At 63.1% G+C, this 48,638-nt stretch carries 48 protein-coding genes and 2 tRNA genes (1 of these 50 only partly in view); 32 read left to right on the top strand and 18 right to left on the bottom strand.

Translation table 11 applies throughout. From position 1 onward, the window contains the following. Positions 1 to 721 precede the first annotated feature (721 nt). The 3 genes from GSQ90_RS12705 to GSQ90_RS12695 form a co-directional block, all read right to left on the bottom strand. Positions 722 to 1,345, bottom strand: a complete 624-nt coding sequence (locus GSQ90_RS12705) for a transglutaminase-like cysteine peptidase (protein ID WP_158815189.1) — start codon at positions 1,343 to 1,345, stop codon at positions 722 to 724. A 235-nt stretch (positions 1,346 to 1,580) separates the two neighbouring features. Then, the gene (locus GSQ90_RS12700; protein ID WP_158815188.1) at positions 1,581 to 1,967 is read right to left on the bottom strand and encodes a hypothetical protein; all 387 of its coding nucleotides are present in this window, start codon (positions 1,965 to 1,967) and stop codon (positions 1,581 to 1,583) included. A gap of 134 nt (positions 1,968 to 2,101) precedes the next feature. Then, on the bottom strand, positions 2,102 to 2,818 hold the full coding sequence (locus GSQ90_RS12695; RefSeq protein WP_158815187.1) for an MgtC/SapB family protein: 717 nt from the start codon (positions 2,816 to 2,818) through the stop codon (positions 2,102 to 2,104). Between the two features lie 216 nt (positions 2,819 to 3,034). On the opposite strand from GSQ90_RS12695, the gene GSQ90_RS12690 reads away from it, so the two are divergent. Both GSQ90_RS12690 and GSQ90_RS12685 read left to right on the top strand, forming a co-directional pair. Beyond that, complete coding sequence (locus GSQ90_RS12690) at positions 3,035 to 4,615, top strand: hypothetical protein (protein WP_158815186.1); 1,581 nt, start codon at positions 3,035 to 3,037, stop codon at positions 4,613 to 4,615. After that, on the top strand, positions 4,612 to 6,039 hold the full coding sequence (locus GSQ90_RS12685) for an aminotransferase class V-fold PLP-dependent enzyme (protein ID WP_158815185.1): 1,428 nt from the start codon (positions 4,612 to 4,614) through the stop codon (positions 6,037 to 6,039). The genes GSQ90_RS12690 and GSQ90_RS12685 overlap by 4 nt, the downstream gene beginning before the upstream one ends. Here the strand turns inward: GSQ90_RS12685 and GSQ90_RS12680 are convergent. Continuing rightward, entirely contained in the window at positions 6,029 to 7,228 is a 1,200-nt protein-coding gene (locus GSQ90_RS12680) for an amidohydrolase family protein (RefSeq protein WP_158815184.1), read from the bottom strand. The two genes, GSQ90_RS12685 and GSQ90_RS12680, sit on opposite strands and share 11 nt — an antisense overlap. Before the next feature lie 408 nt (positions 7,229 to 7,636). Between GSQ90_RS12680 and GSQ90_RS12675 the strand changes: the two genes are divergently transcribed. Both GSQ90_RS12675 and bcsS read left to right on the top strand, forming a co-directional pair. After that, positions 7,637 to 8,410 (top strand): ferredoxin--NADP reductase, encoded by a 774-nt coding sequence (locus tag GSQ90_RS12675; protein ID WP_158815183.1) that lies wholly within the window; start codon positions 7,637 to 7,639, stop codon positions 8,408 to 8,410. A 185-nt stretch (positions 8,411 to 8,595) separates the two neighbouring features. Beyond that, positions 8,596 to 9,213, top strand: coding sequence for a cellulose biosynthesis protein BcsS (gene bcsS / locus GSQ90_RS12670; protein ID WP_158815182.1), 618 nt, complete (start codon positions 8,596 to 8,598; stop codon positions 9,211 to 9,213). Between the two features lie 24 nt (positions 9,214 to 9,237). Here bcsS and GSQ90_RS12665 read toward each other — a convergent pair whose 3' ends face one another. Beyond that, on the bottom strand, positions 9,238 to 9,402 hold the full coding sequence (locus GSQ90_RS12665) for a Flp family type IVb pilin (protein WP_246731570.1): 165 nt from the start codon (positions 9,400 to 9,402) through the stop codon (positions 9,238 to 9,240). A 250-nt stretch (positions 9,403 to 9,652) separates the two neighbouring features. On the opposite strand from GSQ90_RS12665, the gene GSQ90_RS12660 reads away from it, so the two are divergent. Then, entirely contained in the window at positions 9,653 to 9,985 is a 333-nt protein-coding gene (locus GSQ90_RS12660; protein ID WP_158815180.1) for a hypothetical protein, read from the top strand. 190 nt (positions 9,986 to 10,175) lie between these two features. Then, positions 10,176 to 10,328, top strand: coding sequence for a DUF3309 domain-containing protein (locus GSQ90_RS12655; protein ID WP_158815179.1), 153 nt, complete (start codon positions 10,176 to 10,178; stop codon positions 10,326 to 10,328). 756 nt (positions 10,329 to 11,084) lie between these two features. On the opposite strand, the gene GSQ90_RS32840 is transcribed toward GSQ90_RS12655, so the two are convergent. From GSQ90_RS32840 to GSQ90_RS12640, 3 genes are all read right to left on the bottom strand, one after another. Continuing rightward, complete coding sequence (locus GSQ90_RS32840; RefSeq protein WP_371418363.1) at positions 11,085 to 11,318, bottom strand: GCG_CRPN prefix-to-repeats domain-containing protein; 234 nt, start codon at positions 11,316 to 11,318, stop codon at positions 11,085 to 11,087. A 115-nt stretch (positions 11,319 to 11,433) separates the two neighbouring features. Then, positions 11,434 to 11,712, bottom strand: a complete 279-nt coding sequence (locus GSQ90_RS12650; protein WP_158815178.1) for a hypothetical protein — start codon at positions 11,710 to 11,712, stop codon at positions 11,434 to 11,436. A gap of 838 nt (positions 11,713 to 12,550) precedes the next feature. Continuing rightward, a tRNA-Glu gene (locus GSQ90_RS12640) sits at positions 12,551 to 12,626 on the bottom strand. Positions 12,627 to 12,772: 146 nt separating this feature from the next. Here GSQ90_RS12640 and GSQ90_RS12635 point away from each other — a divergent pair. The 11 genes from GSQ90_RS12635 to recO all read left to right on the top strand — a co-directional run bounded on the left by GSQ90_RS12635 (position 12,773) and on the right by recO (position 24,370). Then, positions 12,773 to 13,744 (top strand): quinone oxidoreductase, encoded by a 972-nt coding sequence (locus tag GSQ90_RS12635; protein WP_158815176.1) that lies wholly within the window; start codon positions 12,773 to 12,775, stop codon positions 13,742 to 13,744. 151 nt (positions 13,745 to 13,895) lie between these two features. Then, positions 13,896 to 15,470: an ABC transporter ATP-binding protein gene (locus tag GSQ90_RS12630; protein WP_246731569.1), complete on the top strand. Its 1,575-nt coding sequence runs from the start codon at positions 13,896 to 13,898 to the stop codon at positions 15,468 to 15,470. Then, positions 15,460 to 16,548: an ABC transporter permease gene (locus tag GSQ90_RS12625; protein WP_158815175.1), complete on the top strand. Its 1,089-nt coding sequence runs from the start codon at positions 15,460 to 15,462 to the stop codon at positions 16,546 to 16,548. The genes GSQ90_RS12630 and GSQ90_RS12625 overlap by 11 nt, the downstream gene beginning before the upstream one ends. Further along, on the top strand, positions 16,545 to 17,474 hold the full coding sequence (locus GSQ90_RS12620) for an ABC transporter permease (RefSeq protein WP_246731568.1): 930 nt from the start codon (positions 16,545 to 16,547) through the stop codon (positions 17,472 to 17,474). The genes GSQ90_RS12625 and GSQ90_RS12620 overlap by 4 nt, the downstream gene beginning before the upstream one ends. 114 nt (positions 17,475 to 17,588) lie before the next feature. Continuing rightward, positions 17,589 to 18,662, top strand: a complete 1,074-nt coding sequence (locus tag GSQ90_RS12615; protein WP_158815174.1) for a BMP family ABC transporter substrate-binding protein — start codon at positions 17,589 to 17,591, stop codon at positions 18,660 to 18,662. 211 nt (positions 18,663 to 18,873) lie between these two features. Beyond that, complete coding sequence (gene lepB, locus GSQ90_RS12610; protein WP_158815173.1) at positions 18,874 to 19,680, top strand: signal peptidase I; 807 nt, start codon at positions 18,874 to 18,876, stop codon at positions 19,678 to 19,680. Between the two features lie 207 nt (positions 19,681 to 19,887). Continuing rightward, positions 19,888 to 20,694, top strand: a complete 807-nt coding sequence (gene lepB / locus GSQ90_RS12605; RefSeq protein WP_158815172.1) for a signal peptidase I — start codon at positions 19,888 to 19,890, stop codon at positions 20,692 to 20,694. After that, complete coding sequence (rnc, locus tag GSQ90_RS12600; RefSeq protein WP_158815171.1) at positions 20,695 to 21,405, top strand: ribonuclease III; 711 nt, start codon at positions 20,695 to 20,697, stop codon at positions 21,403 to 21,405. It abuts the gene before it with no gap. Next, positions 21,402 to 22,373 (top strand): GTPase Era, encoded by a 972-nt coding sequence (gene era, locus GSQ90_RS12595; protein WP_158815170.1) that lies wholly within the window; start codon positions 21,402 to 21,404, stop codon positions 22,371 to 22,373. Before rnc ends, era begins: the two co-directional genes overlap by 4 nt. Before the next feature lie 10 nt (positions 22,374 to 22,383). After that, positions 22,384 to 23,634 carry an MFS transporter gene (locus tag GSQ90_RS12590; protein WP_246731567.1) on the top strand — a complete coding sequence of 417 codons (1,251 nt, stop codon included), beginning with the start codon at positions 22,384 to 22,386 and terminating at the stop codon, positions 23,632 to 23,634. A gap of 13 nt (positions 23,635 to 23,647) precedes the next feature. Continuing rightward, entirely contained in the window at positions 23,648 to 24,370 is a 723-nt protein-coding gene (gene recO / locus GSQ90_RS12585) for a DNA repair protein RecO (protein ID WP_158815169.1), read from the top strand. A 182-nt stretch (positions 24,371 to 24,552) separates the two neighbouring features. Here the strand turns inward: recO and GSQ90_RS31990 are convergent, their stop codons facing one another. Continuing rightward, entirely contained in the window at positions 24,553 to 24,708 is a 156-nt protein-coding gene (locus GSQ90_RS31990; RefSeq protein WP_174247472.1) for a hypothetical protein, read from the bottom strand. Positions 24,709 to 24,819: 111 nt separating this feature from the next. Here GSQ90_RS31990 and GSQ90_RS12580 point away from each other — a divergent pair, with 111 nt between their 5' ends. From GSQ90_RS12580 to GSQ90_RS12565, 4 genes are all read left to right on the top strand, one after another. After that, positions 24,820 to 26,112, top strand: coding sequence for an RsmB/NOP family class I SAM-dependent RNA methyltransferase (locus tag GSQ90_RS12580; RefSeq protein ID WP_158815168.1), 1,293 nt, complete (start codon positions 24,820 to 24,822; stop codon positions 26,110 to 26,112). Positions 26,113 to 26,213: 101 nt separating this feature from the next. After that, positions 26,214 to 26,510 carry a GlsB/YeaQ/YmgE family stress response membrane protein gene (locus GSQ90_RS12575; protein ID WP_158815167.1) on the top strand — a complete coding sequence of 99 codons (297 nt, stop codon included), beginning with the start codon at positions 26,214 to 26,216 and terminating at the stop codon, positions 26,508 to 26,510. A 37-nt stretch (positions 26,511 to 26,547) separates the two neighbouring features. Further along, complete coding sequence (gene lipA / locus GSQ90_RS12570) at positions 26,548 to 27,519, top strand: lipoyl synthase (protein WP_158815166.1); 972 nt, start codon at positions 26,548 to 26,550, stop codon at positions 27,517 to 27,519. An 81-nt stretch (positions 27,520 to 27,600) separates the two neighbouring features. Next, positions 27,601 to 27,676 (top strand) — tRNA-Lys (locus GSQ90_RS12565). A 310-nt stretch (positions 27,677 to 27,986) separates the two neighbouring features. On the opposite strand, the gene GSQ90_RS12560 is transcribed toward GSQ90_RS12565, so the two are convergent. The 8 genes from GSQ90_RS12560 to GSQ90_RS12525 all read right to left on the bottom strand — a co-directional run bounded on the left by GSQ90_RS12560 (position 27,987) and on the right by GSQ90_RS12525 (position 36,996). Then, positions 27,987 to 29,339, bottom strand: a complete 1,353-nt coding sequence (locus GSQ90_RS12560) for a thymidine phosphorylase (RefSeq protein ID WP_158815165.1) — start codon at positions 29,337 to 29,339, stop codon at positions 27,987 to 27,989. Next, entirely contained in the window at positions 29,336 to 30,871 is a 1,536-nt protein-coding gene (locus tag GSQ90_RS12555) for an amidohydrolase family protein (RefSeq protein WP_158815164.1), read from the bottom strand. Before GSQ90_RS12555 ends, GSQ90_RS12560 begins: the two co-directional genes overlap by 4 nt. A 150-nt stretch (positions 30,872 to 31,021) precedes the next feature. Then, a complete protein-coding gene (locus GSQ90_RS12550; RefSeq protein ID WP_158815163.1) occupies positions 31,022 to 31,969 on the bottom strand; it encodes a nucleoside hydrolase in 948 nt (315 codons plus the stop codon). Continuing rightward, a complete protein-coding gene (locus GSQ90_RS12545) occupies positions 31,966 to 32,394 on the bottom strand; it encodes a VOC family protein (protein WP_158815162.1) in 429 nt (142 codons plus the stop codon). The genes GSQ90_RS12550 and GSQ90_RS12545 overlap by 4 nt, the downstream gene beginning before the upstream one ends. Before the next feature lie 10 nt (positions 32,395 to 32,404). After that, positions 32,405 to 33,298 (bottom strand): ABC transporter permease, encoded by an 894-nt coding sequence (locus GSQ90_RS12540; RefSeq protein ID WP_158815161.1) that lies wholly within the window; start codon positions 33,296 to 33,298, stop codon positions 32,405 to 32,407. Next, entirely contained in the window at positions 33,295 to 34,344 is a 1,050-nt protein-coding gene (locus tag GSQ90_RS12535) for an ABC transporter permease (protein ID WP_158815160.1), read from the bottom strand. The genes GSQ90_RS12540 and GSQ90_RS12535 overlap by 4 nt, the downstream gene beginning before the upstream one ends. Beyond that, the gene (locus GSQ90_RS12530) at positions 34,341 to 35,912 is read right to left on the bottom strand and encodes an ABC transporter ATP-binding protein (protein ID WP_158815159.1); all 1,572 of its coding nucleotides are present in this window, start codon (positions 35,910 to 35,912) and stop codon (positions 34,341 to 34,343) included. Before GSQ90_RS12530 ends, GSQ90_RS12535 begins: the two co-directional genes overlap by 4 nt. A gap of 13 nt (positions 35,913 to 35,925) precedes the next feature. Continuing rightward, positions 35,926 to 36,996, bottom strand: a complete 1,071-nt coding sequence (locus GSQ90_RS12525; protein WP_246731566.1) for a BMP family ABC transporter substrate-binding protein — start codon at positions 36,994 to 36,996, stop codon at positions 35,926 to 35,928. Between the two features lie 320 nt (positions 36,997 to 37,316). On the opposite strand from GSQ90_RS12525, the gene GSQ90_RS12520 reads away from it, so the two are divergent. The 10 genes from GSQ90_RS12520 to GSQ90_RS12475 all read left to right on the top strand — a co-directional run bounded on the left by GSQ90_RS12520 (position 37,317) and on the right by GSQ90_RS12475 (position 47,394). Further along, positions 37,317 to 38,018 (top strand): TetR family transcriptional regulator C-terminal domain-containing protein, encoded by a 702-nt coding sequence (locus GSQ90_RS12520; RefSeq protein WP_246731565.1) that lies wholly within the window; start codon positions 37,317 to 37,319, stop codon positions 38,016 to 38,018. 59 nt (positions 38,019 to 38,077) lie between these two features. Then, a complete protein-coding gene (locus tag GSQ90_RS32115) occupies positions 38,078 to 38,431 on the top strand; it encodes a hypothetical protein (protein ID WP_210254885.1) in 354 nt (117 codons plus the stop codon). A gap of 185 nt (positions 38,432 to 38,616) precedes the next feature. Further along, positions 38,617 to 39,999, top strand: coding sequence for an extracellular solute-binding protein (locus tag GSQ90_RS12510; RefSeq protein ID WP_174247471.1), 1,383 nt, complete (start codon positions 38,617 to 38,619; stop codon positions 39,997 to 39,999). 78 nt (positions 40,000 to 40,077) lie between these two features. Then, positions 40,078 to 41,022 carry a carbohydrate ABC transporter permease gene (locus tag GSQ90_RS12505; protein ID WP_158815157.1) on the top strand — a complete coding sequence of 315 codons (945 nt, stop codon included), beginning with the start codon at positions 40,078 to 40,080 and terminating at the stop codon, positions 41,020 to 41,022. 10 nt (positions 41,023 to 41,032) lie between these two features. Then, positions 41,033 to 41,893 (top strand): carbohydrate ABC transporter permease, encoded by an 861-nt coding sequence (locus GSQ90_RS12500; RefSeq protein WP_158815156.1) that lies wholly within the window; start codon positions 41,033 to 41,035, stop codon positions 41,891 to 41,893. Continuing rightward, entirely contained in the window at positions 41,890 to 42,837 is a 948-nt protein-coding gene (locus GSQ90_RS12495) for a ribokinase (RefSeq protein WP_246731564.1), read from the top strand. Before GSQ90_RS12500 ends, GSQ90_RS12495 begins: the two co-directional genes overlap by 4 nt. Next, positions 42,834 to 43,607: an SDR family NAD(P)-dependent oxidoreductase gene (locus tag GSQ90_RS12490; RefSeq protein WP_158815155.1), complete on the top strand. Its 774-nt coding sequence runs from the start codon at positions 42,834 to 42,836 to the stop codon at positions 43,605 to 43,607. The genes GSQ90_RS12495 and GSQ90_RS12490 overlap by 4 nt, the downstream gene beginning before the upstream one ends. Continuing rightward, on the top strand, positions 43,600 to 44,391 hold the full coding sequence (locus GSQ90_RS12485) for an HAD-IIA family hydrolase (RefSeq protein ID WP_158815154.1): 792 nt from the start codon (positions 43,600 to 43,602) through the stop codon (positions 44,389 to 44,391). The genes GSQ90_RS12490 and GSQ90_RS12485 overlap by 8 nt, the downstream gene beginning before the upstream one ends. 50 nt (positions 44,392 to 44,441) lie before the next feature. After that, complete coding sequence (locus GSQ90_RS12480; protein ID WP_158815153.1) at positions 44,442 to 45,554, top strand: ABC transporter ATP-binding protein; 1,113 nt, start codon at positions 44,442 to 44,444, stop codon at positions 45,552 to 45,554. Continuing rightward, positions 45,526 to 47,394, top strand: a complete 1,869-nt coding sequence (locus tag GSQ90_RS12475) for a phosphoenolpyruvate hydrolase family protein (RefSeq protein WP_246731563.1) — start codon at positions 45,526 to 45,528, stop codon at positions 47,392 to 47,394. The genes GSQ90_RS12480 and GSQ90_RS12475 overlap by 29 nt, the downstream gene beginning before the upstream one ends. Here GSQ90_RS12475 and GSQ90_RS12470 read toward each other — a convergent pair. After that, positions 47,378 to 48,100, bottom strand: a complete 723-nt coding sequence (locus GSQ90_RS12470; protein WP_246731562.1) for a phosphoenolpyruvate hydrolase family protein — start codon at positions 48,098 to 48,100, stop codon at positions 47,378 to 47,380. The two genes, GSQ90_RS12475 and GSQ90_RS12470, sit on opposite strands and share 17 nt — an antisense overlap. A 174-nt stretch (positions 48,101 to 48,274) precedes the next feature. Between GSQ90_RS12470 and GSQ90_RS12465 the strand changes: the two genes are divergently transcribed. Then, positions 48,275 to 48,638: the beginning of a Tm-1-like ATP-binding domain-containing protein gene (locus GSQ90_RS12465; RefSeq protein ID WP_246731561.1), read on the top strand. The gene runs 899 nt beyond the window's last position; only the first 364 of its 1,263 coding nucleotides appear in the window; its start codon is at positions 48,275 to 48,277; the stop codon falls past the right edge of the window.

The raw sequence follows: 48,638 nt of genomic DNA, 5'->3' as shown, positions 1-48,638 counted from the left end.
TCGGCAGCTCCTCGAATCAGGCTGCCCCCAACAGGAATCATAACCGATTCATTCGAATCGAGAAGTTTCGAGACGGACACTTAGCGCGGGAGCGAGCCGTATGGCCCTGTCAGGCCTCGTCTCGCATCGCCCTTGAAGCGGGGGAATTGGGGAGTGGGTTGAATTTGCCGCCCGCCGACGCGTCTGAGAGGGCGCCGGTGGGCCTACTCGGGCCTTCATTCATGGATCTGAGCCCTCCCTTCAGGCGGCGCAGCACGCGCTCGGCGGTCGACGCCGCGCGCAGGATGAAGCGCACGCTGCACCCCGTTGACGACGGGCCGCGCGCGAAAATTCCGATTTGTGTCGATGACAATGATCTTGCTCATCGCCCACCTCCAATCGCCGATTGATCACGGCTGGAGTGTGAGCGGCGGGGCAGGAGCCTTAGGCCCTGACGATGCCTCTCACGTCGTCTCCGACGCCGTGGACGGTCCCAAAATGTGCCGGCTCGCCAATTGCGGACCACGCCGCCGTCGAGAAGCCGAAGCTGCTACTGCCCATGTTTCTTTCAGAAAATTGTTGATCGTCGGACGCGCACGAGCGTCGTCCAACACGGCGGCTATGCGCCCCTCGATAACGCCTGTCAATCGAAAAAAGGCAGCGACGGACCCGCCGGCAGGACCGCTGTTTCGCGACGAAGCGGACGGCGTGTGCGCCATCCATCGCGTTGCGCGGCGCGCCCTCACTGGGCGGCGTAGAGCGAGGATTTGGCGGGATCGCTGATCGAGACCCAAAGATTGGGATCTTCCTGCGACTGGCGCTTCACGAAGCGATAGCCGGTCGCATTCCATGGCCGGATTTCGTCCGAGAGGTTGTCGAGGACAAACTCGCCGCGGTCGGTCTTCACCGTGAGGATCGCATGTCCTTCGCCCTCAAGGTCGCGCACGATCGTCATGAGCAGCGCCTGGCGGGGAAACCCCTCCTCAAGCAGGAGCTTGCGTTTATAGAGCGCATAGATCTTGCAATCGCCCTTGCCATCGACCGGATAATCCCAATGGTCGAGCATCGTGCCCCAATGATCGAAATTGCTGATCGGCTCGATGGCGGCGTTGACCTGGCGGTTGATGCGATCGAGCAAGGCCCAGGTCTGCGCGGAGAGCTTGACGTCGACGGCGGCAAGCCGCGGCACGTTGCATTCCTCCGGCCGACGGCCGCAGAAGTCCACCCAGCCATAGGGCACGCTCGTCTCCGCTCCGACAGCGGCGTAGCTCGTCTGCAGCAGGTGCGCTTGCGCCCCGGCTCCCCCCGCGACAAAGGCGATCAGCGCTGCGGCGACGGCGGCCGCTTTGATCGATGCGATGTTCATAACGACGACCTCTGGCGTTCAAGCTGAGGTCACCGTGCCAAACTCAATTTGCAGTCGATCTAAATCAAATACTCAAATTCTACTGATGAGCATTAATTCTTGTGGCGGCTCCATAGTATATAGAACGACAAGAGATAAGGTATATAGTCTATTACTTCCCGTAAAATTGCGCGCCTGGCGCCCAGGCAGAGGCGGGGCGGCGTGTGGGGCGCCACCGCATTCCCTCAGTCTTCCGTCAAAAGCCGAATTTGACTCCCGCCTCGACGCTTTGGCCCTGTCCGTTAGGGACCCAGGGTTCCCAATAGGGATTGTTGACGCGATTTTCCGCGTGCCATTTGAGGTCAAGCGACGGGCTCCCTACAGGCACCGGCGCCACCTTCGAGTCAGCCGACGAAGAGGCAGGCTTTGACGGCTTGGCGCCGCCGGCCGGCGGCGCACTCGGATCCGAAAATTTAATGTCCGCCATATCGCCGGCAGGGGCGGCGGGCTTGACCTTCTTCGCCTTTGCGACATGCGCCGGCGCCTTGAGCGGGGAGGGAACAGCGTCGTCGGCCAGGGCCGCTAAGGGCGCGGCGATCACGGCCAGAACGATGCACACCACGCGGACGCGACGAAAATTCATAGGCGGCCATTTCCCTATGGTGGACGGTGGTTCCGGCTGCGATTGTGCCGCCGCTGCAGGCGACGCGCAAGGCCGAGAATTCCCGATCCGAATGGCCAAAATATGAAGCCGAAACGCCGCATCGACGCCGAGCGTCAGTCCGCCGTGCTTGACGACCAGCTTGCGTGCGAAATGAGCGGCGAGGCCTCCAGGGCCGCAACCACCGCGTCCATTTCCTCGGGATGGACGGCGGTGCTGACTAAGGTCGCGGCAAGCTCGGTGACATCTTCGCTGCGTTCGGAAACCTCGATCTCCCTGACGGGATAGCTCGCGCTTTCCAATTGCTCGGCCAGGAGATCGCGCACTTCGCCGACATGTTCGGCTTGCGTGAGGACATGAACTTCATACGTCGCCTCGGCCGATTGCTCGTCCATCGGCGTGCGGTTGATCCTGTTGACGAGCGGCCGCAACAGCGTGTTTCCCGCCAAAATCGCCACAGTCAGGACGCCGGCCTCCGCCGCAAGGTTGACGCCACACAGCGCGCCGACGGCGGCAGAACACCAAAGCGTCGCGGCGGTATTCAGCCCCCAGACGTGGCTGCCTTCCTTCATGATCACGCCGGCGCCCAGAAAGCCGATGCCGGACACGACATAGGCGGCGATCTGGCTCGCGCCCGCCTGACCGTTGAGATGCATGCCGAGCGACACGAAAGACGCCGCGCCGACCGCGACCAGAACATTGGTCCGCAGGCCTGCGCTGCGCTGACGATATTGCCGCTCGGCGCCGATCGCGGTGGCGAGGACAAAGGCGATCGCGACTTTGAGGGTGAAATCGAAGAGCTCGCCAAGGTCGATTGGATGAAACATCGCCATGGCGATTTCCTTCGGATGCGTTCGGGGTCGGCCGGGCCTCGCTTGCCGTCATGCGCAACGGGCGTCAAGCCCCATTCGCGCAGCGGTGCTTCCATGGCTTCAGGCATTCGAGCGGTCGCGCGACAGCCTCACGCAAGTCGATCGCCCTAGTCTCGCATAGATCGCGCGAGCCCGTCGCCTGTGATCTCCTGATCCAATTTGGCAGGGAAGCCGCCCGTGAACGTTCACAGAGCCAAGAGTTTCGGAAGCGAGTCGCCAGATATGACGGCGGGGGCCGATCTGCTTCTGGCGGCGGGCGGCGACGAACGCATTCGTCTTGACCCCGTTACGCGACGCAATCGATACGGAACGACGGTGACGCCGTGTCCCGGCGAGATTTTCCTGTCTTCATCGACCGCCTCGACGATCACACCCCAAGCGCATCGCGCCGTTGAATTGGCATGGGCCGCTCTGTCGGCAGATTCCAGCGCCGGTTATCAAGGGATCGACGCTTGGTTCGAGAGCCTGCGGGCGCGGCTCCTCGCCCTCTTTGGCATTGCCGGCGGCAATGTGGTCCTGACGGGATCGGGAACGGAAGCGGAATTGACCGCTTTGGCGATCGCCAGGAGCGTCGCCGGCGGCCCTCTCACCAATATCGTCCTGGCGCCGGCCGAAACCGGAAGCGGCGTCCTGCGCGCGGCGGCGGGAGCCTATTTCCTTGATTCCACACCGTTCGGCGAAGCGCGACGGGCTGGACATCGCCTAAACGGCTGGGAGGGCGCCGACATTGCGACGGTGAAGATTGAGATTCGCGACTCGCAAGGCGATTTGCGCGCGGCCGCCGGTGTCGACGCTGAGGCGCGCTTGTACGCAGCCGCCGCGCTTCAAGCGGGACGCAGCGTTCTCTTGCATTTGCTGCAGACGTCAAAGACCGGCCAATCCGGCCTGACCGCCGCAACGGCTTCCGAAATCCTCGCGATGGCGCCGGACCGGGTCGTCATTATCGCCGATTGCTGTCAATTGCGGTGTTCGCGGGAGCGCGTTCAGCAATTGCTGCAGCGCGGCTTCATGGTCGCCATCACCGGTTCGAAATTCTTCGCCGGCCCGCCATTCTCCGGCGCGCTGTTTCTGCCGCCGCAAATCCTGAGACGCATCGGACAATTGGCGCTTCCCGCCGGGCTCGCCGAATACAGTTCGCGTCTGGACTGGCCGGACGACCTTCAAGCCCAGACCCCGTTGCGCTGGGCCAACGAGGCCAACCTCGGACTTGGCCTCCGATGGGTCGCCGCGCTCAGCGAGATGGAGCGTTTCTTCGCCGCGCCCTGCGCTCTTCGCGCGCGCGTTCTGGCCCATTTCGAACAAGCAGTGCGAAGACGAGCCGAAGGCATGAGGAGCCTTTGCGAAATATCCGACGAGCCCCATTCGTTTCGCGAGGAGCCAAGCAGCATCCTGTCTTTCGTTATGGCCCATCGTGACGGCGCCGCGTTCTCCGCCGCCGAGACAGCGCTGGTGCACGCGCGCCTGCGATTGCCTTGCGCGCCTTCAATGGCAGGCTCTCCCGCTCTTTTGCGGACTTTTCATCTCGGACAATCGGTCGCGATCGGGCCAAGGACCGTGCTGCGCGCTTGCGCGAGCGCGCCGATGATCAGCGAGATGGTCGAGCGCGTTGAACAAGGCGAGAGCCTTGAAGCCGCCTTCGCGTCATTGGAGGGGAATCTCGACGCGCTTTTCGAGAAATGGAGATGGCTGATGGGCCAGATCTCTGTTCAGCGTGACGCCGCACTGTCCGCTTCCGGCGACCTTGAGCGCGCGATATGAGCGACGATCTCGACCCCGATGATTGGTCGGCGTTCCGCGCCTCCAGCCATCAGGCCCTGGACCGGATGATTGATTTTCTCCAGACCACGCGCGAGCGTCCCGTCTGGCGGGACGCTCCAGCGGAGGTTCGTCAAAAATTTTGCGCACCGCTTCCGCGCGGCCCGCGTGCATTCGCCGATGCGCTCAACGATTTCGAGGCGAACATCAAGCCCTACGCCGTCGGCAACACCCATCCTTTGTTCATGGGCTGGGTGCACGGCGCGGGTACGCCCGTCGGCATGATCGCCGAAATGCTCGCCGCGGGACTGAACGCCAATTGCGGCGGCCGCAACCATATCGGCATCGCAGTCGAACGCCAGATCGCGCAATGGGCCGCCGAGCTCTTCGAATTTCCTCAAAGCGCCAGCGGGATCTTCGTGACCGGCTCCTCCGCCGCGAATTTCCTCGGCCTGCTCGTCGCGCGCGACGCGGCGATGGGGCATGAGATCCGCCGCACCGGCTTTTCCGCGTCGGGCGAACAACTCATCGCCTACGCCTCCGCTGAAGCTCATGGCTGCGTCGCCCAGGCGATGGAGCTGGCGGGCGTCGGCTCGGCGCATCTGCGGTCGATCCCTGTCGATTCCGCCGGAGCGATGCGCGTGGATTTGCTGCAGGCCGCGATAGACGACGACCTTAGCGCCGGCCTCTCGCCTTTTCTCGTCGTGGGGACCGCCGGAACGGTCAACACGGGCGCCATCGATCCCTTGCAAAGCCTCGCCCTGACCGCGACGAAATATGGGCTGTGGTTCCATGTCGACGGCGCCTTTGGCGCGCTGGCGGCGCTTAGTCCGAGTCTGCGGCCGAAACTGTCGGGCGTCGAACTCGCCGATTCGATCGCCCTCGACTTTCACAAATGGGCGCATGTTCCCTATGACGCGGGGTTTCTTCTGGTTCGCGACGGTCAAATGCATCGCGGGACATTCGCCAATGCCGCCGCCTATCTTCAGCGCGCGCCGCGCGGGCTCGCCGCCGGAGAGGTCTGGCCGTGCGATCTCGGCCCGGATTTGTCGCGCGGATTTCGCGCGCTGAAAACCTGGTTCACGTTCCAGGTGCATGGCGCCGACAAGATCGGCCGGGCCATCGAGGCCAACTGCGAAAATGCGCGACATCTCGCCGAGTCCCTCGCGCGATCCAACGTGTTCGAGCTGCGCGCCGCCGTTTCCCTCAATATTGTTTGCTTTGCTTTGAAAGCCGGCTGGCGCGATGAGGCCAATGAGGCCCTTGTCATCGACCTGCAAGAGCGCGGCGTAGCCGCGCCCTCAATGACGCATCTCTCCGGTCGCCCGGTCATTCGCGCCGCGATCGTCAATCACCGGACCAAGCGAGCCGATGTCGATGATTTCGTCGCAGCGCTGCATGAGTCCGCCGCGCGAATTACCCCTTGACGATGCTCGGGATCTTTTCCGCCGGCGGCGTATTCCGGCTTCGCTGCGATCGCACGATCCCGTCGATGATGGTCATGCCGACGCCAGGCAGATCGCCGAGTTGAACGCTTTCGAGCAATGTTTTTCCCGCCGAATGCTGCGCGCGATCCATGAAGACGAAATCGGCGGCGCGTCCCACTTCGATCAACCCGCAATCGAGCGCGCGCATCTTCGCCGTATTGCCGGTCGCAAAACAGAAGGCGATTTCGGCGGGGACGCCGCCGAGCGAGGACAGCATCGACACCATCCGAATAATGCCGAGCGGCTGCACGCCGGAGCCCGCCGGGCCGTCCGTCCCCAGGATCACACGGCTCAATTGGCCAAGTTCGCGCGCGGTGCGCAGGGTCAGGAGGGCGGCGCGCTCGTTGCCGTTATGGACGAGTTCGAGACCGCGCTTGCATCCCTCGCACAGGCAGACGATCTGATCGTCGGGCAAGGCGGTATGGCCGCCGTTGATATGGCCGATGACGTCGGTGTCGGCCTCCAAAACCACGTCCTTGTCGATGAGGCCGGAGCCGGGGATCGAAGGGCCGCCAGTGTGGATGGTGCTGTTGATCCCGTATTTGCGCGCCCAGGCCACCATTTTGCGGGCGGTCGCGCCGTCCTTCACGCCGCCGAGTCCGACTTCGCCGAGATAGCGCACGCCGGCGTCCGCCAATTCCTTGAAATCATGTTCCTCCATGCCTGGCTCGATGACCGGCGCGCCTGCGTGAACTTTGACGCCGCTGGCGCGGAACGCCGAAAAGGTCCGCTGCGCGGTGATCGCCATGGCTTTGAGGCCAACAATGTCGCGCGGACGGCCGGGCGTGTGCACTTCGCCGGCCGAAACCATGGTGGTGACGCCGCCATGCAGCGTTGAGTCGATCCAGCCCAGTTGATTCTGTCGCGGCGTCCAGTCGCCTGCGACGGGATGGACATGACTGTCGATCAGGCCAGGCGAGAGCGTGACGCCATTGGCGTCGACGAGCGTCGTCGCGCCTTCCATATCGATGTCCTTGGCGCGGCCGATCTGCGTGATGCGTCCGTCGATTGCGACGATCGCGTCGGCGTCGAGAATTGGGGCGGCTATGTCTCCGCTCAGCATTAGCCCGATGTTTTTGATAACGAGCTTGGTCGGCGCGCCGGAAGCGGCGGGTTCATCATGGGCCATCGGATGCTCCGAAAGTTGGGGACATGCTTCTCAACATGGGCAGGCTAGGACAGGACTCGCGATGGATCGCATAGCGAAATTCGCGTAACGGCGCCGACGCGGTCAACGAGAATGAATTTATGAGTTTGAGCCTTATCGTCTTGCCGGAGGCTCTGCTGGCGAATCCCAGCCGACATTCAAATCAACCTCATTCAAAGCCCTTGACCTGCGCCTAAATTCATTTGTATACAAATGATATTCCGCCTGCAAGCTACGACTTGTCGCATGAGACGGCGCTTTGAACGCCGCGCGGCGGGTTGAAGAACTGATGCTATCAACTTAATAGACAAATAGCCCCTGTTTCCCATGGCCGCAGGGGCGGGGGGCCCCAAAATACGATCCGCCCTGACCTGTCGGAGATGGTGAGCGATGAGCAATTTCAATCAAGAGACCGTCCTTAGCGTCCATCATTGGACCGATCGGTTGTTCAGTTTCAAAACGACGCGCAATCCCGCCTTTCGCTTCCAGAACGGTCAATTCACGATGATGGGCGTCGAGGTCAAAGGCCGTCCGCTGGTGCGGGCCTATAGTCTGGTCAGCGCCAATTATGAGGAAGAGCTGGAATTCTTCAGCATCAAGGTCGCCGACGGCCCCCTGACCTCGCGCTTGCAGCATCTCAAAGAAGGCGACCCGATCCTCGTCAGCCGCAAGGCGACCGGCACGCTCGTGCTCGACAATCTCAGCGCGGGGCGAAATCTCTATCTCCTGGGGACCGGCACCGGCCTCGCGCCGTTCCTGAGCATCATCAAGGATCCCGAAACCTATGAGCGCTTCGAACGCGTCGTCATCGTTCACGGCTGCCGCTGGGCCGCCGAACTCGCCTACAGCGATCTGATCGCCAACGTCATGCCCAACGACGAACTCGTGGGTGAAAGCGTCAGGGAAAAGCTGACCTATTATCCGACGGTCACCCGGGAGCCGTTCCGCCACAATGGCCGCATCTCCCTGCTCATGACCAATGGCAAGCTGTTCGAAGATGTCGGGCTTCCCCCGGTATCGGCGGACTCGGACCGGTTCATGCTTTGCGGAAGCCCGAATATGCTCGCCGACATCAGAGCCATTCTCAAGGACAAGGACTTTGTCGAGGGCAACCATGGCGCCCCAGGGCACTACGTGATCGAAAAAGCCTTCGTCGAGAGCTGATGCTGCGCTGAATTGCGCAAAACGGCGCCCTGCGATTCCTAATTCTGGGGACAAAACCGAGATCGGTTCGTTTTTTCTTGACTTGATTCGAATCGATCGTTTCCAAACCGTTAAAAATCGATCTATCCTCCGCGCCATGAGCCGACCCGTCGCCCAGCGGGTCCGCGGGGCGGGGGGTGGGCTCGATGAGACGCCTGAGTTCGGCGTGGGTGAGCGTTTTTGCGCTGGCCGCCTCAATCGCTGTCGCGCGCGGCGATGAGGCGACAAACCTCCTTTTCTTTTCTGGCGATCTGATGAGCAAGCGCAGTTTTGCCGGTCTTGGCTGGCTGCACGCCGCCTCGGGCCTCGACTTGAGCGGACCGGTCTTTGCGGTTGAAATTGGACGCCAGCAAATCAATCTGGCCTACGGGCAGGCGGCGGCCGGATGGCGCTTCTCCCAACCCGGCTTCTCGCTGACTCTTCTCGGCGGCGCTGAACTCGCGCCCGGCGCTGCGCCCGCGGCGCGGCCTTTGGCGTCGGCTGATCTTTGGTGGGAGCCCGCCAAGAATTGGATGGCGACGGCCCAGGTTCAGACGACGCCCGCTTATGTCTCCTGGCGTCTGGCGGCCGGACTAAAGCCAGCCGAGAATTGGCCTTGGATCGGGCCGGAGGCGGCGGCGTCCACAGGGGAATTGCGCGCCGGGCTCCACGCGACCGGATTGCGCTTGGGCGGCGGCTTTGAAGCGCGCGTGGCGACGGGGATTTCGTGGTGCGGCCAGCGGGCAGGCCCCTATGGCGAACTCGCGGTTTGGCGAAGATTCTGACGCGCGGCGGCCGCGCATTCTTTCTTAACCCAAATTGCCGGAAACTTCGTTGAAGACATTTTTAATGCCGCCGGTCACGGCGGTCAGCGAGACGACGATCGTGAGAGCGATCATAGCGGCGATCATCGCATATTCGATAGCGGTCGCGCCCGACGCATCAGCGAGAAACCTCTTGAGCCGATCGATCATTTTCATCTTGCGAATTCACTCGATAAGTCGCGAAAAATTGGACGCCACAATATGAATTTACCTAAAAAGACTTGTCGATACCTTAAGAATCTCGGTCAATGGCGATGCTGCCTTCGCGGCGCGCCAGATGTTTCCGTTTCCCGTCGGACGGCGTTTCATGATAAAGTGACTGGATCAGAGTCCGATGGCGTCCCATAACTCTGCCGAAAGTGAAACAGGCGCGTCGCGACGCGCCGCAAGGAGAGGCAAGATGCCTGCATTCCCTAGAAGCGCGATCGCCGGCTCGATCATTGCGTTGTCGACAGTCGCGGCGCTCACATTATCGGTGAATGCAAGCGCGCAAACCGCGCACCGTCCGATTCATCACAAGGTTCACATGTTGGCGCCGCGCCAGCCCGATATGTCGCCGCTCGCGCCCGGCGTCGAGCTACGCGCCAGCACCTCCGCCGCAACCGGATCCGAGAATCATTATTTCAGCGACACCGTCGCAACCGGCCATAGCGATTTGATGGACAACACGTTTCGCTATGGGCAATCGCCGACAGCAAGGTATAATTCGGACGAGCCGTTGTTCCGGTTCTGAGCGCTGGCGGCGTCTCGCGATCGCGCCCCTTCAGGGCGATCGCGCCAACGCTTGAACAAACAACTCATGGAACTCATTTGACAATCGGACGTTACCGATGACGCTTGCACTGATCGTTTGAACCGATCAGCCAGGCGCCGATCGGGTCCGGCTCGCCTGGAGAAGACCCCTATTTGCCGGGAGCTTCGCCGTGAGCCTGCTGATCATCATCATAATCCTCGTTCTTCTGTTTGGCGGCGGCGGCGGCTATTACGCGCACAACCGCTACGGCGGCGGCGGACTCGGCGGCGTTCTTGGCATCGTCGTGATCGTGCTGGTGCTTCTCTGGCTGTTCGGTCGGTGATGCGCTGCGCGGCTCGGTGTGTTGCGCCGTCCGCTTGAGATTTTGCCAAACATCCGTGGGATGGCGGAGAGACTTTCCGACGCTGGCAAAACACGGCCGCCGGGCTATGCAAGGCGGCCGTGTTTTGAAGGGGACGATAGGTTCTCTTGCCGTCTAAACCCCGAAGGGAACGTTTGCCCGGCGTCGTGCGTTTGGTTCATACCTTCCAAATGAATCCCAGGAAATCCCCATGACCGACGATGCAAGCGAGCAATCTCAGGCGTCCATGCAATCGAGCGAAGCCTCCAGCGCGGATGTGCTTGCCGCCCTGACTGCTCTTCGCCAGGACGTTGGGCGTCTGGCGGATGACGTTGCTTGTTTCGCGCAATGCCAACGAGGCGCCGCCGCCACCGCAATCTCCGGAGCGATAGACGACGCTAAAGATCAAGTTTCGAAAGCGGCGTCAGGGATCGAAAATCTTGCGTCCGACCTTGAAGCAGGCGCGCGAACGCGGATTCGGGGAAAGCCTTTGACCTCTGTGTTTTTCGCGGCGTTCATTGGATATGCCCTGCGCGGGTTGGAAGGCTCGCGCCGGTCGCATTGAGCCACACTCTCGCTATCTCGCATAAAAGGCCGCGTGTTTGAATCGGCTTCGGCCGTCAGGACGCTTCAAGCGAACTTCCGTTTTTATGCTTGCGCCGCCCTCGCTCAGCAGAGAGCTGAGTCGAATCGAGTGAAGAGGTCTCACGACCACAGCGATGAATTCTCAGCCCAAAATCAGTTGGGCCAGCACTGATGACCGTCTGCGCCGACGTGCATTCCTGGCGGGCATGCGAAGTGGGTCCCGCGAGGACTGCCGCCCGCGCTATTAAACGGATGACAATGGCCAGTCGGCCCTCGCCACCATCCAACCCCGCACCCTTCCGAGACTTTCACGATTCCGACTTCGCCGCTGATCGGCGTTGGCAAACCCGTCGCGCCGGCGGCGGGCGCGAGCCCGAAGGACAACATAGCGCTCAACACAATTGGCCCAAGCATAGGCATTGCCCTTTCTCAATCCCACGCCGCCGCCATTCTCGATTTCGCAACGCCGCCGCCGGTCCATGCGCGCGGCCGTTTTATTGTTTCAGCGCGCGCCGCCGCCGTCGGGCGCTTCTATGCCGTTTCGACCGATCGCGCCGGGCGCGACGATTCCTGGCGGAATGTTCTTCTGGTTGGTGAAACCCGGACCGACGCCGCCGGGAGCATCCATACTGCTGCCGGGAGAACCTCCATGGGCCGTGTTTGGCACGACTTGCGTCGGCGGTAGGCCGTTTCGACCGGGCTCCGTAACCATGGCCGCATAGGCGATTGTCGGCGCAAGAGCCGAAATCATGAATGCGCTCTTCCAAATGTTCTTGATCATGGCAAAACGTCCTTTGCCCTGTTCGACAACAGCAAAGCCGCGCAAAGGCGGCTCGTTGACTCATCGCCGCCGCGTGCGCCAAGCATGCGATCCACGCCGCGGCGGCCAAGATATCGCCGGCGACCGCTCGCGTTGTCTTGTCCTAGTGTCTCCGGATACAGCGGAAACCCTGGGCATTGGGGAATGGCTCCGATTGCATGCCACGCTGGCATGGACCTGAATCTGAAAATTGGGGCAAGCGGCCGTGCACTCTCGGGAGCGTGCCCCGTTCCTGCTCCAGCACACCCGTCGGATCGTCCGCGTAGGCGCCGGTGGACGCGAACAGCAACGCGAGAATGGCGCCGCATTTCAAAGAAGTTCTGATCATTTGAGTCTCCTGTTGGTCGCCAACTCCCCCTAAAACGCCTAACGGGGATGATGCTCAAAAGGTTGCCCTGCTCGCGATCCACGGTCGCCGCGCGCAGCCTAAATCAGCCCCTCGACCTTCAACGCGCGCGTCAGTAATTCCTCAGCTTCCGGGAGCGGCGTTTCGTCGGCGCATGCATCTTCCAACCGCTGGGCGGCAAAACGCCAGACGGCGAGGCGCCGATTAGAAGGGGGAACCGCAAGCATCATCTCGCGCGCCTGGTTTAAAGTCGCGAGAGTGCGGCCGTCCTTAAGCGCGATGGGCGTAGGCAGCTTGCGGGTCCAGGGCATTCGCTTGCGTCGCAGATTCGCTCACGGTTGCGTGAGAGCAGCGTCCGTCTTTGTCCGCTTCAATTCAGCCAAATCCATGCCGCGTATTGGACAAATCTTGGACAGGGCAGGGCTGGTTTTTTAGCTAACTCATTGATTATATTGGCGCGCCCAACGGGAATCGAACCCGTGTTTTCGCCGTGAAAGGGCGACGTCCTGGACCGCTAGACGATGGGCGCTGCGCGGCGGCTCGGCATGTTCGAGGCCGGCCATGCTATAGAGTCGCCAGGCTACGCTGGCAAGTGCGTATCGCAGCCCTCCACTTGCACGCTATGCTTCGCTGGACAATCATGCTGGGCAAGCATTGTCCGACGGGAGGTCTCAGATGCGCGCGATCCGGATATATGAGACCGGCGGGCCGGAAGTCATGCGTTTCGAGGATGTCGAACTGCCGCCGCCAGGGCCGGGCGAGGCGCGCGTGCGCCATCACGCGATCGGCGTGAATTTCCTGGATGTCTACTACCGGACAGGTCTCTATCCCTCGCCGCCCAAGCCGTTCACGCCGGGCAATGAAGGCGCGGGCGAGATCGTCGCATTGGGCAAGGGCGTCAAGGATTTGAAGCTCGGAGATCGCGTCGTCTATGCCGCGCCGCTCGGCTCTTATGCGGAAGAGCGCAATGTCGAGGCGAGGTTTCTCGTTAAACTGCCCAAAGGGATTTCCTATGAGACGGGCGCGGCGATGATGCTGAAAGGCCTCACCGCGCAATATCTGCTGCGCCAGACCTACAAGGTCCAGGCGGGCGATACGGTCCTCGTCCACGCGGCGGCGGGCGGTGTCGGGCTTGTGCTTTGCCAATGGGCCAAGGCGCTCGGGGCGACCGTCATCGGCACGGTCGGCTCGCCTGAAAAAGCCAAGCTCGCCAAAAAGGCCGGCGCCAAACACCTGATCCTCTATCGCGAAGAGGATTTCGCAGTCCGTGTCAGGGAGATCACCAAAGGCGCCAAATGCGCGGTCGTCTATGACGGAATCGGCAAGGCGACATTCCCCGCTTCGCTCGACTGCCTCCGGCCATTGGGGACTTTCGCCAGCTATGGCTCCGCCTCGGGGCCCGTCGAAGGCTTCAACCTCGCTTTGCTGGCCCAGAAGGGATCGCTGTTTGCAACGCGGCCGACCCTCTTCACGTTTCTTGCCGATCGCGACCGCCTCGAGCGCATGGCGCGTGACTTGTTCCGCGTCGTGCAGTCGGGCGACGTCGAGATCAGCGTCGCCTCGCGCCTGTCGCTCGCCGAGGCGGCCCGCGCGCATGCCGCGTTGGAAGCCCGGGAAACCACGGGATCGACAATTCTCCTGCCGTGACGGCGGCTCCCCGGACGGCTACGAAGTTCGGGCGACATTCGTTCCTAATGCGAAAGTGCTTGTGGATTGATTCGATAAGTCGCGAACGATTGAGGCTGGCTATGTTTTGATCCGTGATTAATATCAACTCATTCTTGGCTGGGAGGCTGGGTTGGAGCAGGCGAACACAGCGATAGCGGGGGAGCCGGAATCGCCGCTTTTGGCGGTGCGCGGCATCACCAAGCGGTTCGGCTCATTCACGGCCAACGACAACATCACACTGGGTTTGACGCCAGGCGAAGTCCACGCCCTGCTCGGCGAGAACGGCGCGGGCAAGTCGACGCTGGTCAAGATGCTCTACGGCCTGCTCGCGCCGACCGAAGGCGAGATTCTTTGGCAGGGCGCGTCGATAAAACTGCCCAATCCCAATGCCGCGCGGGCGCTGGGAATCGGCATGGTGTTCCAGCATTTTTCGCTGTTCGACAATTTGACCGTCGCCGAGAATATCGCGCTGGTCATGCCCGCGTCCGACAGGCTGCAGGACGTGCCGGGCAAGATCGACGGCATTTCGCGCGCCTATGGCATGGGTCTTGAGCCGAACCGCCCGGTCTGGTCGCTATCGGCGGGCGAGCGTCAACGCATCGAAATCGCCCGCTGCCTGCTTCAGGACCCCAAAGTCCTCATCCTCGACGAGCCAACTTCGGTGCTGACGCCGCAGGAAGCGGAAAAGCTATTTGAAACGCTGGACCGGCTCAAAGCCGAGGGCAGGGCGCTTCTGTATATTTCGCATCATCTGGAGGAGGTGAAGCGCCTTTGCGACCGGGCGACCATCCTGCGCCTGGGCAAGCTTGTGGGAACCTGCGATCCGCGCGTCGAGACGCCGCGCTCCCTCGCCGCCTTGATGGTGGGTTCGCAAATCATGGAAGTGCGCGCGGCCGGCGCCCACACGCTCGGCAAGGATCGCCTGGTCGTTTCCGATCTCGATGCGCCATCGCCGTCCCTGCATGGCGTCTCGCTCAAACATGTTTCGTTGGCGGTGAAGGGCGGCGAAGTGTTTGGGATAGCCGGCGTCGCGGGCAATGGCCAGTCGGAGCTTTTCGCCAATCTTTCGGGCGAAAGCCTGGCGCGACGGCCAGAAGCGATCGTCATCGACGGCTCGCCGGTGGGGGCGCTCGGCATCAGCGACAGGCGCGCGCTCAACGCCGGCTTCGTGCCCGAAGAGCGCAACGGCCATGCCGCGGCGCCCGATTTTACACTGTCCGAAAACATCGTGCTGACGGGTCACGGATCGGACGGCCTGACGCGTTTGGGCTTCATCAACGGAGCGGCGGCGAAGGATCAATCGCAAAAAGTCATCGCAGCGTTCGACGTTCGCAAATCCGGCGCGGACCCGCTGGCGCGCACTTTATCGGGCGGCAATCTGCAAAAATTCGTCGTGGGCCGCGAAATCCTGCGCGAACCGGCGCTGCTGGTCATCAATCAACCGACATGGGGCGTCGACGCGCTGGCGGCGGCGACGATCCGGCAGGCTTTGCTCGATCTTTGCGCGCGCGGCGCCGCCGTGCTGATCATCAGCCAGGATCTTGACGAATTGTTCGAGATCAGCGACCGGATCGCGGTCATCCATACCGGCGAATTGTCGGAGGCTTTGCCCGCGCGCGGCACGACGCGCGAAGAGATCGGCCTGCTGATGGCGGGCATGCCGGGCGGCGCCAATGTTGCTGGCGGGAGCGCCCATGCGCCTTGATCTTGACGCGCGGCCGCAGCGCTCGACTCTACGCGAGATCCTCGCGCCGGTCGGCGCGCTGATCGTCGCCATCCTGATCGGCGGGGTGGTCATCGCCTTGATGGGCCGCTCGACGATCGAAGCGTTCGACGTCTATTTCGTCGAGCCGCTGTCGCAATCCTATTCTCTTCAGGCGATCGCGGTTAAAGCGGCGCCGCTGATCCTCATCGCCGTCGGCCTCGCCTTCTGCTATCGCGCCAATTTGTGGAATATCGGCGCGGAAGGGCAATTCATCGCCGGCGGCGCGCTCGGCGGCTGGCTTGGTCTCGTGACGCATGACGGCGCCTTTCAGGGCGTGCTCGGGAGCTGGTGGATTCTTCCCGCCATGATGATCCTCGGCGCGCTCGGCGGGTTGCTTTATGCGATGATCCCCGCGCTGCTGCGCGTCTGGCTGAACGTCTCCGAAATCCTCAGCAGCCTGATGCTCGTCTATGTCGCGCAGCTCGCCCTTGACTGGCTTGTGCGCGGACCGTGGAAAGATCCCGAAGGGCATAATCTGCCGGTCTCGGTCAATCTCGACCCCGAGGCGACGCTCCCCATTCTTTTCGACGGCGGCTCTCTTCATCTGGGCGTGCTGCTGGCGCCGCTCGTGGCGATTGTCGCGGCGATCGTCTTCTCGAAAACGTTGTTCGGTTATCAGGTCCGGCTCGTCGGCTCGGCGCCCAAAGCCGCAAGGTTCGGCGGCTTCAACGATCGAACGATTGCGATCGCCGCTTTCGCCATTTCCGGCGGCCTCGCGGGCCTTGCCGGCGTCGCCGAAGTTTCGGGGAGAATCGGACAGCTCCTGCCATCGATTTCGCCGGGCTATGGTTTTTCCGCGATCATCGTCGCTTTCCTCGGACGCCTTTCGCCCGTCGGCATATTCATCGCCGGCCTCGTCCTCGCCTTGACCTTCGTCGGCGGCGAGGATGCGCAAATCGCGATGCATTTGCCCGGCGATCTGACGCTCGCTTTCCAGGGCGTCCTTCTGATCTGCGTGCTCGCCGCCGATGTGCTCGCCCGTTACCGGCTGCGCTTCACAATGGGAGCCCGATCGTGAGCTTCGACCCGCAGCAAATTCAAGACATTCTGATAATCATCGTCGCCGCCGCAACGCCGCTTCTGCTGGCGGCGATCGGCGAAGTCGTCGCCGAACGCGCCGGCGTCCTCAATCTTGGCCTCGAGGGCATGATGATCGTCGGCGCATCGACCGGCTTTGCTTTCGCCTATATGACCGATTCAACGATCGTCGGCGTTATCGCCGGCATTCTGGGCGGCGTGCTGATGTCGGCGGTGTTCGCCTTCCTGACTATCGGCCTCGCCACCAATCAGGTCGCCGCCGGCCTCGCCCTCACCATTTTCGGGCGCGGCCTCGCCAATCTGATCGGGGAAGGATTCGTCGGGCTGAAACGGTCCGGCGCGCCTCATCTTTACATTCCTGGCCTGACCGACTTGCCTTTGGTCGGCAGGCTGATTTTCGGCGAGGACTTCTTCGTCTATTTCGCGATCCTGCTGACAGGCGCCGTGGGCTATTGGTTGATGCGTACGCGCGCCGGCCTCACCTTGCGGGCGGTCGGTGAAAATCACACTTCCGGTCATTCGCTCGGCGTGCCCGTGCGCGGCATAAGATTGCTGGCGGTTCTGTTCGGCGGCGCTTGCGCCGGTCTTGCAGGCTGCTACCTCTCGCTCTCCTATACGCCTTTCTGGTCGCCGGACATGACGGCGGGGCGCGGCTGGATCGCGCTGGCCCTGGTGGTGTTCGCCTCCTGGAAGCCGTGGCGCGCGCTCGCCGGCGCGATTCTGTTTGGCGGCGTCGCGGTGCTGGCCCTCGCTTTCCAGGGCTTAGGCGTGCCCATCCCCGCCCAGCTTCTCAATTCCCTGCCTTATCTGACGACGATCATTGTGCTGGTTGTGCTTTCACTCCGCGACAGCCGCGGCGCTCTGGCGCCCGCTTCGCTTGGGCAGGCGTTCATTCCCGACCGGTGACAGCGACGAAAGTTGTTGATGTTCGCAGGTCGCAAGACTTCAATCGGAACCGGAAGCGACCGCCGGCGCCGATGTTGCTAAGGTCGAACTGGTTTTGTAACGGGAGAATGGTTCATGCGCACACTCTTTACCGCCGCCGCTGTCGCGGCGCTTTCACTGGCGGCCGCCGGCGGCGCCGAGGCGGCAGGCAAGGTGAAGGCCTGTTGGGTCTATACCGGCCCGGTAGGCGATTTTGGCTATTCCTATCAGCACGATCAGGGTCGTCTCGCCGCCGCGAAGGCTCTGGGCGACAAAGTCGATGCGACGACCTTCCTTGAAAACATCCCCGACAGCGATAGCGAGCGCGCCATCGAGCAACTGGCCCGCAGCGGTTGCAACATCGTGTTCACGACGTCGTTCGGCTTCATGGACCCGACGTTGAAGGTCGCCAAGAAGTTTCCCAAAGTGATGTTCGAACACGCGACCGGCTATAAGCGAAACCCGAACATGTCGACCTATGCGGCCAAATTCTATGAAGGCCGCTATGTGATGGGCCAGATCGCCGGCAAAATGACCAAGACCAATACGATCGGCTATATCGTGTCCTTCCCGATCCCCGAGGTGATTTCCGGCATCAACGCTTTTGAGCGCGGCATGCAGACGACCAATCCGAACGCCAAGATCAAGATCGTCTGGGTCAATACCTGGTTCGATCCGGGCAAGGAAGCGGACGCGGCCAAGGCGTTGCTCGCTCAGGGCGCCGATATCCTGACCCAACACACCGATTCCGCCGCGCCGTTGCAGGAAGCCGAGAAGGCCGGCAAATTGGGCTTTGGCCAGTCGTCGGACATGATGAAATTCGCCCCCAAGGCGCAGTTGACGGCCAATACTGACAATTGGGGTCCCTATTACACCCAGCGCATTCAAGCCCTGATCGACGGGAAGTGGAAGTCGGAGGACACTTGGGACGGCATCGGCAAGAACATGGTCGTGATGGCGCCTTTCGCCAACATGCCTGACGATGTGAAGGCGGCGGCGGTCAAGACGACGGCCGACATCGCCTCGGGCGCGCTCCAGCCCTTCGCTTGCCCGGTCCTCGACCAGGACGGCAAGGACCGCTGCAAACCGGGCGCAAAGACGCTCGAAGATGGAGACGTGCTGGGCATGAACTGGTATGTCAAAGGCGTGGACGACAAGATCCCGCAATAAACCCAGAGTTCGCGATGAGCATTTGGGCTCGGATTTCGAGGGGCGGCCTTAGGGCCGCCTCTTTTTCTTAGTAGCCGGCTTTGTGAACTTAAGGCGCGACGGGCCTGCTGTTGACGCTTGGCTGACGCGCTGCGCGCGCGTATAGGGTCTGTTTGTTGGACAAGTCGCGCTGGCCGGGCGCCGGTTGCGGACGGAAAGGTTTGATACGCTGATGACGGAGCCGGCAAGTCTGAGAGGCGGCGATTACGACGTCGCCTCAAAAAAGTCGAACGAGGGCGGTCTCTGGGAGACGATTAAAGTCATCGTTCAGGCGCTGCTGATCGCGCTTGTCATCCGCACTTTGCTGTTCCAGCCGTTCAATATTCCCTCGGGCTCCCTGACCCCGACGTTGCTGATCGGCGATTACCTCTTCGTTTCGAAATATTCATACGGTTATTCGCATTTTTCGCTGCCGTCGTTTCTGGATCTGCTCCCCGGATCGATGCCGGGCCGGCTCTTCGCGTCACAACCCAAGCGTGGCGACATCATCGTGTTCAAGCTGCCGCGCGACGGCGAGACCGACTATATCAAGCGTCTGATCGGTCTGCCGGGCGACAAGGTCCAGATGATTCACGGTCGCCTCTATATCAACGGGACGGTCGCCGAGCGCACGCCGCTGCCGCCCTATCCGATGTCGGGCAATTTTGGCCGCCCCATCGAGGTTCCCCATTATGAGGAGACGCTGCCGGGCGGCGTCAAACACGAAATCATTCAGATCAGCGGCGACGAGGGCGAAAAAAGCAACACCCCCGTTTATGAAGTGCCCGCGGGCAATTATTTCATGATGGGCGACAATCGCGATAATTCGCTCGATTCACGTTTTCCGCCAGAAGAAGGCGTCGGCTTCGTGCCCTTCGACAATCTCATCGGCCGCGCCGAGGTAATCTTCTTTTCGGTCGAGGAGGGCGAGCCGGCCTGGCAATTCTGGCGCTGGCCCTGGATTGTGCGCTGGCATCGCCTGTTCCAGCCGGTCCGATAGGATCGCTTCGGAAGTTATTGATGCCGCGCTGATGGGCGATTCTATTCGAGAGGCGGCCTTCGGGCCGCCTCCTTTTCTTCATATCGGCCCGTAAGGGGCGTCTGCCGGGACGCTTGGCCGACGCGTTGTGCGCTGGTATGGCGTTTGTTTGCCTGACAGAATGCGCCGGTCGGCCGCCGGTCGCGGATGGAAAGGTTCGATATCGATATGACGGAGCCGGCAAGTTTGAAGAGCGGCGATTTCGAAGCCGCTGCAAAAAAGACTAGAGAGGGCGGTCTTGGGACGATCGCCTTCGCTGCTCTGGCGGCATTGATCCTGGTCGCCGGCCGTCTCCTCTTGTTCCAGCCGTTCAATATTCCTTCCGGTTCCTTGATTCCGACTTTGCTGATTGGCGACTACGTATTCGTGTCAAAATATTCGTACGGTTATTCGCATTTCTCGCTGCCCTCGTTTTTGGATCTTGCGCCGGCCGCCATGCCGGGCCGCCTATTCGCGTCTCAGCCCAAACGTGGCGACGTCATCGTATTCAAGCTGCCGCGCGACGGCCAAACCGACTATATCAAGCGCCTCATCGGCCTGCCCGGCGACACCATCCAGTTGCGCCACAGCAGGCTCTACATCAACGGAACGATCGTCGAACGCACGCCGCTGCCGCCCTATTCGACGCTCGGCCATTTTGGCAGCCCGATCGATGTTCCCCATTATGAGGAAACGCTGCCGGGCGGCGTCAAACATGAAATCATCCAGATGGACGGCGACGAGGGCTATTGGGACAACACCAATGTCTATACAGTGCCGCCAGGCAATTATTTCATGATGGGCGACAATCGCGACAATTCCAACGATTCACGCCTCGCGGCCGAGCAGCAGGGCGTTGGCTTCGTGCCTTTCGACAATTTCATAGGCCGGGCGGAGATGGTCTTTTTCTCGGTCGGCAGCGAGAGCCCGGCCAAGGATAATTCGGGCGGGACGTGGGCCATTCGCTGGGACCGCCTGTTCCAGCCGGTCCGATAGATGGCCAGAAAAGAAAAGGCCGCGCTCACTGATCTCGAAGCCCGGCTCGGCTATAAATTCAGGGATGCCGAACTCGCCGCGCGCGCGCTGACTCACCTTTCGGCCCCAGCCACAGGCAGGCAAGGTCGGCTCGATTCCTATCAGCGGCTGGAGTTCCTGGGCGATCGCGTCCTCGGTCTGGCTGTCGCGGCAATGCTCTACGAGGCCTTTCCGCAAGCTAGCGAAGGAGAGCTGTCGATGCGCCTAGCCGCGCTGGTGCGGCGCGAAACCTGCGCGGAAGTGGCCAAGGAATGGGAGGTCGGCCCGCATGTCGTACTCGGCGTTGGCGAGGCGCAGGCGGGTGGGCGCAAGAAAGCGGCGATCCTCTCGGATATCGCGGAATCTTTGATCGGCGCGGTGTTCGTCGAGGCCGGCTTCGACGCGGCGCGGCAATTGATCGCGCGGTCATGGCGCGCCCGCATGTATGCGGTCGAGGAGCCCGAGCGCGACGCCAAGACCGCGATGCAGGAATGGGCGCAGGCGCGCGCCCTTAACGCGCCGACCTATATTGAAATCGATCGCTCCGGCCCGCCGCATGCGCCCCAGTTCACGATTCAAGTGTCGCTGGAGGGCTTTGCGCCGGCGCAGGGTTCGGCGTCCTCCAAACGCGCCGCCGAACAGGCCGCGGCGCAAGCTTTCATGGCGCGTCAGGCCGGAATGGAAAATTCATGACCGACACATCCTGTGGCTTCGTTGCTTTGATCGGGGCGCCGAACGCCGGCAAGTCGACTTTGATCAACGCGCTGGTCGGCTCCAAAGTCTCGGTCGTGTCTCGAAAGGCGCAAACGACGCGCACGACGGTGCGCGGCATTGTGATCGAGGGCGCCGCGCAAATCATCTTCGTCGATACGCCAGGCCTGTTTGCGCCCAAACGCCGGCTCGATCGCGCGATGGCCGCGTCGGCCTGGGGGGCGGCGGCGGACGCCGACGTGCTGGCGCTGCTGATCGATGCGCGGCAGGAGCTGAGCGGATCGGCGAAGACCGATCGCGGCGCGGCGTCTTCGGATACGCCCCACGCCAGCGCCCCGCATGCCTTGAGCGAGCAGACCGAGACGATCGTGCGCGCCTTGAACGAGAGCACGACGCGCAAAGTCCTCGTGCTCAACAAGATCGACCTGGTGGACCGTCCGACGCTGCTGGCGCTTGCCGAAAAGCTCAACGCCACGCTCAAGTTTGAAGAAACATTCATGATCAGCGCCGTCACCGGCGACGGCCTCGATCAATTGCGCGAGCGCCTCGGCCGCATGATGGCGCCCGGTCCCTGGCTCTATCCCGAAGATCAGATCACCGACGCGCCGATCCGCGCGCTGGCGGCGGAAATTACGCGTGAGAAATTATTCGAGCGCCTGCACGACGAATTGCCTTATCAAGCAACCGTCGAGACCGACAGTTGGAAAGAATTGCCGGACGGGTCCGTGCGCATCGAGCAGACGATTTTCGTCTCGCGCGACAGCCACAAGAAAATCGTCCTCGGCGAAGGCGGTCGGACCATCAAATCGATCGGCACGGCGGCGCGCAAAGAGATCGCCGAGGCGAACGACGGGCCGGTCCATCTCTTTCTGTTCGTCAAAGTGCGCGCCAACTGGCTCGACGATCCCGAACGCTACCGCGCGATGGGGCTGGAGTTTCCCAAGAGCTGAGGGCCAAGCGTTGGACGCGCCGATTCCCGCGAGCCCCTCAACCTCGCCAGAAGGGGGCGTCTCCAAGATCGCGCGCGGCGGCGCGGGTTTTCTGCGCGCGACGGCGGCGCTGTTCTTCGGCGGGTTTTCGACCTTCGCGCTCCTCTACAGCGTGCAGCCGTTGCTGCCTGTGTTTTCGCGCATCTTCCATGTTTCGCCCGCCGTCAGCAGCCTGTCGCTTTCGGCGACGACGGGCGTTCTGGCGATATCGATGATCGCGGCGGGCACGATTTCCGAAATTCTCGGCCGCAAGCGCGTGATGGTCGCATCGCTCGCTGCTTCCTCCGCCGCGACCATGCTCGCCGCGTTTTCGCAAGACTGGACGCAACTCATCCTGCTGAGGGCGCTGACCGGGCTGGCGCTGTCGGGGCTGCCGGCCGTCGCCATGGCCTATCTCGGCGATGAAATGGACGGCAAGGCGATCGGTCTGGCGATGGGGCTTTATGTCGCCGGCAGCGGCCTTGGCGGCCTGGCGGGCCGGTTGGCCGTCGCCGTTCTCGCCGATCGGGGCGACTGGCGCCTCGGCATCCTCGTCGTCGGCGCCATGGGGCTCGCCAGCGCCGGCCTGCTGGCGATCATCCTGCCGGAATCGCGCCGCTTTACGCCGCAACGGCCCAATCTTCGCGCCCTATGGGCCTCCCTGATCAGCCATTTCGCCGATCCGGGCCTGCGGCTTCTGTTCCTTGCGGCCTTCCTGCTGATGGGCGGGTTCGTCTGCGTCTATAATTACATCGGCTACCGGCTGCTTGAAGCGCCGTTTTCGCTGAGCCAGACGACGATCGGGCTCATCTTCATTCTCTATCTCGCGGGAACCGTCAGCGCGACGGCGATGGGCGATCTTGCCGGCCGTTTTGGGCGGCGGCGGATTTTATGGATCGCGATGGCGATGATGCTCGCCGGCGTGGCGGCGACGCTGCCCGACAATCTCATCGCAATCATATTGGGCGTCGCGCTCGTCACCGCGGGGTTTTTCGGCGCGCATTCGATCGCGTCAAGCTGGGTGGGCCTGCGCGCGGAAAAGGCGAAAGCGCAAGCTTCCGCGCTCTATCTTTTCTTCTATTATCTCGGATCGAGCGTCGCCGGTTCGGCGGGCGGTTGGTTTTTCTCGCGCGCCGGCTGGCCCGGCGTCGCCGGGTGGATCGGCGCGCTGGCATGCGGCGCACTGATCGTCGCGCTACGCCTTGCAAGGACGCCGCCGCCGCGTCATCTCGCGAACAATTGAGGGAGTCTGAACATTGGAATGGCGCGACGAGGGGCTCGTCATCGGCGTCAAGCGCCACGGCGAAACCTCGGCCATCATCGAAACGCTGACCAAGGCGCATGGGCGCCATCTGGGCCTTGTGCGGGGCGGTCGTTCGACCCGTTTCCAAAGCCTGCTGCAGCCCGGCAATTCGCTAGGCCTCGTCTGGCGCGCGCGGCTCGACGAACATCTGGGCAGCTACGCCATCGAGCCGCTCCATCTCAGGGCGGGGCGGTTGATCGCCAGCGGCCTGGCGCTGGCCGGCGTCAGCTATCTTGGCGCCCTGCTGAGGCTGCTGCCCGAGCGCGACCCTCACGAATCCCTGCATGAAGCGCTCGAGATCATCGCCGACCATCTTGATCTTGCCGATGTCGCGCCAACCCTGCTCGCGCGCTTCGAATTGCAGGTGCTCGCCGAATGCGGCTTCCAGCTCGATCTGGAGCGTTGCGCGGCCTCGGGGTCGCGCGACGATCTGATCTATGTCTCGCCCAAATCCGGCCGCGCCGTCAGCGCATCGGCCGGCGCGCCCTGGCGCGACAAATTGCTGGCGCTGCCGGCGTTTCTTCGCTCGGACGATTCTCTCGCGGCACCGACAGTGAGCGAGCTTGCCGACGCTTTCCGCCTGACGGGATTTTTCCTCGAGCGCAATCTGTTTGGCCCGCGCGGGCTGCCCATGCCCGACGCAAGGCGGGCGTTTCTCGCCGCGGCGACCAAGTAACCGGCGTTCCCCGCGCAAACGGGGCCAATCGGGCGACGGTCAGAAAATGACGTGCTTTCCAGCGTCATACCGTCTAGAAGCCGCTCTCACCGGCCGCCAGGCGTGCAGGCGCCATTCGCGGCGGTCGTTGGACCTCGACCGCCACATCGCTTCGCCGTCCTCGTCTCGGTCTTACGCCGCCTTCAGTAGGTGCGGCCCGTTTCGAGCTGGGTCTTGGCGTCGAGCTGCTTACGGGGCGGCGGGTTCAAGTCTGCTTGCGGCGGGGGCGGCGCGGCTGCGCAGGCGGCGAGGGACAGCGCCAAACCAACGGCGACAAGGGATCGGATGAAAGTGGCCATGATATCTCCAAACCATGAAATGAAGGCGCCTGCTTATCGCGCGCCGTCCTCCCTATCACCCCAATCATGTCGGTTTTGGGTCGCTCGCCATAATTCGCCGATGGCCGCGCAATGATTCCCGCCGCGCGTGTCGCCGCCGCCATAGAGATCCTCACCGATATCGAAGAAAGGCGGCGGCCCGCCGCCGAATCCATCAAGGATTGGGGGATCGCCCATCGTTTTGCTGGATCGGGCGACCGTTCGGCGATCGCCAGCCTCATCTACGACGCGTTGCGGCGCAAGGCGTCTTCCGCATGGATCATGGGCGAGGCGGGCGCGCGCGCCAGCGTGATCGGCGCGCTCAAGCAATTGCGGGACCAGTCGGGCGTCGATATCGCGCGTCTGTTCACGGGCGAGGGCCATGCGCCGCCGCCGTTGAGCGCCGGGGAGCAGGATCGGCTCGAGAATGGCGTTCTCGATGACGCGCCCGCGCATGTGCGCGGCGACTATCCCGAATGGCTGAGCGCCGCCTTCGAGGCGAGCTTTGGCGCCGCCGCCGCCGACGAGGGTAGGGCGCTTGCCGAGCGCGCTCCCGTCGATTTGCGCGTCAACGCCCTTAAAGGCGACCGCGACAAGGCGCTGGCTTCGCTGGCCCATCTGTCGCCCCAGCCGACGCCCTTCTCGCCCGTCGGCCTGCGGATCGCCATCACCGCGGAGGGCAGAGGGCCGGCGCTTGCCGCCGAGCCCGCCTACGCCAAAGGCCTTGTGGAAGTGCAGGACGAAGGCTCGCAACTGGCCGCGCTGCTGTCGGGCGCCGCGCCCGGCGCCCAGGTTCTCGACCTTTGCGCGGGCGCGGGCGGCAAGAGCCTCGCCCTGGCCGCGATGATGAACAATCAGGGCCAGATCTACGCCACCGATTCAGACGGGCGGCGGCTGATGCCCATTTTCGACCGCCTCGAACGGGCCGGCGTGCGCAACGTGCAAGTGCGGGCGCCCAAGGGCCCGCGCGACATATTAAGCGACCTGGCGAGGCGCTGCGATCTCGTCTTCGTCGATGCGCCCTGCAGCGGCTCGGGCGCCTGGCGCCGTAATCCCGACGCCAAGTGGCGGATGCGGCCCGGAGCGCTTGAGCAGCGCATTAAAAATCAAAAGGAAACCCTTCAACAGGCGGCGCAATTCGTCAAACCCGGCGGGCGGCTGTTGTATGTCACCTGCTCGCTGTTGCGGGCCGAGAATGAGGATCAGATCGACGCCTTTCTCGGCGAGCACGCTGATTTTCTCCCGGTCGGCGCCGCGCATCTCGCCCGGTCGGCGGGTCTGCCGGCCCTTGCGGCGCAGGCGTCGAAATTAGGCGTCGGATTGCGGCTCAGCCCCCTACAAACCGCCACCGATGGCTTCTATATCGCGGCTCTGGCCCGTTCATGAGGCGCTTCGTCGCTTCCCTGTCGCAGTGAAGTCTGAGATATTGGCAGGGTGCAACCACGCGCTTTGCCTTCGTCAGGGCGCCAACGAACTGGGGAAATGTCATGGATGAACCGTTGGGTGTGCTGGGGACGCCGGATATCGGCTTTTTTTCGCTGATCATCATTGGCGGACTTGCCGGATGGATCGCGGGCATGATTTTGGGAATCCGGCACGGAATTCTCACGAACATCCTGGTCGGCATCGTCGGCTCGTGGATTGGCTCCTATGTCGCCGATAATTTTCTGCATTTTGCGGTCGCCGGGTCGGGCAAGCATTTCCTCGCCGCGCTGGTCGGATCGATCATCGTTCTTCTCATCTGGCAATTGATTCACGGCCGAAGCGTCTATCCACAACAATAGGCGACGTGGCTGATTGGCTGCGCCGCAGAGGCATCTGATGACTGTCGTGCTCGATCTCTTGAACAATGACCCGCGCAAAATCGGGTCCATCGATCGCACGCGCCACCCCGAAAAGGCGCATCGGCCCGATCAGCCGATCGCGAGAAAGCCGGATTGGATCCGGGTCAAGGCGCCCGGCTCCGAGAAATTTGCGCAAACGCAAAGGATCGTGCGTCAGCACGGTCTTGTTACCGTCTGCGAGGAGGCGGGCTGTCCCAACATTGGCGAGTGCTGGGAGAAGAAACACGCCACCTTCATGATCATGGGCGACACGTGCACGAGGGCCTGCGCCTTCTGCAATGTGCGCACCGGCCTACCCGAAGCGCTGGAGGCGGGCGAACCGGAGCGGGTCGCCGACGCCGTCGCGAAGCTCGGCCTTGCGCATGTCGTGGTGACCTCGGTCGACCGCGATGACCTGGCCGATGGCGGCGCTGAGCACTTCGCGCGAACGATCCGCGCCATTCGCGCCGTTTCTCCCGCGACGACGATCGAGGTGCTGACGCCCGATTTCCTGCGCAAGGACGGCGCGCTGGAGGCGGTGATTGCGGCGCGGCCCGATGTTTTCAACCACAATCTCGAAACGGTCCCTTCGAAATATCTGACCGTCCGCCCCGGCGCCCGCTATTTCCACTCGATACGCCTGCTTCAGCGCGCCAAGGAGCTTGATCCGACGATGTTCACCAAGTCGGGCATCATGGTCGGCCTTGGCGAGGAGCGCCACGAAGTGCTGCAATTGATGGATGATCTGCGTTCGGCCGAGGTCGATTTTCTGACAATCGGCCAATATTTGCAGCCAACGCGCAAACATCATCAGGTGATGCGTTTCATCACGCCCGAAGAATTTGCCTCTTACGCCACGATCGGCGCGGCGAAAGGCTTCCTGTTGGTGTCGTCCTCGCCGCTGACCCGCTCGTCGCATCACGCGGGAGACGATTTCGCCCGCCTCAAGGCGGCGCGCCTGGCGTCTTGAGCCCCTTCGCACGATCAGCGCGCCGCGCTTTCTATTGACCCTTGAGGGGCGAGGCTATAGGCACTGCGCATCCCGTGAAGGGAGCGCGTAGCTCAATCGGTAGAGCATCTGACTTTTAATCAGAGGGTCGTGGGTTCGAGTCCCACCGCGCTCACCAATAAAATCAAAGACTTATCAAAAACTCACCGTTTGAGAAGCGCCGACTAAAACGGTTTTTCAACGATGCCTTTGGGCGGGTTCAAGCAGTACGGACGGGGCCGTGAAATGGGGTGGAGGGCGATCGAGCTTTGTACGGGTGTCAAATCAATTGGCATCGCGCATTGATTTAGGCTGTGACACTGCCGAAGCGCCACGCGGGGGAGACGATATTTTCTGAGGTCGCAAAGATGAATCTCTATGATCGGAATCGGCGCGATCAGTAGTGCGGCGCCGCGCGGCTGGGTCCAGTCAGCGCCGTAGCCCCTCGACTAGAGCCGGGTCGCGAGCCGCGCGCGCATGAGCGGCTGGGCTGCCGGCCGGGTGTCGGAAAGCGTGATCGCGGCCCGCAGAGCCGCGGCGGCCCGCGACCACGCGGCCTCGTCGCGGGCGTGAAGGATGGCCAGCGGTCGGTCAATGCCGGCGCGGTCGCCGACATGGACCATGCCAGAGAGGCCGACGGCGTGGTCGATCGACTGGTCCGGCCGCGTCCGGCCCGACCCGATGCCCAGGAGGGCGAGACCGACGGCGCGCGCGTCCACCCGCGCCACATAACCATCGGTCTCCGCAAAGACTGGCCGGATGAAGGGCGCCTGTTCGAGATGACGGTCGGGGTTCGTGACGATATCGGCGGGTCCGCCGAGCGACGCGACCATGCGGCCGAAGCGGTCGGCGGCGCCGCCATCATCAAGCCTGGTCTTCAGAAGCGCACGCGCTTCGGCCATCGTGGCGGCGAGGCCGCCCATGATCAGGATCTCGGCCGAGAGCGTTATGACGATCTCCTCGAGCCGCACCTCGCGTGGGCCGCCGGTCAGGAAGCCGATCACCTCGCGGATTTGCGGCAGGCTGCCAACGGCGTCGCCCATCACCTCGTCCATGTCGCATAGATGCGTGACCATTGGCACGCCGGCGTCCTCGGCCACGCCGAGCATGCTCTGTGCGAGGGCGAGGGCGTCATCGACCGTCGGCATGAAGGCGCCGGAGCCGAAATTGACGCTCATCACCAGGCCATTGATGCCGGCCGCGAGCTTCTTCGACATGATCGAGCTGGCGATCAGCGGGATCGATTCGACCGTTGCCGTCACGTCGCGCACATAATAGATCGCCCCGTCGGCCGGAGCGAGGCGGCGGGTCGGTCCGATGATCGCGCAGCCCACCTCGGCCACGGTCCGCATGAAGAACTCCACCGGCGGCGCAATCTGCACGCCCGGCATGCTGTCCATGAGATCGACCTCGCCGCCGGTATGGCCGAGGCCGCGGGCCGAGATCATCGGCATCTTGATGCCGCAGGCGGCGACGAGCGGCGCGACGATCAGGCTCACCTTCTCGTCGCCGACGCCACCGCTCGAATGCTTGTCGATCAGCGTCCGCCCACCGATGCCAATCGTGCTCCAGTCGATCACATCGCCGGAGTCGCGCATGGCGAGCGCGAAGGCCGTCAGTTCATCGCGCTCCATGCCGTTCAGATAGACGGCCATGTTGAAGGCGCCGATCTGGCCCTCGCTGATCGTGCCGTTGGTGACGCCCGCGATGAAGAAGGCGATCTCCTCGACCGAAAGCGCGCCCCGGTCGCGCTTCTTGCGAATGATCTCCTGCGGCAGGAAACCGAGCCGTTCCGCGCTCATGCGGAGGCCCGATTCTGACCGGTCCAGAACGGCATGTCGCCCTGATACCGGTTGATGCCGATATCGCGGATCGTCGCCCGGCGGTGGAGTTCGCGCATATAGGGCTCGAAGACCTTGTTCCGCGCCTCGACCTCGGCGTGCTCGGTGAGCCAAGCCGGCACGATCTCGCGCAACTCGGCGAACACGGCGTCCTCATCGACTGTGGTCAAGCGGCCGTTTGCAACGACGACGGCGCCGTCCACCATCACCGTCTCGATCGACTGCCCGTTCTCGCAATAGACGAGGTGGTGGCGGATGTCGTTCATCGGCGAGAAGTTGAAGCCGTCCATTTTCAGAATTAGGAGGTCGGCCTTCTTGCCGACTTCGAGCGATCCCGTCACGTGATCGAGGAGGGCGGTACGCGCGCCCTTGATCGTCGCCGCGGTTAGGATCTCCTCCGACGTCACCCAGCGCTCATAATCGGGCGTGGCCGTACCGTGGATAAGGCCGGCGGCGCGCATCACATCGAAGATGCGGGCGGTGTCGTTGCTGCAAAGGCCGTCCGTGCCGAGCCCAACATTCACCCCGGCGTCAAGCAGGCGCCGAACTGGCGCGACGCCGGCGCCGAGTTTCTGGTTCGAGATGCAGTTGTGCGCGATCGAGCAGTCGGCCGAGCCCATCAGCACCATATCTTCATCCGTCACCCAGATCGAATGGGCGATGGTGACATTCCTCGCCAGCAGACCAAGATCGTGCATATAGCGGATCAGCGTCTTGCCGTAGAACTCTTCGCCCGTGACGGCTTGTGTCTTCGTCTCCAGGATATGCGTGTGGTAGGGTACGCCTTTTTCGACGGCGAGGGCGAGACAGGCCTCCATCAGCGGCACGCTGCATCGCTGCGGCGCCGAAGGCGCGAGCATGAAACGGAGGCGGCCATTGCCGCGCCCATGAAGGCTTGCAAAGACGGAGCGGCAATAGTCCATATAGCCGTCGACCGTGAAGCCCGGATCGGGGATTGCCGCCTGAAGCGCGGCGGGGACGATCTCGCGCGCGAAGGGCAGCGTGTCGAAGATATGCCTGTCGATGATGGCGTTCGAGACATTGGCGCGGATGCCGACCGCATCATAGGCGGAGAAGACAATGCCCAGCCGGTCGAGATCGAAGCGCGGCGGATCGAAGAAATCATCCACCATGGTGGTGACGCCGCCCTTCAAAGCTTCCATCGCCGTCAGCAGAGAGCGCAGATAGAGCAGCCGCTCCGGGATGACCGGCGCGCCGACGAGCGGATAGGCGTAGAGCGTCCACACCTCAAGCGGCATGTTCTGGTAGCGGCCCTTGAAGAACGTCTCGGACGAGTGGATGTGGGCGTTGACAAGCCCCGGCATTACCAGGCGGTCGCGGCCCTCGATCACCTTCGCGCCGGGCGGCGCCTCGAGGCCGTGGCCGATGGTGGCGATTCGGTCACCCTCCACGAGAATGTCGCCGAGGAATGGTGTGGCGCCATGGGCGGCGTCCATGGCGAGGATGGTGGCGTTCCTGATGAGCGTGGTCATGCCGTCACCCCTTGAACGCGCGCATCTTGGGGCAATTGGGAGAAGACGAAAGGGGCATCCTCCGCCATGGTCCGTCCGATCGGCAGCCTCGTTTTGCGATCAGCCGGCCAATTCATGATCACATGTGGACTCAACACGTGGTGGCGCTCCTCATGGCAACCGCGCGATCGTTTCGACCAGAAGGTCGTAGTAGCCAGCGGGATCGCCGTTTCGGACATAGGCGACGTTGCGCGGCCGATCGGTGACGCGCCACCAGTCGGCGACCGTCATACCTAGCGTCAGCGCGCTATCCGTTTCGACCGTCACGTTGATCCGTCGAGATACGAACAGCTCCGGCTTCAGCATGTAAGCGGGTACGCAGGGCCCGTGCAGCGGCGCACCCTCCCAGCCGTATTTTTTCAGATCGAACGCCTCGGAGAAGCTCAGCATGTCGGCGGTCGCGAGGCCGCAGCGGTTGCCCAACGCTCGGAAGCGATCAAGTCGCTCCGGGGTCGACAGCATCTGGTGGGTGACGTCGAGCGGCAGCATGGTGATCGCCGCGCCCGAGCGCAGCACGAGGTCAGCGGCTTCGGGGTCCACATAGACGTTGAACTCGGCGGCCGGCGTGATGTTGCCAACCTCGAAATAGGCGCCCGCCATCATGACGACGCCTGCCATACGCGAGGCGATGTCAGGCTCCTTCTCCAGCGCCAGGCCGAGATTGGTGAGCGGCGACAGGCAAACGAGCGTGACGCTGCCCGGGGGTTCGCGCAGCAGTGTCTCGACGATGAAGTCGATGCCGGATTGCGCCTGCAGCGGCATTGACGGCTCGGGCAGGTCCACCCCATCGAGACCGTTCGGCCCATGCACATGCTCAGCCGTGACCAGCGGGCGGCGCATCGGTCGGGGCGAACCGAGATAGACTCGCACGTCGCTGCGCCCTGCGAGTTCCAGGAGTTGGCGTGCGTTGCGCTGCGTCTTGTCGAGGCCGATATTGCCGGCGGTCGCGACCACACCGAGAATGTCGAAGTCCTTTGGCAAGGCCAGCAGCACGAAGAGCGCGACCGCCTGGTCCTGGCCAGGGTCGGTGGTGACGATGATCTTGCGCGCCGCGGTCATGGCAGCTTTCCCACCGCGCCGCCCTCATGCCAGGCATAGAGTTCCCACGCCTCGCCGTCCGGTCCGGCGAAGTAGCAGCAGCGCGCGTTCCACGGGTAGTCGGCTGGCGGCCGGGTAAAGACGACGCCCTGCGCCGCGAGGTCGGCGTGGCAAGCGTCCACCTCCGCTGGAGAGGCAAGCAGGACGGCTACAAGCACGTTGTGGGCGCCGGAGCCGCGCCGCGCGGGAACGGTAGTGTGGCGGGCGATGTGGTCGATATCCCAGAGCGCCAGCGTCAGCCCGGCGCCGTCGAAATCAGCGAAGCCCGGCGCCCGGTGCTTCAGCACGAAGCCGAGCTTGTCGACATAGAAAGCGATCGATCGCTCAATGTCTTCAACGAGGAAGCACACGTCGCTTATAGCGTGGCGTTGGGCGAAGGCGGTCATAGGGTCTCCGTCAGTTGTCGCGCAGCTCACCGCCGCTGGCCGCGGCCTTCAGCCCGCCGCGCAGGCGCCCGCTGATCCACACGCCAATCACCGTGGCGAGGTAGGGCAGGGCCAGCAGCAGGTCGCGCGGCGCCTTCTCGCCGAAGACGAGCTGAGCCTTGATGCCGGCGGCCTCGACGATGCTGAAGAACAACGCCGCGAGGGCCGAACCGATGGGATGGCCGCCGCCGAAGATCACGGCCGCAAAGGCCATGAAGCCGCGGCCCGCGGTCATGTTGTTGCTGAAGAGCTGCAACGTGCCGAGCGCCAGCTCAGCGCCGCCGAGGGCGCAGAGCACGCCGCCGCCCATCAGCGCGATTAGCCGCATGCGCGAGGGCGCGACGCCGACGCTGCGGGCGGCGAACGGATGTTCGCCGCAGGCCGCCAGGCGCAGGCCAAAGCGAGTGCGGCGCAACAGCACCCAGAGAAGCAGCACCACGACGGGCATGGCCGCCACCAGCACGGAGAGCACGCCGAAAGCGCCAAAGGCGTCGCCGAGGCGCGGCAGGCCAGCGCCGGCCGTCACCGAGGCCTCGCTGCCATAGATCGACTGCACCGTGAGGTCGGCGCCGCCGAGGCCCAAGCCCGTGAGCCCGAGACCCGCGATGATCGGATTGGCCCGCAGCTTCTCCACGACGAACCACAGCAGCGTTGAACCGAGTACACAGACCAGCACCGCCAGGGCGAGTCCGGCCGCGACCGAGCCGGTCTGCTCCACGCCGACGGCGGCGGCGCAAGCGCCGGCGATCATCAGCCCCTCCAGGCCGAGATGCCAGACACCGGCGCGCTGGGCCAGCATGCCGGCCAGCGCCACATAGATCAGGGGCGTGCCTGAACGCAGAACGGCGATGAGGATATCGCTCATGGCGCTGGCCTCCGCGCCGGCAGGCGCTCGAGCAGCGCGGCTGGCAGGGGAAAGGTGCGCGCGGTGATGAACAGCGCGATGGCGGCGTTGATCACGTCGATCGCGGCCGCCGGCAGACCAGCGATGACAGGCAGATACAGGCTCGCCGCCGCCAGGCCGCCGAAGAACATCGAGACGACAGCGACCCCCGTAACCGACAGCCCGGCGACGAGGGCGATCAGCACCGCAGTGAACCCGTGGCCGGGCAGGAAGCCGCTGACCAGGCGGCCATTGGGCCCGAGCAGTTCGATCGCGCCTGCCAGGCCCGCCAGCGCGCCGCTGACCAGGAAGGCGGAGAGGCCAAGCGAGGACAGCTTCGCTCCTTGCCAGACGATCATGACCGGGTTGCGCCCGGCGAGGCTCGACAGCACGCCGAAGGCAGTGCGGTTCACAAGCAGCCAGACCAGAACAAGCGTCGCCAGGGTGAGCGCGATGATGGTCGGCGACACGCCGACCGAGGTAGCGATGCGATAGCCGAGAGCCACCGGCCGGCTGGCCGTGACTTGCCCGGTGCCGGAGGGGTCCTTCAGTGGCCCAGAGGTGAGGTAGACGAGCAAGAGCCCGGCCAGAAAGTTACCCATTAGCGTGGTGATCACTTCGTCGGTGCCCCAACGGATACGCAGGAAGCCGGGCCAGGCAGCCCACAGCGCCCCGCCTACCATGCCGGAGGCGATGGCGACCGGGACCACCAGAGCCGGTGGAGCGCCGTTTAGCGCTTCCACTGCGACGGTCGCGCCGATGGCGCCGAGATAGAACTGGCCCTGAGCGCCGACGTTGAAATAGCCGCAGCGGAACGACACCAACACGCCGCAGGCGGTGATCAGGAGCGGCATCGCCCAGCGCAGGCTCTTCATCAGCGCGTTGGGTGAGGTGAAGGCGCCGTCGGCGATGCTCTGGAACATCAAAGGCGCGGAGAAGCCGGCGAGCTCGAAGACGACGCCGCACAACGCCAGCGCCACGACGACGAAAGCGAGCGCCCTGAGGACCGAGAGGACTTTGCCCTTCATTGCGGCGCTCCCGTCATCGCCGCGCCAACCGCCGCCAAGTTGTAGGGCGCGGAAAACTCCGCCGCGATGCGCCCCGACAGCATCACCACTACGCGATCAGCGATGTCGAAGAGTTCGTCGAGGTCAGAAGAGATCAGGAGCACGCCGCAGCCCCGGTCCCGACTGGCGCGCAGCGCCTGCCAGACGAAGGCGGTGGCGCCAATGTCGAGGCCGCGCGTCGGCTGGGCGGCGATGACGAGCGAGGCGTCGGCGTCGATCTCGCGCGCTAGGATCACTTTCTGGGCGTTGCCTCCGGAAAGCGAGCCGGCGGGCTGGCCTGTGTCGGCAAAGCGGACGTCCCATTCCTTGAGGCTCGCGTGGCAGGCGTTCCGCAGCCGCGAGGGCGCGATCGGTGAAAGGAGCCGACCCAGCAACAGGCGGCGGGCCGACCAATTCTCCCACAGCGCGCTTGTCAGGCTCAGGCCCTCGCTGTTGCGGTCAAACGGGATGATGCGCAGGCCAGCCGCGCGGCGCTGCGCGAGCGCGTGAGCGGTGACGTCGGTCCCGCCGAGGCAGATGCTGCCGCGATCGAGCCCAGCAAGGCCCGCCAGGGCGCGCACCAGCGTGTGCTGGCCGTTGCCCTCGACGCCGGCGACGCCGACGATCTCGCCGCGCCGAATCGTGAGGCTGGCGCCTTCCAGCGCGCGCCCCTCTCCATCCGGTCGTGTGTCGACGCCAGCCATCTCGAAGACTGGCGGCCCTGCGGGCGCCGCAGCGCTGACACGCGCGGTCTCGACCGGCGCCGCGCCGCCGCCGCCGCCGACCAAGGCCGCCTGGTCCGCGGCCTCGATAGAGCCCGACGGCGTGCCGATGATCGCCGTCGCAAGACGCGCCGCATCGATCGCAGCGACCGGGATCGCCGCTTCGATCAGCCGGCCCCCACGCAGCACGCTGATCGTTTCGGCGATGTCGAGCACCTCGCGGATCTTGTGGAGGATCAGGATGATGGTGACGCCGCGCCGGCTGAGCAGGCGCAACCGCTCGAACAGCGTCGCGACGCCGGCCGGCGACAGCACCGCCGTCGGCTCGTCTAGGATCAGGATTTTGGCGTCCGTCACCAGCGCCCGCGCGATCTCGACGGCTTGGCGCGTCTCGACCGGCAGGTCGCGGATGCGGGTGCGCAGGTTCGTATCAACGCCGAGACTCTTCAGGTGCCCCGTCCACCGCGCCTCGAGCGCCCGACGGGTAAATATCCCGCCGGATCCCGTGGCGCCGAACTCCATCGACTCGGCAATGGTGAAGGAAGGTGGTAGCGCGAAGCTCTGGTGCACCAACTCGACGCCGGCGGCGCGCGCAGCGTTGACCTTCCCAACCGGCACGGGCTGGGCGCCGATGCGCAACTCGCCCGCGGTTGGCCGGACCATCCCGGCACAGACGCGGGCGAAGGTGGTCTTCCCAGCGCCGTTCTGGCCGACCACTGCATGGATGCGCCCCGGCGCGAAGGCGAGGCTCACGCCACTGAGCGCCGCGACCGCGCCGAAACGCACGCTGACGTCGACGCACGCCAGCGCCGCCTCCTCGCCCTGCATCACAGCGATCCTGTCAGAGCGTGGTGTTGAGCGGCACCTTGACCGTTCCAGTGATAATCGCCTTCTTCGCAGTCTCGATCTCGGGCCAGATCGTCTTGGCTTTGGCGACGAGGTCGGCTGGCCCCTCCTTCAGGAACACGTCGGATAATTCGAAGTCGACCACGCCAGTGTCGATTCCTGTCGGCAGGTGGTGGCCGATCCAGCCCGCCTCCAACGCCTTGCTGACCTCCTGATAGAGCGACAGGCCGAAGTCGAGCTTGACGATCGCCGCCACGGTCTTCGGACCGAGCTTGTACTGCGTCTTGGCAATGGCGCTCACCATTCGGCCGGAGCCTTCATTGGCGGCCTGGATGATGCCGGTATCTGTGGCGGCGGAATCTGTCTGGATGTAGTCGACGCCGGATTGATACATCTGGCTGGCGATCTCTTGGCCCTTGGCCGGGTCCTGGAACGAGCCGGCGAAGGCGCCCGTCACGGCGATGGCCGGGTTGGCCGCCGCGGCCCCGGCCTTCAGGCCATTGAGGTCGGCATTGAGCGCGGGCAGGCTCATGCCGCCGACGTAGCCGATTTTCCCGGACTTGGAGATGCGGCTGGCGAACAAGCCCGAGAGATAGCAGCCGAGGTAGTAGTCATAACCAACCGTCTCCACGTTCGGGATCGCCGGCTGGAACGGATCGGCGAAGAGCTGGATGAACTTAGTCTTGGGATAGGACGGAGCCACTGCCTTGATCGGGTCAGCCACCTCGTTGAAGGTCGACACCACGATCGCCGCGCCCGCATCACCCAGGCTTCGAAAAATCGATTCGTAGGTCGCGGCGTCCTGCGCGTAGATCGCGCGCATCGTGAAGCCCTTCTCGCTTGAGAGCCGCTTCAGTGCGGCGATCATGCTGTCCACCGGACCGTTGTCGCCGGCCGCCTGTGTATGGACGAGCGCGACGAGGCCACCAGCGGCGCGGGCGCCGCTCGACGATAGGCCGGCCGCGCCGAACGCCAGGACCGCTGAGCCCTGAAGGACATGCCGTCGCGACAATAGAGCTGTGGAAGTCGGCGCGCTGGATTGATACCTGCTCATAAATTCCTCCATTTTTTCGTCTTCGAGGACGTCGGCTGTCGGTCGTTGGTCACTTCGGGCAGCGAGCGGTTTCGTCGTCGGCCTACTGCCCGACATCGAGCAGTAAGCAGATCAGGCTTAGGCTCTTGACGCCCTGGCGAATGAGCCTCTTCCAAGGACGAGCATTGTCATAACCTGACCAAAACGTCAACTTTTGAATCAACGATATTTGACCAAAACGTCAACTTTTCTTTACTGCCCCTCTTGCTGCTTGCGCCTTGCGCAGGTGATGCTGCAAAAGCAGGCTGTTGGACCACACATTCATCGCCGCAGCATTTTTTGGGAAGCAGAGCATGGCAGCATCAATGGACCAGGCAGCGCGGAAGACGCGCGCGAGTCGACCCAGCAAGGACGTTGACGAGCGCGTCCGCGACCGCAGTGAAGCGGCCATCCTGGAGGCTGCCGGCGAACTCTTTGCGCGCAAGGGATTCGACGGCGTGCGCATTGCAGAGATCGCCGAGCGGTCGGGCCTGCCCAAGGCGAATGTCTATTATTATTTTCCCTCGAAGGAGGACATCTACAAGGCGTTGATAGGCAAGCTCCTCGCGGGATGGGACAAGGCTCTTGAAGAGCTGCGCGCCGATCGGAAGCCGGCCGAAGCGCTCGGCGCCTACATCGTCGCCAAGCTGGAATATTCCCGACAGTTTGGAAGCGAATCCCGGCTATTCGCCAACGAGATTTTGCGAGGGGGACGCTTCCTCAGCAAGGCGAACCGGGACCACATGCGCGCCATGACTCGCGACAAGGCCGTCGTGATCGAGAGCTGGATCGCGGCTGGAAAGATGTCGCCCATCTCGGTTCGGCACGTTTTCATCATGTTGTGGGGCGCGACCCAGTTCTACGCAGATTTCGAGGTGCTCGCCTGCGACGCGCTCGCTATCAAGCGCATAACGAAGAAAGATTTCGACGAGGCCGCGGCCACGATCACTGCGATCGTCCTTCGAGGCTGCAACGTGGTCGAAAGCGCCGCCGAGGCAAGGTCCACGGACACTTAGCGTCGCGTCCTGCGCGGCTTCACTCGAACGGTCGTCGAGCGCAGGTTGGGGACATTCTTTTGACCCACATGGCCGTCGGGATCGGCGATGCATATGGATTGATCATCAAGGGACGTGTTCGTTGCAGCCACTGGGCGAAGTGCCGTCTTTCGCCAATTGTCGCTTGGTGGTGGCGCCTCGTGCTTTGCGACGTCATCTGGTCGGTGCCCGGAGTTCGCGATGTAACTGCCGATCTGCTCCGGCACTTCTTCATGGAATTCACGCCTTTCTTGATCGGGTGCGTCATTTCCAGCGCCAACCACAGCTTCGAAATAATCCGCCAAAGCCGGGACTGCGTGATCAATCGACCGACGACCAAGGCCTCGGAAGTGGTCGTCGAAATCGGCAACACCTCGGGTGCCGAGATAGACTAGTTCGCAGACTGGAACCGATTTCCGAATGATCCGATGGCCGTACGGTTTCCCATTTTTACCCAATCTGCCTCCAATTCATGTCCCGACTCAACGCACACCGGCGATAAATTTGGAACGCCCCGGCGCTGAAGCTGTAGCCAAGCAAGAACGGCGCGAATTCGGGATAAGGGAGGAAAAACATGAAAATGCGTAGGACGACTCGTGGCGGGAATCTAAAACGCGGACTGAAACTCGTCCTCGGCGGCGCCGTGATCACCGCGGCGGCGCTGGTGGCCGGCGTAGCCGGGGCGGCATCGATCGACTGGAAACAGTTTCAGGGAACGTCGATCACCTGGGCTTACGACATTCATCCCTATGCTGACGCCGTGGTCGCGCAGCTACCCGAATTCGAGAAGCTGACTGGGATCAAGGTGACGCCCGAACTCTATCCGGACGATGCCTATTGGAGCAAGCTGACCATCCAACTCACCACGAAGTCGCCAGCATGGGACGTGATCGGAATAGGCATCCAGCCGGCCTGGGATCTGACGCCCGGCGGCAGCCTCGAGCCGCTCGACGGTTATATAAAGAACCCGAAGCTCACAGACTCCGACTACGACTACGGCGACTTCTTCCCTGCCTTGCGCAAGGCGCTCACCTGGAAGAACAAGGACGGCCAGGTTGTCGCCGGGGACGACGGACAGATTTGGGCGATCCCGCACGGATTCGAGAACATTCAGCTCATGTATCGCAAGGACATTCTTGCAAAGGATGGCCTCAAAGTTCCCGAGACATTGCCAGAAATGATTGCAACCTGCACGGCGCTAAAAAAGGCCGAACCCGGCGTGACGCCGCTGGTCGTGCGCGGGGTGAGGTTCTGGAGCAGCATTCACACCGCGGCGATCTCGATCGCCAAGTCCTACGGCGTAAGCGACTTTGTCGTGAAGGACGGCAAGCTCGACACCGGTCTCGATTCGCCGCAATCGGTCGCGTTTCACACCGACTACGTCGCGATGATCAAGGCTTGCGCGCCTAGCTCCTTCGCGAACGATAACTGGTACCAGGTTGTCGACGGGCTCTCGTCGGGCCGGGCCGTCATGGCGATCGATTCGAACATGTTTGGATTCTGGAACGACGTGCCGGGCAAGGCGGCGGCTTCCGGGCAGATCGCTTTTGCGCCGCCGCCGAGGGCTCCAGGCGCCAAGAGCTTCGACTCGAACATCTGGATCTGGTCGCTGGCGATGAACGCGGCGTCGCAAAAGAAGGGCGCAGCTTGGCTCTTTATGCAATGGGCGACCTCGAAGGAGGTCGATCTTGCGGGCGCCGTCGCAGGCAAGCTCGTTAACTCGCCGCGAGCGTCGACCTGGGACAATAAGGCGTGGATCGATTACGCGACTAAGGCCGAATTCAACAACTTCGTTCCCACCTTCAAAACCGTGCAGGCCCAAGCCGCCCTGGCCTTCACGCCCCGATACGGCTTCGGCGAAGCGATGAACGCCTGGGCTGTCTCGATGCAGCAGATGGTCAACGGCGCCCCCGTCGAGCCAACCTTGAAAGCGCTCGCCGAGCAGATCCGCGGGTCCCTCTAGAACGGACGCGCGGGAAGGCGCAAGATTCGCTCTCCCGCGCGCCGCACGCGACATATCGCGCAGCAAGATTGAACTGTCATGACTGCACTATCAACCAAGGTCGAATCCGGGCTGAAGTCCTTTGTCGCGCCCGTTCCGGTCGACCGGAACGGGCGCCGGCGCTCTGAGTTGCTCAGTCTCCTCGTCGTCGCGCCCGCAGTTCTGATTCTGCTTGGGTTTCTTCTCCTGTTCTTCTATGGCGTCTGGCAGTCGCTGACGGATCTCCGCCTTGGGCGCCCCATCATTCATTTCGTCGGCTTCGCCAACTATCTCGCTCTGTTTCGCACCGCGAGCTTCTGGAACAACGTGAGCGTCACCTTGGTCTACGCGTCATCGGTCGTTGTGATCGAGGCCCTGTTCGGGGTGGCGCTGGCCAAGCTCTTCGCGTCGCAGGTCCGATGCGCCGAAATTTTCCGGCCGGTGATCCTCCTGCCGCTGGTGCTTCCACCAATGAGCGTCGCCCTGATGTGGACCACCATGATGGACCCGCAGAGCGGTATCCTCAACTATCTGTTCTCTCTGATCGGTTTGGGCCCGTTCAGCTGGATCTCCAGCCCCCAGACGGCGCTCGCCTCGATCATCCTGATAGATGTGTGGACCTACACGCCCTTCTTTACACTGATCATCTTCGCCGGCCTGCAAGGCATTACCGACGATATCCGGGAAGCTGCGCGGATCAACGGAGCCAAATCATGGGCGACGTTTCGGCGAATCGAGCTGCCGCTTGTCGCTCCGTACATCCTGATCGCCGCCGTATTCCGACTGATCGAATCCTTCAACCAGTTCGACATCATATTCGGGACCACTCAGGGCGGTCCCGGCAACAGCACGTCGGTTCTCTCGGTGCAAGGCTACATCACGGCCTTCCAGAACCTCAATTTCGGCCGCGGCGCGGCGCTGATGGTGGTCAACTGGCTTATCGTTCTTGCGGGAGCCATGGTGACCGTCAGGGCTTGGCAGTTCGTGAAACGCCGGGTCAGTTGAGGAGATCGCCATGATCGCATCCCGCTCTCTGTATGTGCGCCTGGCGCTGAACGCGCTTGTGCTTCTCGCCGCCGCCGTGCTGGTTTTTCCTCTCGTCTGGATATTGATGACGGCCTTGAAGACGCAGAGCCAGGTGATGGCTTGGCCGCCTCAGTTCGTGTTCACTCCGACGCTGGAGAACTTCCGCGTGCTGTTCGACGCCGCGAGCGCCGGCGCGACCAATTACGGCACGATCAAGATCGATTTTCTAAGCCCCATCGAGAACAGCGTTATCATCGCGGTCGGATCTGTTATCGTGTCAGTCATCGTCGGCGTCCCGGTCGGCTATGTGCTGGCTCGGCGGGATATCCCCTACAAGGAAGATATCGCGTTCTTTATCTTGGGATTCCGCTTCGCGCCAGTCCTGCTCGTCGTCATCCCGCTCTTCAGCGTCTTTCAAGCGATCGGCCTCTACGACACTTACGTCGGCATGATCTGGGTGTATCAGGTCGTCACCTTACCGATGATCGTGTGGCTCAGTAGGTCCTATATCGAGGACATCCCGCGGGAGCTTGAGGACGCCGCCGCGATGGACGGCGCCAGTTCGATCCAGATCGTCTGGCGCGTGGTCCTGCCGCTGTTGAAACCAGGCCTGATCGGCGCGTCGCTGCTCGTGTTCCTGCTCGCCTGGCACAATTTTGCGCTCGGCTTGATGTTGAGCTCCGCCAAAGCCCCGGTTACAGTCGCGCTTCTGAAGCTGTTGAACCCCGGTGTGCAGTTTTATCCTGTCATGGCTGCGGGTCTCGTCGTCACCATGGCGGTTCCCGTAGTCCTTATCCTGCTCGGGCAGCGGCACCTCGAACGCGGTCTCACCTTCGGGGCGGTCAAGTGACCGGCGCGCCGAAACCTCTCATCTTCTTTGGAACCTGCAACCTCGATTTCTGCCTCTCGGTCGATCGTCTTCCCACGCGGGGACAATCGGTGATGGGCGATCTCATCCGGTATCCCGGCGGCAAGGGTGCGAACCAGGCCGTCGCAGCGGCTCGGCTCGGTCTCGCGCCGCGGCTCTTCACCAAGCTTGGCGACGACGAGGCGGGCGCGATTTTGAAACGCGCACTTCTCGATGCGGGCGTCCAGACTGACGCAATAGAGACTGTGCGCGGCGCCAACTCCGGAACAGCGCTGATCATAGTCGACGGCGACGGCGGCAACATCATCGGCATTGAATCGGGGGCAAATCAGTCGATGTCGGAACGCGACATCGAGCGGGTTGCGAGTCTTATCGGGGCAGGGGCCCTCGTGGTTGCCGAAATGGGGCTGCCCAACGCGGCTCTGGAGCGTCTGTTTGCGCTGAAACCCGATTACGGGTTCGAGCTGATCTTCAATCCGGCGCCGGTGCGGAAGGGTTTGACGAAGGCGGCATGGCGGCAAGTCGACTACGCGACGCCCAATGAGACGGAGGCGTTTGATCTCACTGGGATCGAGGTCGTCGATCTCGTCTCGGCCGAGCGCGCCGCCGAAGGACTTCTCGATCTCGGCGTACGGGCTGTCATCGTCACACTGGGCGCGCAGGGCGCGTTCTACGCGGACGACCAACGCCGCTTTCATGTTCCGGCCTTCCCGGTGAAAGCCCTCGACACCACCGCCGCGGGAGACGCCTTCACCGGGGGATTGGCCGCGGCGCTCGCCCGCTCGGCGCCTATTGAGCGCGCCATCCGCTATGCCATGGCGGTCGCCGCGCTGTGCGTCACTCGCGCAGGCGCGCAATCCGCCATGCCCTCGGTCGAGACCGTGGACGCTTTTCTAGCCAGCCGATCGCTTGTGGAGCCCTTATGACAGATCTATCGTTTTCCCTCAGCGGACACACCGTCCTTATCACCGGCGCAGCGGGCGGAATCGGCAGCGCGCTCGTGGTGGCGTTTTGCGAGGCGGGAGCCAATGTGGTGGCGACCGACACCAACCGCGAGGCGCTCACCCGCGCACTCGCGGATCACGGAGACAATGGTAGCGTGCTGGCCCTTGCGATGGACGTGACCGAAGAGGAGCAGATTTCCGCGGTGCTCGACACGGTGACGCAACGGTTCGGTCGCCTCGACATCCTGATTAACAACGCCGGAATTAAGTCGAGCGAATCTCTGCTCACTGGCAACAGGGGAAAAATCGAACGCACCATGAAGATCAATACCGATGCGGTTCTGCTCTGCTCCCGTCTCGCGGTGCGGCGTTTCATCAAGAACGGCGCCGGTCGCATTATCAACATAGGCTCGTCATTGTCATCGCAGGGCGCCGTGTTCAACTATCAGGCCGGCGGAGCGGACTATTGCCTATCCAAGGCGGTCGTGCACGATATTACGAAGCTGCTCGCCTACGAATGCGCCCAGCATCGGATCACCGTGAACGGCATCGCTCCCGGTATAATCGATACGCCCATGCATGGCCGGCCACGTGAGGAGACCGAGGCCCGGCACCACGGCAGAATTCCCCTGGGGCGGGTCGGAAACCCCGAGGATCTTGTTGGTCTCGCCGTTTTCCTCGCGAGCCCTGCCGCGGATTACATCACCGGCCAGATGATACACGTAAATGGCGGGATGTTGATGAATGGTTGAGCGCAACGGAAATCTCTTGGGCTGGCCTGCGGTCAAGGGGATCATTTCCGATCTCGACGGGGTCGTCTACCGTGGCGAAGTGGGGATTCGCGATGCGATTCAGGCTTTCAACAATTGGGAGCGGACCGGCATTCCTTATGCGTTCGTCACCAACAATTCGACGCGCTCACCCGAGGATGTCGCCGAGAAGCTAAGGTTCTTCGGAGTTACCGTTACTCCGGAACGTATTGTCACCTCGAGCCTCGTAGCGGCGCAGATGATGAAGGAGCGCTGGCCACCGAGGACGCCTGTCTTCGTGATCGGCGCGCCGGCGTTATACAACGCCATCGCCGCGGCCGGATTCGAAATCACTGACCGATCGCCGGAAGTGATCGTCATGGGTCTGGACCGCAACATCAGTCACCGAAAGCTCTGCGTCGCGGTGGACGCGCTGCTCGCCGGAGCGACGCTCATCGGTACCAATCCGGATCTTTTGCTTCCGACCGCGAATGGCTTCGAGCTGGGCGCCGGTGCGATGCTGACTGCTGTTTCCGCAGCCACGCGAGTTCGACCCATCGTCCTCGGCAAGCCGGAACCGCATATGATCGAGACCGCCTTGCAACGGCTGGGCACGCCGAGAGAATCGACGCTGATGATCGGAGACCAGGTTGCGACCGATATCCAGGCTGGCAAGCGCGCCGGTCTTTACTCTGTGTTGGTCACCACAGGCGTGGCCGAACCGGAGGAGCCAGGTCTGTCACCCCCCGACATTGTAATCGAGAGCTTATCCGAAATTCCGACCTGACGGTGCGGTGCAGAGCCTGGTCAATAACAGATGTAGTGAGGGAGTTACCGATGGCCGATGTCAAGCTGGAGAGAATCAACAAGGCTTACGGCAGCGTCGAAATTCTGCGCGACATCAACCTCGAAATCTCTCATGGGGAGTTCGTCGTGTTCGTCGGACCGTCTGGTTCGGGGAAATCGACGCTCTTGCGCATGATAGGAGGCCTGGAACGCATCACGAGCGGGCGCCTGTGCGTTGACGGTCGCACTGTCAACGACGTGGATGCCGCGGACCGCAATCTCAGCATGGTGTTTCAGAACTACGCGCTTTACCCGCACATGACCGTCGGTCAGAACATGGCCTTCCCGCTGGAGATGGCGAAGGCGACGAAATCCAAAATACAAGCCCGGGTGGGCGAGACCGCGAAGCTACTGCAGATCGAACATCTGCTCGATCGCAAGCCGCGGCAATTGTCCGGCGGTCAGCGCCAGCGTGTCGCGATCGGGCGCGCCATCGTGCGCGAGCCGAAAGTCTTTTTGTTCGATGAGCCATTGTCAAATCTCGACGCCGAACTCCGTGTGCAGATGCGTATCCAGATCGCCAAGCTGCATCGTCAGCTCGGGAACACGATGATCTACGTCACGCACGATCAGGTCGAGGCCATGACGATGGCCGACAAGATCGTCGTGCTTCGGGCCGGCCGCATCGAACAGGTAGGCGCGCCCTATGACCTCTACCATCATCCCGCGTCTCAGTTCGTGGCGGGTTTCATCGGCTCGCCCAAGATGAATTTCCTCGACTGCCGCCTTGTCGAGGCGACGAGAGAAGGCGCGAGGATCACATTGTCAGATGGCCGCGGCGTGACGTTGCCAGTCGGCGCAATCGACCTCCCGTCGGGCAGTCCCCTTGTACTTGGTATTCGACCGGACGACTTCGTCCCGCCCGGCGCGAATCGGGACGAATTGTCGCTCGATATCGTCGTCGACGTTGTCGAGCATCTCGGGAGCGTCACCTATCTCTACGGCGCCGTCGGCAGCGACGCGATCGTGGCCGTGTCCCCGAGCAACCAGGTGCGAGGCAAGGAGGCTAGCGCAAGCATTGCGGTAGCGCCGCGGGATTGTTACCTGTTTTCGAAGGACGGCGTCGCGTTTCGGCGTGAAGGAGTTTCGGAACGATGGAATTGATCGGGCGCGTTCGGGCAGAGGAGGCACCGGCCTGAGCACCGCGGCCGACTCCGACGCTGGTGCGCTGACGCCGGCGAGCCGGAAGTCTTTCTGGCTGCAGAAGGACTTGCGCGACCCGCGTGCGTTCATTTTGGGCGCTGCGATCGGCTCCGGCATGACCGCCCAGGCGGCAGAACGGGCGGGAGCCGATTTCCTTCTGGCGCTTTCCGCCGGGCGTTTTCGCACTATGGGGGGCTCCTCTCCGGCCTCGGTCCTCCCCATCCGCGACAACAACACGTTCGTGGCCGGCTTCGCCCGGACCGAGATCCTGCCGAACACTAAACTGCCCGTATTCTTCGGGGCGTGCACGTTTGATCCTCGGCTGGAGATCAACGCCTTCCTCGACAAGTTGGCGCGCTGGGGGTTCAGCGGCGTCACGAACTTTCCCTCGGTGATTCATCTGGACGAAGGACGCCGAGCTGCGCTGGAAGGTCTTGGGCTGGGCTACGATCGCGAAGTCTCGCTGCTCCTGGGCGCTCAGCGAGTTGGTCTTGCCGCTTTGGGCTACACCCGGACCCAAAGCGACGCACGGCGCATGGCCGAGGCGGGCGTGCGCGCAATCTGCATTAATTTCAATTTGAATTCCGGCCGACCGGACGCAGCGTCGCCGGCGATCGGTTTGACCGAGATGGCGGCGCGCACCCGCGACATGGCGCGCTGCGTTCACGCGATCGATCGCAAAGTGGTCTGCCTGCTGGGCGGCGGCCCCATCACGAAACCGGACGAGTTGCTCGATGTTTGCCGAGAAACCGGCGCTCAGGGGTTCATCGGCGGCTCGAGCCTCGACCGCGTCCCGCTGCAAACTTCAGTGCTCGAAATCACGGCGGGCTTTAAGACGATCAACGTTCTTCGAAACAAAGTAGACGCCCTCGAGCGGCAATTGCGCTTGAGCGGCTATCAGCACGGCGTCGTCGCTCAATCGGCTGCCATGAATCAGGCGCTTGAAACCGCCAAGCGCCTGGCCTCGGGTTCGAACCCGGCGCTGATCGTCGGGGAGCCGGGGACCGGCAAGCGGACCATGGGGGAGTTGATCCATGCTGTCAGCCCGCGGAAGGGGCGGCAATCCACGGTCTTCACCTGCCACGCCGGGGCGGCCACCGAACAGGCTGAGGCCTTGTTCGGCGTCGAGGGGCATGGCGGCACGAAACGGCGGATCTCAATTCTGGAATCGGCGAGCGACTCGTCGGTGCTGATTGTTCATCTCGATCATTTGGCGCTGGGCTGTCAGGAAAGACTGGCCGACTACCTCGAAAGAGGAAGCTTCACTCCTGTTGGCGGATCGGCTCTCGTCTGGTCCGAAGCGAAGATCATTGCGACCGCGTCGGCGGATCTGGGCCGCCTCGTCGCGGCGGGAGCCGTTGCGCCGAGCCTAGCGGAAGCGCTCTCTGGGTTCGAAGTTGTTCTTCCGCCGCTCCGCGACCGGCTTGAGGATCTACCACTTCTGATCCAGCACTTTCTAGTCGAGTTCAAAGGCGAAGGCGGATCGCGCTCGGTCATTCTCGAGAACTCCGCGTTCCGCGCGCTCGCCGACCTTGATTGGCTGGGCAACGTCCGACAATTGCGGCACGTCGTCGAACGGCTCTCGACGCTCGCGCCGGGCAGCCGCGTCACTGCCGAACGGCTCGCGTCGCTGCTAGACACACGTATTTCGAGCAACAAGACCAAAGACCTGTCGGAGCGAGACTGGATCATCGACGGCCTGCGCCGCAACAAGCTTAGCCGCAGCCGCACCGCCCGGTTCCTCGGCATTTCCCGCAAGACCCTCTATAACAAGATCAAGGCGCTCAAGATCCTCGATTAACGGAAGAGCGCCGCCTAGGCGCTCGATCGACTTGTGGCTCCGCTCGCGCCGTCGGCGTGCGGGTCGAGACGCGGGTCGTCTTGCTTTTTTTCGTGGGCGCGTTCTCCTCGGCGATCCGCAGTATCGGCGCGCCCGGCGCGGGGTCTTCCCCGGCCGCACATTCGAATGCGCGAACCAAAGCGAGACCGGTATTGAGCGAGCGGTGAAGGTCGCCGGCCTCAGTCAGGCACAAGGCGTCGAGCGACGAGCCAAGTCGGTTTCGCGCTTCGACGACCTGATCGGGCGTAGCGGCTATCCCCAGCACGTGAAAGCCATCGCCGGCGAACCAGGCGAGGCGATCGAGTTCGCGTGCGTAGCCGAGGTTGGCGGCATCGAGGTCGGCCAGCGCTGACCGGTCTACCAAAGCCAAACTCGGGAAGTTCGACACACCACTGACGCCGGCGCCCCTCAAGGCGTCGGCGATATCTTCCCAACAGGCGAATGGGTCGGTCGCGAGCACAGCGGCATAGACACGCGGCGCGGGTCCGACATCAACCGCTGCCAGATCAGCCAGAAGCGCGGCGTTCCAATCGAGGATCGGCAAGGTCGCCATAACGAGGGTCGCGTCAGGAGCGAGCTGACGCAGCGAAGGCGCGTAGAGCACGGGGCTGTCGGTTGCAAGCGATAAGGAACTGCGAAGAAGCACGCGCAAGGATGACCCGATCAATTACCCAATCTTACCCGTCATCGGCAGTATTCCACCTGACGCAAAGCCGACATAAGCCTTACTCCCTTCCCAACGACAATGCGACGCGCCCTGAGCCGCGCGGCGTTGGGAGGAGTAGACTGATGACTAAGCCGACGTCTTCTACACCGCGGTTCACGGTCGGGGCGGCATGTCGTGGCTGACGCGCGCTCTTTATGCCCTTCGGCCGCCAGCATTGCAATTGTCGCGACCCTCGACACCAAAGGGCCGGAAGTCTCCTTCGTACGAGATCTTCTGCTGCAAATCGGACGACCTGTGCTGGTGATCGATGTCGGGACGTCCGACGCCCCCGGGATTTCTGGGGACGTAACGAGAGCAGAAGTCGAGAAGCAGGGCGGCGGGGAAGCTGCGTTCACGAGGTCCGGCGGGCCCGCTGCGGCCCTGACCGTGATGGCGGCGGGCGCGAAAGCGGTCGCCACAAGATTGCAGGCGGAAGGCCGAATCCGGGCTGTGATAGGTATCGCGGGCGGCAAAGGGAGCGCCCTTTTCAAGGAAGCTG

The organism is Methylocapsa sp. S129, assembly GCF_009765995.1.
Taxonomy (GTDB): Bacteria; Pseudomonadota; Alphaproteobacteria; order Rhizobiales; family Beijerinckiaceae; genus Roseiarcus.
The sequence above is the reverse complement of the archived record's forward strand: the minus strand, read 5'-3'. Positions and strand labels throughout refer to the sequence as shown.

Excerpts from the sequence above, each read along its gene's own strand:
- GSQ90_RS12480 (WP_158815153.1), top strand. The coding sequence starts at position 44,442 with ATGGCCGATGTCAAGCTGGAGAGAATCAACAAGGCTTACGGCAGCGTC.
- GSQ90_RS12490 (WP_158815155.1), top strand. The coding sequence starts at position 42,834 with ATGACAGATCTATCGTTTTCCCTCAGCGGACACACCGTCCTTATCACC.
- GSQ90_RS12510 (WP_174247471.1), top strand. The coding sequence starts at position 38,617 with ATGCGTAGGACGACTCGTGGCGGGAATCTAAAACGCGGACTGAAACTC.
- GSQ90_RS12505 (WP_158815157.1), top strand. The coding sequence starts at position 40,078 with ATGACTGCACTATCAACCAAGGTCGAATCCGGGCTGAAGTCCTTTGTC.
- GSQ90_RS12535 (WP_158815160.1), bottom strand. The coding sequence starts at position 34,344 with ATGAAGGGCAAAGTCCTCTCGGTCCTCAGGGCGCTCGCTTTCGTCGTC.
- GSQ90_RS12560 (WP_158815165.1), bottom strand. The coding sequence starts at position 29,339 with ATGAGCGCGGAACGGCTCGGTTTCCTGCCGCAGGAGATCATTCGCAAG.
- GSQ90_RS12635 (WP_158815176.1), top strand. The coding sequence starts at position 12,773 with ATGCGCGCGATCCGGATATATGAGACCGGCGGGCCGGAAGTCATGCGT.
- GSQ90_RS12550 (WP_158815163.1), bottom strand. The coding sequence starts at position 31,969 with ATGACCGCGGCGCGCAAGATCATCGTCACCACCGACCCTGGCCAGGAC.
- lipA (WP_158815166.1), top strand. The coding sequence starts at position 26,548 with ATGACTGTCGTGCTCGATCTCTTGAACAATGACCCGCGCAAAATCGGG.
- GSQ90_RS12545 (WP_158815162.1), bottom strand. The coding sequence starts at position 32,394 with ATGACCGCCTTCGCCCAACGCCACGCTATAAGCGACGTGTGCTTCCTC.
- GSQ90_RS32840 (WP_371418363.1), bottom strand. The coding sequence starts at position 11,318 with ATGTTGTCCTTCGGGCTCGCGCCCGCCGCCGGCGCGACGGGTTTGCCA.
- GSQ90_RS12575 (WP_158815167.1), top strand. The coding sequence starts at position 26,214 with ATGGATGAACCGTTGGGTGTGCTGGGGACGCCGGATATCGGCTTTTTT.
- lepB (WP_158815173.1), top strand. The coding sequence starts at position 18,874 with ATGACGGAGCCGGCAAGTCTGAGAGGCGGCGATTACGACGTCGCCTCA.
- GSQ90_RS12580 (WP_158815168.1), top strand. The coding sequence starts at position 24,820 with ATGATTCCCGCCGCGCGTGTCGCCGCCGCCATAGAGATCCTCACCGAT.
- GSQ90_RS12540 (WP_158815161.1), bottom strand. The coding sequence starts at position 33,298 with ATGAGCGATATCCTCATCGCCGTTCTGCGTTCAGGCACGCCCCTGATC.
- lepB (WP_158815172.1), top strand. The coding sequence starts at position 19,888 with ATGACGGAGCCGGCAAGTTTGAAGAGCGGCGATTTCGAAGCCGCTGCA.
- GSQ90_RS12525 (WP_246731566.1), bottom strand. The coding sequence starts at position 36,996 with ATGGAGGAATTTATGAGCAGGTATCAATCCAGCGCGCCGACTTCCACA.
- GSQ90_RS12705 (WP_158815189.1), bottom strand. The coding sequence starts at position 1,345 with ATGAACATCGCATCGATCAAAGCGGCCGCCGTCGCCGCAGCGCTGATC.
- GSQ90_RS12485 (WP_158815154.1), top strand. The coding sequence starts at position 43,600 with ATGGTTGAGCGCAACGGAAATCTCTTGGGCTGGCCTGCGGTCAAGGGG.
- bcsS (WP_158815182.1), top strand. The coding sequence starts at position 8,596 with ATGAGACGCCTGAGTTCGGCGTGGGTGAGCGTTTTTGCGCTGGCCGCC.
- GSQ90_RS12665 (WP_246731570.1), bottom strand. The coding sequence starts at position 9,402 with ATGATCGATCGGCTCAAGAGGTTTCTCGCTGATGCGTCGGGCGCGACC.
- GSQ90_RS12520 (WP_246731565.1), top strand. The coding sequence starts at position 37,317 with ATGGCAGCATCAATGGACCAGGCAGCGCGGAAGACGCGCGCGAGTCGA.
- GSQ90_RS12695 (WP_158815187.1), bottom strand. The coding sequence starts at position 2,818 with ATGGCGATGTTTCATCCAATCGACCTTGGCGAGCTCTTCGATTTCACC.
- GSQ90_RS12530 (WP_158815159.1), bottom strand. The coding sequence starts at position 35,912 with ATGCAGGGCGAGGAGGCGGCGCTGGCGTGCGTCGACGTCAGCGTGCGT.
- GSQ90_RS12700 (WP_158815188.1), bottom strand. The coding sequence starts at position 1,967 with ATGAATTTTCGTCGCGTCCGCGTGGTGTGCATCGTTCTGGCCGTGATC.
- GSQ90_RS31990 (WP_174247472.1), bottom strand. The coding sequence starts at position 24,708 with ATGGCCACTTTCATCCGATCCCTTGTCGCCGTTGGTTTGGCGCTGTCC.
- GSQ90_RS12660 (WP_158815180.1), top strand. The coding sequence starts at position 9,653 with ATGCCTGCATTCCCTAGAAGCGCGATCGCCGGCTCGATCATTGCGTTG.
- era (WP_158815170.1), top strand. The coding sequence starts at position 21,402 with ATGACCGACACATCCTGTGGCTTCGTTGCTTTGATCGGGGCGCCGAAC.
- GSQ90_RS12680 (WP_158815184.1), bottom strand. The coding sequence starts at position 7,228 with ATGGCCCATGATGAACCCGCCGCTTCCGGCGCGCCGACCAAGCTCGTT.
- GSQ90_RS12625 (WP_158815175.1), top strand. The coding sequence starts at position 15,460 with ATGCGCCTTGATCTTGACGCGCGGCCGCAGCGCTCGACTCTACGCGAG.
- GSQ90_RS12500 (WP_158815156.1), top strand. The coding sequence starts at position 41,033 with ATGATCGCATCCCGCTCTCTGTATGTGCGCCTGGCGCTGAACGCGCTT.
- GSQ90_RS12615 (WP_158815174.1), top strand. The coding sequence starts at position 17,589 with ATGCGCACACTCTTTACCGCCGCCGCTGTCGCGGCGCTTTCACTGGCG.
- GSQ90_RS12555 (WP_158815164.1), bottom strand. The coding sequence starts at position 30,871 with ATGACCACGCTCATCAGGAACGCCACCATCCTCGCCATGGACGCCGCC.
- GSQ90_RS12675 (WP_158815183.1), top strand. The coding sequence starts at position 7,637 with ATGAGCAATTTCAATCAAGAGACCGTCCTTAGCGTCCATCATTGGACC.
- rnc (WP_158815171.1), top strand. The coding sequence starts at position 20,695 with ATGGCCAGAAAAGAAAAGGCCGCGCTCACTGATCTCGAAGCCCGGCTC.
- GSQ90_RS12685 (WP_158815185.1), top strand. The coding sequence starts at position 4,612 with ATGAGCGACGATCTCGACCCCGATGATTGGTCGGCGTTCCGCGCCTCC.
- GSQ90_RS12650 (WP_158815178.1), bottom strand. The coding sequence starts at position 11,712 with ATGATCAAGAACATTTGGAAGAGCGCATTCATGATTTCGGCTCTTGCG.